General features: G+C 46.1%; 34 protein-coding genes and 8 tRNA genes. 27 read left to right on the top strand and 15 right to left on the bottom strand.

The window, feature by feature from the left end:
• Window positions 1–185: 185 nt before the first annotated feature.
• From AAA952_RS18045 to gltX, 4 genes are all read right to left on the bottom strand, one after another.
• A tRNA-Ala gene (locus AAA952_RS18045) sits at window positions 186–261 on the bottom strand.
• Between the two features lie 104 nt (window positions 262–365).
• Window positions 366–441 (bottom strand) — tRNA-Glu (locus tag AAA952_RS18040).
• Window positions 442–503: 62 nt separating this feature from the next.
• Window positions 504–579: transfer RNA gene (locus AAA952_RS18035), tRNA-Ala, on the bottom strand.
• A 105-nt stretch (window positions 580–684) separates the two neighbouring features.
• Window positions 685–2,094 (bottom strand): glutamate--tRNA ligase, encoded by a 1,410-nt coding sequence (gene gltX / locus AAA952_RS18030; RefSeq protein ID WP_113941005.1) that lies wholly within the window; start codon window positions 2,092–2,094, stop codon window positions 685–687.
• 608 nt (window positions 2,095–2,702) lie between these two features.
• Here gltX and AAA952_RS18025 point away from each other — a divergent pair.
• The 11 genes from AAA952_RS18025 to AAA952_RS17975 all read left to right on the top strand — a co-directional run bounded on the left by AAA952_RS18025 (window position 2,703) and on the right by AAA952_RS17975 (window position 10,547).
• Window positions 2,703–2,778: transfer RNA gene (locus AAA952_RS18025), tRNA-Val, on the top strand.
• A gap of 44 nt (window positions 2,779–2,822) precedes the next feature.
• Window positions 2,823–2,898: transfer RNA gene (locus AAA952_RS18020), tRNA-Val, on the top strand.
• Between the two features lie 37 nt (window positions 2,899–2,935).
• Window positions 2,936–3,011 (top strand) — tRNA-Val (locus AAA952_RS18015).
• 48 nt (window positions 3,012–3,059) lie between these two features.
• Window positions 3,060–3,135: transfer RNA gene (locus AAA952_RS18010), tRNA-Val, on the top strand.
• Window positions 3,136–3,163: 28 nt separating this feature from the next.
• Window positions 3,164–3,239: transfer RNA gene (locus tag AAA952_RS18005), tRNA-Val, on the top strand.
• 167 nt (window positions 3,240–3,406) lie between these two features.
• Window positions 3,407–3,637 carry a hypothetical protein gene (locus AAA952_RS18000; RefSeq protein WP_338258744.1) on the top strand — a complete coding sequence of 77 codons (231 nt, stop codon included), beginning with the start codon at window positions 3,407–3,409 and terminating at the stop codon, window positions 3,635–3,637.
• A 467-nt stretch (window positions 3,638–4,104) separates the two neighbouring features.
• The gene (locus AAA952_RS17995) at window positions 4,105–5,124 is read left to right on the top strand and encodes a TRAP transporter substrate-binding protein (RefSeq protein ID WP_113941003.1); all 1,020 of its coding nucleotides are present in this window, start codon (window positions 4,105–4,107) and stop codon (window positions 5,122–5,124) included.
• Window positions 5,125–5,183: 59 nt separating this feature from the next.
• Window positions 5,184–5,840: a TRAP transporter small permease gene (locus AAA952_RS17990; protein WP_173497702.1), complete on the top strand. Its 657-nt coding sequence runs from the start codon at window positions 5,184–5,186 to the stop codon at window positions 5,838–5,840.
• Window positions 5,840–7,237, top strand: coding sequence for a TRAP transporter large permease (locus AAA952_RS17985; protein ID WP_028761090.1), 1,398 nt, complete (start codon window positions 5,840–5,842; stop codon window positions 7,235–7,237). Before AAA952_RS17990 ends, AAA952_RS17985 begins: the two co-directional genes overlap by 1 nt.
• 129 nt (window positions 7,238–7,366) lie before the next feature.
• Entirely contained in the window at window positions 7,367–9,163 is a 1,797-nt protein-coding gene (locus AAA952_RS17980) for a sensor histidine kinase (protein WP_263178000.1), read from the top strand.
• Between the two features lie 4 nt (window positions 9,164–9,167).
• Window positions 9,168–10,547: a sigma-54-dependent transcriptional regulator gene (locus AAA952_RS17975; protein ID WP_173497699.1), complete on the top strand. Its 1,380-nt coding sequence runs from the start codon at window positions 9,168–9,170 to the stop codon at window positions 10,545–10,547.
• A gap of 16 nt (window positions 10,548–10,563) precedes the next feature.
• Here AAA952_RS17975 and AAA952_RS17970 read toward each other — a convergent pair whose 3' ends face one another.
• Window positions 10,564–11,811 carry an MFS transporter gene (locus AAA952_RS17970; protein ID WP_219234031.1) on the bottom strand — a complete coding sequence of 416 codons (1,248 nt, stop codon included), beginning with the start codon at window positions 11,809–11,811 and terminating at the stop codon, window positions 10,564–10,566.
• Window positions 11,812–11,973: 162 nt separating this feature from the next.
• On the opposite strand from AAA952_RS17970, the gene AAA952_RS17965 reads away from it, so the two are divergent.
• On the top strand, window positions 11,974–12,855 hold the full coding sequence (locus tag AAA952_RS17965) for a LysR family transcriptional regulator (RefSeq protein WP_263176939.1): 882 nt from the start codon (window positions 11,974–11,976) through the stop codon (window positions 12,853–12,855).
• Between the two features lie 85 nt (window positions 12,856–12,940).
• Here the strand turns inward: AAA952_RS17965 and AAA952_RS17960 are convergent, their stop codons facing one another.
• The 4 genes from AAA952_RS17960 to AAA952_RS17945 all read right to left on the bottom strand — a co-directional run bounded on the left by AAA952_RS17960 (window position 12,941) and on the right by AAA952_RS17945 (window position 20,022).
• Window positions 12,941–16,837, bottom strand: coding sequence for a S8 family serine peptidase (locus AAA952_RS17960; RefSeq protein WP_338258743.1), 3,897 nt, complete (start codon window positions 16,835–16,837; stop codon window positions 12,941–12,943).
• A gap of 740 nt (window positions 16,838–17,577) precedes the next feature.
• Window positions 17,578–17,979, bottom strand: a complete 402-nt coding sequence (locus AAA952_RS17955; protein WP_028761096.1) for a YbaY family lipoprotein — start codon at window positions 17,977–17,979, stop codon at window positions 17,578–17,580.
• 1 nt (window position 17,980) lies between these two features.
• Window positions 17,981–18,847: an acyl-CoA thioesterase II gene (tesB, locus tag AAA952_RS17950; protein WP_028761097.1), complete on the bottom strand. Its 867-nt coding sequence runs from the start codon at window positions 18,845–18,847 to the stop codon at window positions 17,981–17,983.
• 236 nt (window positions 18,848–19,083) lie between these two features.
• Window positions 19,084–20,022, bottom strand: a complete 939-nt coding sequence (locus tag AAA952_RS17945) for an SDR family NAD(P)-dependent oxidoreductase (RefSeq protein WP_173243966.1) — start codon at window positions 20,020–20,022, stop codon at window positions 19,084–19,086.
• Window positions 20,023–20,364: 342 nt separating this feature from the next.
• On the opposite strand from AAA952_RS17945, the gene AAA952_RS17940 reads away from it, so the two are divergent.
• On the top strand, window positions 20,365–21,240 hold the full coding sequence (locus AAA952_RS17940) for a 1,4-dihydroxy-2-naphthoate polyprenyltransferase (RefSeq protein ID WP_028761099.1): 876 nt from the start codon (window positions 20,365–20,367) through the stop codon (window positions 21,238–21,240).
• A gap of 146 nt (window positions 21,241–21,386) precedes the next feature.
• Here AAA952_RS17940 and AAA952_RS17935 read toward each other — a convergent pair whose 3' ends face one another.
• Both AAA952_RS17935 and AAA952_RS17930 read right to left on the bottom strand, forming a co-directional pair.
• Complete coding sequence (locus AAA952_RS17935; protein WP_338258742.1) at window positions 21,387–22,202, bottom strand: DODA-type extradiol aromatic ring-opening family dioxygenase; 816 nt, start codon at window positions 22,200–22,202, stop codon at window positions 21,387–21,389.
• Between the two features lie 97 nt (window positions 22,203–22,299).
• Window positions 22,300–22,782, bottom strand: a complete 483-nt coding sequence (locus AAA952_RS17930) for a DoxX family protein (RefSeq protein ID WP_028761101.1) — start codon at window positions 22,780–22,782, stop codon at window positions 22,300–22,302.
• 163 nt (window positions 22,783–22,945) lie between these two features.
• Between AAA952_RS17930 and AAA952_RS17925 the strand changes: the two genes are divergently transcribed.
• Window positions 22,946–23,845, top strand: a complete 900-nt coding sequence (locus tag AAA952_RS17925) for a LysR family transcriptional regulator (protein ID WP_338258741.1) — start codon at window positions 22,946–22,948, stop codon at window positions 23,843–23,845.
• 140 nt (window positions 23,846–23,985) lie between these two features.
• Here AAA952_RS17925 and gndA read toward each other — a convergent pair whose 3' ends face one another.
• From gndA to AAA952_RS17910, 3 genes are all read right to left on the bottom strand, one after another.
• A complete protein-coding gene (gndA, locus tag AAA952_RS17920) occupies window positions 23,986–25,512 on the bottom strand; it encodes an NADP-dependent phosphogluconate dehydrogenase (protein ID WP_338258740.1) in 1,527 nt (508 codons plus the stop codon).
• A 426-nt stretch (window positions 25,513–25,938) separates the two neighbouring features.
• Window positions 25,939–26,253, bottom strand: coding sequence for a quaternary ammonium compound efflux SMR transporter SugE (sugE, locus tag AAA952_RS17915; protein ID WP_028761104.1), 315 nt, complete (start codon window positions 26,251–26,253; stop codon window positions 25,939–25,941).
• Between the two features lie 295 nt (window positions 26,254–26,548).
• Window positions 26,549–28,507 carry a propionyl-CoA synthetase gene (locus AAA952_RS17910; RefSeq protein ID WP_338258739.1) on the bottom strand — a complete coding sequence of 653 codons (1,959 nt, stop codon included), beginning with the start codon at window positions 28,505–28,507 and terminating at the stop codon, window positions 26,549–26,551.
• 291 nt (window positions 28,508–28,798) lie between these two features.
• Here AAA952_RS17910 and AAA952_RS17905 point away from each other — a divergent pair, with 291 nt between their 5' ends.
• From AAA952_RS17905 to AAA952_RS17845, 13 genes are all read left to right on the top strand, one after another.
• On the top strand, window positions 28,799–29,206 hold the full coding sequence (locus AAA952_RS17905) for a MerR family transcriptional regulator (RefSeq protein ID WP_006082318.1): 408 nt from the start codon (window positions 28,799–28,801) through the stop codon (window positions 29,204–29,206).
• 140 nt (window positions 29,207–29,346) lie between these two features.
• On the top strand, window positions 29,347–30,516 hold the full coding sequence (locus AAA952_RS17900) for an isovaleryl-CoA dehydrogenase (RefSeq protein WP_338258738.1): 1,170 nt from the start codon (window positions 29,347–29,349) through the stop codon (window positions 30,514–30,516).
• Window positions 30,517–30,632: 116 nt separating this feature from the next.
• A complete protein-coding gene (locus AAA952_RS17895) occupies window positions 30,633–32,240 on the top strand; it encodes a carboxyl transferase domain-containing protein (RefSeq protein WP_338258737.1) in 1,608 nt (535 codons plus the stop codon).
• Window positions 32,241–32,289: 49 nt separating this feature from the next.
• Window positions 32,290–33,159: an enoyl-CoA hydratase-related protein gene (locus AAA952_RS17890; RefSeq protein ID WP_338258736.1), complete on the top strand. Its 870-nt coding sequence runs from the start codon at window positions 32,290–32,292 to the stop codon at window positions 33,157–33,159.
• On the top strand, window positions 33,159–35,201 hold the full coding sequence (locus tag AAA952_RS17885) for an acetyl/propionyl/methylcrotonyl-CoA carboxylase subunit alpha (protein WP_338258735.1): 2,043 nt from the start codon (window positions 33,159–33,161) through the stop codon (window positions 35,199–35,201). Before AAA952_RS17890 ends, AAA952_RS17885 begins: the two co-directional genes overlap by 1 nt.
• A gap of 1 nt (window position 35,202) precedes the next feature.
• On the top strand, window positions 35,203–36,126 hold the full coding sequence (locus AAA952_RS17880; protein WP_338258734.1) for a hydroxymethylglutaryl-CoA lyase: 924 nt from the start codon (window positions 35,203–35,205) through the stop codon (window positions 36,124–36,126).
• Between the two features lie 84 nt (window positions 36,127–36,210).
• On the top strand, window positions 36,211–36,915 hold the full coding sequence (locus AAA952_RS17875) for a CoA transferase subunit A (protein WP_063884906.1): 705 nt from the start codon (window positions 36,211–36,213) through the stop codon (window positions 36,913–36,915).
• Window positions 36,916–37,042: 127 nt separating this feature from the next.
• Window positions 37,043–37,699, top strand: a complete 657-nt coding sequence (locus AAA952_RS17870; RefSeq protein ID WP_338258733.1) for a 3-oxoacid CoA-transferase subunit B — start codon at window positions 37,043–37,045, stop codon at window positions 37,697–37,699.
• Between the two features lie 570 nt (window positions 37,700–38,269).
• Window positions 38,270–39,292 (top strand): hypothetical protein, encoded by a 1,023-nt coding sequence (locus tag AAA952_RS17865; RefSeq protein WP_338258732.1) that lies wholly within the window; start codon window positions 38,270–38,272, stop codon window positions 39,290–39,292.
• A gap of 136 nt (window positions 39,293–39,428) precedes the next feature.
• Window positions 39,429–40,031: a DJ-1/PfpI family protein gene (locus tag AAA952_RS17860; RefSeq protein ID WP_113940987.1), complete on the top strand. Its 603-nt coding sequence runs from the start codon at window positions 39,429–39,431 to the stop codon at window positions 40,029–40,031.
• Window positions 40,032–40,069: 38 nt separating this feature from the next.
• Window positions 40,070–40,387 carry a cytoplasmic protein gene (locus AAA952_RS17855; RefSeq protein ID WP_212600851.1) on the top strand — a complete coding sequence of 106 codons (318 nt, stop codon included), beginning with the start codon at window positions 40,070–40,072 and terminating at the stop codon, window positions 40,385–40,387.
• 191 nt (window positions 40,388–40,578) lie between these two features.
• Window positions 40,579–41,337, top strand: a complete 759-nt coding sequence (locus AAA952_RS17850) for a sulfite exporter TauE/SafE family protein (RefSeq protein WP_338258731.1) — start codon at window positions 40,579–40,581, stop codon at window positions 41,335–41,337.
• Between the two features lie 170 nt (window positions 41,338–41,507).
• Window positions 41,508–42,719, top strand: a complete 1,212-nt coding sequence (locus AAA952_RS17845) for a PQQ-dependent sugar dehydrogenase (RefSeq protein ID WP_338258730.1) — start codon at window positions 41,508–41,510, stop codon at window positions 42,717–42,719.
• A 151-nt stretch (window positions 42,720–42,870) separates the two neighbouring features.
• Here AAA952_RS17845 and AAA952_RS17840 read toward each other — a convergent pair whose 3' ends face one another.
• The gene (locus AAA952_RS17840; RefSeq protein WP_105252041.1) at window positions 42,871–45,948 is read right to left on the bottom strand and encodes a transglycosylase domain-containing protein; all 3,078 of its coding nucleotides are present in this window, start codon (window positions 45,946–45,948) and stop codon (window positions 42,871–42,873) included.
• Between the last annotated feature and the right edge of the window lie 163 nt (window positions 45,949–46,111).

Here is a 46,111-nt window from a genome sequence, read left to right as displayed (position 1 = left end):
AACCCCTGTTACCGCCGTGAAAGGGCGGTGTCCTAGGCCTCTAGACGAAGGGGACCCGGACATATTAATTTGAACCTAACGTTCCCGTTTAACATCTACGGCCTCATATGCACTCTTCTAAATAACGAATTGTGCCTTGGGTGTATTAATTTAAACTTTCGTTTCTGCTTAATAAGGCAGTAAATTGGTGGAGCTACACGGGATCGAACCGTGGACCTCTTGCATGCCATGCAAGCGCTCTCCCAGCTGAGCTATAGCCCCAAATTTTTGTCAACACAGCTAACTTTAGCAGTATATGTATCAGCAGAAATTTAGATTTTGTTCTTACCAAACAACACGTTAGTTATTTGCTAGGAACCAATATTTGGTATCCCCTAGGGGATTCGAACCCCTGTTACCGCCGTGAAAGGGCGGTGTCCTAGGCCTCTAGACGAAGGGGACCCGGACATATTAATTTGAGCTTTTCGCTAGAAAAGGTTCCCGTTTAACATCTACGGTAAGTTTGGTGGAGCTACACGGGATCGAACCGTGGACCTCTTGCATGCCATGCAAGCGCTCTCCCAGCTGAGCTATAACCCCAAACCTATCGAACTACATTTAAGTGCACTGCAAGCATTTGCTCGACTGTGTCTCAACTGCGTGGCGCATTCTATGCAGCGCACCTAAAAGTGTCAACTCGTTTTTTTAGGAATTTATTCTATCTGCTACAAATTCAATCGCTTTGGATATTCTTTGCTCAGAACGGCTTCTTCCAATTAAAAATAGTGTGATATCTAGGCCTGGAGACTGCCCTGCCCCTGTTACTGCAACACGTAAAGGCATACCGACCTTACCCATACCCACATCTAATTCAGTCGCAGTATCTTCAATTGCCTGATGAATAGCTTCAGCTGTCCACTCAGTTAATGCCGATAATTTCTGTTGCACCAGTTGCAATGGCTCTAACGCAACACCGCGTAAATGCTTTTTCGCCTGTGCTTCATCAAACTCAGCAAAGTCTTCATAGAAATAGCGGCTAGATGCAGCTAACTCTTTTAGAGTCTTAGCGCGCTCAGCTAATGCAGTGACCACTTCTGCTAATGCTGGGCCATTTGACAGATCAATTTTTTGATCGTCCATGTGCCATTGTAAGTGTGTTGACACATATTCTGGATCTAGGCTCTTTATATAGTGTTGGTTCAACCACACCAGTTTATCGGTATTAAAAGCAGAAGCGGCTTTGTTGATGTCACTCAACTTAAAGAATTGCTTCATTTCTTCTAATGAGAAAATCTCTTGGTCGCCATGTGACCAACCTAAACGCACTAAATAGTTCAGCAGTGCTTCTGGTAAATAGCCATCGTCACGGTACTGCATTACGCTAACAGCGCCATGGCGCTTGGACAACTTAGCGCCGTCATCACCTAGAATCATAGATACGTGTGCATATTCTGGGATCGGCGCCCCTAATGCTTTAAGAATGTTGATTTGACGCGGGGTATTGTTGATATGATCTTCACCACGCACCACACAAGTGATCCCCATATCCCAATCATCAACCACCACACAGAAGTTATAGGTTGGCACGCCGTCGGTACGGGCGATGATCAAGTCATCTAATGCATCGTTAGAAAATTCAATCCGACCACGAACATGATCATCAAATACCACTGAACCACCGATTGGATTTTTAAAACGCACTACAAATGGTTCATCAGTCTCGCGAGCGGGTAAGTCGCGACAGCAACCATCATACTTTTGTGCTTCACCGTTAGCGGCCTGTGATTCTCTTAGGGCATCGATTCGCTCACGTGAACAGTAACATTTATACGCTGTGCCCTTTTCTAACATTTGAGCAATGATTTCGTTATAACGGTCAAAACGCTTGGTTTGGTAATATGGGCCCTCGTCCCATGTCAAACCTAGCCAGTTCATGCCTTCTAAAATCGCATCGCAAGCGGCTTGAGTCGAACGCTCAATATCAGTGTCTTCAATACGTAATACAAACTCACCGTTATTGGCACGGGCTTGTAACCAAGAATAAAGTGCAGTACGGGCACCACCAACATGCAAGAAACCGGTAGGACTAGGGGCAAAACGCGTCTTAGTTGTCATAATGGGACACTAACCTATATAAAGTCGTCTAGATAAAGACAATCACGATAAAAAAGTGGGCTTATTCTAACAGTCAAAGCAGGCGCTGCAAATGGGACAAGCTTCACAGTATCACTTATCTGGTTAAATCGTGTCGCGAATCCCTCCCTTTTATAGGGAAGCCAATATAAAGCGATATATAAAGGTGGCACTATTGCTATCACCACCATTGATTAATGCTAACACTTGAGATGATTTTTCAGGCTTTATATTCCAACCCCTAAATCTCTACACCTATATTCCTTCGACTATAAATATCTGCGCCATCGAACACGCGCATCTATACACTATCAATGCACTCATACTATTTAGTACGCTAATTTTTATAAATCACTCACTTCCTCAGCACTTTTACCACAAAAAAGTCCGGTGAATGGGATGAGTTCAACTCGTATTTAATCGCGAGCGCCCAAATTGCATACCATTGACTGGCGAATTAAATAACACTTTGATCGGCGGCATGATTAGCATTAAGCCAATGTGGACAAAAATAGCGCGACCAATGCTTTTTTCACTAAAAAGCGTTGACACTAGATCGAACCTCCCTATAATACGGCTCCACACAGCGAGGTCGATTAGCTCAGCTGGGAGAGCACCTCCCTTACAAGGAGGGGGTCACTGGTTCGAGCCCAGTATCGACCACCATATTTTCTACAAAGAAATTATGGCATACAAAACGTTATATCCCAGGTCGCTTAGCTCAGCTGGGAGAGCACCTCCCTTACAAGGAGGGGGTCACTGGTTCGAGCCCAGTAGCGACCACCATATAACTTAATGTATTAATGTGTAAAAGTCATTCCCAGGTCGCTTAGCTCAGCTGGGAGAGCACCTCCCTTACAAGGAGGGGGTCACTGGTTCGAGCCCAGTAGCGACCACCATTCTTTAGTGAAGAATGACTTAAAAAATGTGTAATTTAAGAATGCCCAGGTCGCTTAGCTCAGCTGGGAGAGCACCTCCCTTACAAGGAGGGGGTCACTGGTTCGAGCCCAGTAGCGACCACCATATTCTGCAATACACACGTTATATCCCAGGTCGCTTAGCTCAGCTGGGAGAGCACCTCCCTTACAAGGAGGGGGTCACTGGTTCGAGCCCAGTAGCGACCACCATATATCTCCCCCAATAAACTTTACCCACGCGCTTACTCAACTATGCTTGATCTCAATCAGCGAGTGATAAATTGTGCTGTTCGGCATTTTATATTTCGTTAAATATTAAGCACTATCGACACTCAGCCTGATTTCATTCTGCTTTAGCATTTTTGGAGATCTACATTATGGCCAGCGTCAGTCAATCCGCTTCTCTTGCCAATATCGCCACTTATTTAAAGCATACCCACGCCTGCGATGAGCAAACGGCTCTAAAAGAAGCGCGGGAAGTCATGCATAATCTCGTCAACATGCGCCAAAAAGGCTTTATTACCGGTTGGTACTTTGATGAACAAGGCCATTTAGCCTTGTTACCTAGCGATGCTATCCTTAAACGTATTCTTTTAGAGGATGACTAACAGCATCAAATGAATTGTGTCTTGATTGACTACGATAGCTATCGACTTAACCTCCATAGACTTCACATCTCACCTACACTTCTCCTCCTAAAGCAGCCCACCACAATATTTGTCGTTATATCGCATAATTTTACGGCTTTTTTTGATCTCAAAATAACTAAGTTTGTTTAATTTATCTGCAACGACAAGAGCCGTCAATTTGGGGCCGATCTTCACTATGGGTGGGTTTCCACCCAAACACAAAATCACTGTGAGCGAGATCTCACCCACCAAACTAAAAGTGTGACAAACATCAAATGAACTACACTTTAGTAACCAAACACTTACAGAAGCCAGTGTAAGTTGGCGTGGTATTTGCCTTTAGTAAGACAGACCTCAGGGAAATCAAGGCTGTATTCCTACTCAAACTTGGTAACAAACTAACCAAGACTGAGGACAAATCCTAACAACAGAAAAAGGAACTCAAGATGATATTGAATCAACAAACTGGATTGACCCGTCCACTCAAAACCTTAGTCAAAATGCTCGCTGTTGCCTCCGTATTTGCGACCAGTTTTAACGTATTTGCAGAACCGATTGAAATTAAGTTTTCACACGTAGTGGCAGAAAACACACCTAAAGGCCAAATGGCACTTAAATTTAAAGAACTCGTTGAACAACGTTTACCAGGTGAATACAAAGTCAGTGTATTTCCTAGCTCACAGTTATTTGGGGATAACAACGAACTAGCGGCACTGCTGTTAAACGACGTACAATTTGTCGCGCCTTCACTCTCAAAGTTTGAGCGTTACACTAAACGTCTACAAATATTCGATTTACCTTTCCTATTCAATGATATGGATGCCGTGAACCGTTTCCAACAAGGTGAAGCTGGTCAAACATTACTGAACTCCATGAGCCGTAAAGGGATTGTCGGTCTGGGTTATTTACACAATGGTATGAAACAGTTCTCATCTAACACACCACTTAAAAATCCTGCTGATGCAAAAGGCTTGAAATTCCGCGTTATGGCATCTGATGTTCTAGCAGCCCAGTTTGATGCTGTTGGTGCAATCCCTGTGAAAAAACCGTTCTCTGAAGTATTTACCCTACTTCAAACCCGCGCTATCGATGGTCAAGAAAACACTTGGTCAAATACTTATTCACAAAAGTTCTATGAAGTGCAAAGCCAAATCACTGAAAGTAATCACGGTGTTCTCGACTATATGGTCGTGACCTCTGACACTTTCTGGAAAGGTCTACCTGCTGACAAACGTAAGATCATCAAAGAAGCTTTAGACGAATCTATCGCATTAGGTAACAAGATTGCCGCTGAAAAAGACAATGAAGACAAACAGTTAATCCTTGATTCTAAACGTTCACAGTTAGTAACTCTGTCTCCTGCTGAACGTCAAAAATGGGTTGAGGTAATGAAACCTGTTTGGGCTAAGTTTGAAGATCAAATCGGTAAAGATGTGATTGATGCTGCTGTAGCTGCAAATAAATAATAATGATAATAGCCGCTTAAGCTCAACCGAGCTTAGGCGGCCATTTCAGCGAGGGGATTATGGCTGTGATATCGCGAATATTTGGTTATATTGAAGAAGGTGTGCTCAATTTATTGATCACTCTGATGACGCTGCTAGTGTTTTCAGAAGTCGTCGCTCGCTTCTTCTTCAACACGGGTTTTCTTTGGATCCAAGAACTTACATTAACCTTTTGCGGTTGGTTTGTGTTATTTGGTATGTCCTATGGGGTTAAAGTCGGTGCCCATATTGGTGTCGATGCGTTTGTTAAAAATTTAGCGCCAAAGGCTAAAAAGATAGTATCTCTTATTACTGCCTTTGTTTGTATCGTCTATTGCGGACTCTTTTTAAAAGGCAGTTGGGATTACTTAAGCCAGATGTATCAAATCGGTTTGCCTATGGAAGACATTCATTTCCCACAATTTATATTAAAAAGCCTTGATCCAGATTTTGCTTGGAACACTTTAAAAATCGATATTGAAGACGGCGCAATACCGATTTGGTTATCTCAAAGTATTTTAATCATTGGCTTTTTTATGTTGACTTGGCGTTTCGTCGAACTTTTTATCGCCATTCTGCGTGACCAAGTCTCAGGCTTCCAATTTGCCGATGAAGCGAAAGAAAGTATGCATTTAATCGATGAGAGCGCTAAAAACGCTAAAGTAGATCCAGTCTCTGACCAAAAGGAGGCTAAATAATGGCTATTGCAACCCTATTTACCGCCCTATTCGTATGTATGTTTCTCGGTATGCCTATCGCTATCGCATTAGGTTTTTCCAGCATGCTGACGATTTTATTGTTCTCGAATGACTCCTTAGCTTCAGTTGCACTCAAGCTGTATGAGTCTTCATCTGAGCATTACACTTTACTCGCTATCCCCTTCTTTATTCTATCATCCGCCTTCCTATCAACGGGTGGTGTTGCTAGACGGATTATCGATTTTGCCATGGACAGTATTGGACATGTCCGTGGTGGATTAGCAATGGCATCCGTTATGGCATGTATGCTGTTTGCTGCAGTTTCTGGATCATCTCCTGCGACTGTTGCGGCAATTGGTTCTATCGTCATAGTCGGCATGGTAAAAGCAGGTTATCCCGAAAAATTTGCTGCAGGCGTGATCACGACCTCTGGCACTCTCGGGATTTTGATCCCACCTTCAATCGTCATGTTAGTGTATGCCGCAGCAACTGAAGTGTCGGCTGCAAAAATGTTTATGGCAGGCTTAATCCCAGGTTTAATGATGGGATTTATATTGATGATCGTCATTTATATCGTTGCCCGCTTTAAAAACTTGCCCTCACGCCCTTTTCCTGGCGTTAAACAACTGGGGATTTCAAGTGCCAAGGCAATGGGTGGATTAGCACTCATCTTTATCGTATTAGGCTCTATCTATGGTGGCGTCGCTAGCCCAACCGAAGCATCAGCTGTGGCTTGTGTATATGCTTACCTTATTGCGGTATTTGGCTACCGTGATATCGGGCCATTAAAAGACGTGGCATGGCGTAATCAAGGTGAAAACTTAGCCAAAGCAACTGCGCGTAACTTAGGCCATATGTTCTTAGGACTGATTAAAACGCCTATAGACAAAGACATACGTCATGTTGTGCGCGATGGTGCCAAGGTCAGTATCATGCTGCTGTTTATCATAGCTAACGCTATGCTATTTGCACATGTATTAACCACAGAACGTATCCCTCACATTATTGCTGAGTATATTGTTAGCATGGGTTTACCCGCCTGGGGATTCCTGATCATCGTTAACTTACTGTTGCTTGCTGCCGGTAACTTTATGGAGCCATCGGCGATTGTACTCATTATGGCGCCAATTCTGTTCCCTATTGCAACGCAATTAGGCATAGATCCTATCCACTTAGGTATCATCATGGTCGTGAACATGGAGATCGGTATGCTAACGCCGCCGGTGGGACTCAATCTCTTTGTCACCGCGGGGATCACGGGGCGCAGTATTGGTTGGGTGATTCAGTCGGTTCTGCCTTGGTTACTCGTGATGCTAGCCTTCTTAGCCCTGATTACTTACGTACCACAGATTTCACTCTTCTTACCTGAATGGTTGGATTCGATGCGTGGATATTAGTCTGCAATTCAAGGTTGTGAGATTACCCCTTGATTACAGATAGATTTTAAGCGAGCCTAGTCAGGCTCGCTTTGTTTTATTATGCGCAGTATCAGTTATTGATCCCGTTGCTTTATCAGGATAACCACCATGTTGCCCATGACGCCTAAGGCCAAGAAACGCCTCTTTCTGACCGTTGTGTTACTTGCAGGCCTATTTGCAACCCTCAAACTGACCTACTGGGTGCATTTGCATCAAGGTAAAATCGAGATCCAAAAGCAATCGGAGAAACAACTAAAGGAATTAGTCAGTTTTCTCGATGGTGCACTATCGCGCTACGAAAGTATTCCCCACGTGCTCTCGACTAACCCAATGCTCGCCAATGTCCTGAACGACCAGCAGAATCCTGATAAAGTCCAAGAGCTTAATTTATATCTCGAAGAAATTCAGCATGTCACCGAAGCATCCGATATCTATCTGATTGATGCCTTAGGTATCGCCATTGCCGCCAGTAACTGGCAACAAAGTTTTTCCTTTATTGGCAAGGACTACTCCTTTAGACCCTATTACACAGATGCTATCTCGGGCAATCTAGGCCGTTATTACGCAGTGGGTACCAGCTCAGATAAGCGCGGATTTTATTTCTCTTACCCTATTTATCAACAAGGTGGTAAAGGCATACTTGGGGCCATCATAGTCAAAGTTAACATTGCCGACATAGAGCAACAAAGTACCAGTATCGCAATTGCGGGGCAGTATCAGTTCCTTATCAGTGATCCTGAAGATATCGTCTTTATTTCCAGTATCGATGAATGGCGGTTAAAGTCATTAACCCCGCTTACCCAAGCCAAGCAATATGCCCTTAATGCCTCTAAACGCTATGCAGAACGTCCCATAGGAGAGTTGTTGATGAAGCCGCCCTATGAAAGTGGTAGTCAAGCTATGCTCTACCAACTGCAAACGGGTACAGACCATGAACAATACATGGACATCCACCAATCAATGGCTAAGGCAGGCTGGCGAGTACACATCTTAGCGCCAATCAAACCTTTACTGACCTCTTTGCCCGCGCTGATGTTACTGTCAGCCAGTATTTATCTTTTGCTGGCACTCAGCATCCTATTTAACGCCGAGCGCCGTCGCAATCTACACCGAATGCAACTAGCACAAAGCCTGTTAGAACAGCGAGTTGAAGAACGTACTCAGGACTTACAACAGGCTAACAATCAGCTCAAAGATACTCAAGATGAACTGATCCAAGCGGCAAAACTGACAGTGATCGGAAGTTTATCCGCCAGTATTAACCATGAACTCAATCAACCACTCGCGGCACTTCGCAGCTATGCCCAAAATACCCAAACTTTTCTCGCCCGTGATATGCAAGATAAGGCACTGGATAATATCAAGATTATTATTGAACTTACCGACAGATTAGCCGATATTGTTGGGCAATTTAAAAGCTTTACCCGCAAGAGCCAAGGCGCTGATAGCGCAACCGATATTGGCCGCTGTATCAAGCAAGCCCTGACCATAGTTCAACCTGCAATTGATAAACAGGGTGTTGAACTCGATGTGCAATTACCCAACGGCAACTATCAGGTTTGGGGCGATAAGGTTAGATTACAACAAGTGTTTGTCAACATTATGAGCAACGCCATTGTCGCTATGCAACAATCGGTTAAACGCCAATTGATTATCCGCGTGACCAGTGAGGATAAGTTTTGCATCAGTATCCAAGATTCAGGCCCGGGTGTACGTGAAAGCCAAATGGAGAAAATCTTCGAACCCTACTTTACCACCAACGAACGGCACGGACTGGGGCTAGGCTTATCGATTTCACAACGTATTATCGAATCCATGCAAGGCCAAATTAACGTTGCCAATGCCGAAGAGGGTGGCGCTATTTTCCAGATTATTTTACCTATTTACTTGCTCGAGGAACGTTAGTTTTATGAGTGTGCCCAATTCAATTCAAGATTATTCTGTTCTCATCATCGACGATGAGCCGCACATAGGCACAGTTCTCGTTCAACTATTTGAACTGGAGGGCATTAAGGCGCTCGCCACCACAGAACCCAAAGGTATCGCTAAGTTGCTGCATAAAGATTGGGCGGGAATGGTGATATCGGATGTCAACATGCCACAATTAGACGGCATCAGCTTAATGCAACAAATCCGTCTGCAAGATCCCGATCTCCCCGTCGTGCTACTCACTGGTTTTGGTGATATAGCCATGGCAGTCAATGCGTTAAAACAAGGCGCCTACGACTTCCTCGAAAAACCCTTTAATAACGAACATATACTCGATGTAGTTAAACGCGCCTTAGAAAAACGCAGTCTGACCTTAGAGAACCGCAAGCTTAAAAAGGATCTCGAAAGCCAAAGCGTACCGGGCCCTCGTATTTTGGGCAACAGTGTCGGCATCAACCGTATGCGCCACATCATAACGCAAGTGATAGATACGCCTGCGGATGTGTTAATTGAAGGCGAAACCGGTACAGGTAAAGAACTTGTCGCCCGCTATTTACACGACCACAGCAGCCGCAGCCAAGCCAACTTTGTCGCCATCAACTGTGGTGCAATCCCCGAAAACCTGATTGAAAGTGAGCTCTTTGGCGCCGAAGCGGGGGCCTTTACTGGCGTCGATAAGATGCGCATTGGTAAGTTTGAATACGCCAACGGCGGTACATTATTTTTAGATGAAATTGAAAGTACGCCACTGTCGCTGCAAGTAAAACTGCTGCGGGTACTTGAAGACCGTAAGGTTGAACGCTTAGGGTCAAACAAAAGCATCAGCCTTGATATACGGGTAATCGCCGCCACTAAAGTAGATTTAAAGAGCCTGTGTGACACTGGGGAATTCCGCCAAGACTTGTTGTATCGCTTAAATCTGGTGACTGTGCCCATCCCTCCCTTGAGAGATCGCCGTGAAGATATTCCGTTACTCTTTTTACACTTTGCCCGCGTCGCATCGGCACGCTATCACAAAGCGCTTATCGCCTTAAATGCGGAGCAAAACGCGATACTTACTTCCCACGACTGGCCAGGCAATGTGCGTGAGTTACGTAATCTCGCTGAACGCTTTGTGCTACTGGGCGGAGAAGCCGCCTTTGCTGGCACGTTAGGCAATACTCCAAGCCTGCACTCGAGTATGTCCCTGCTACAAAGGGTAGAGTTTTTTGAACGGGTACTGATTGAAGAAGCACTTAGCCACAACAAGGGCAGTATTAAGCAGACCATGGAGCAGCTAGAACTGCCCCGCAAAACCCTCTACGACAAAATGCGTAAATACGATTTAGACCGCAAACAATACATTAATTCCGATGACTAAAGGGCATATTTAAGCTTTAGACCAACGCCCGTTTGACATGAGTTTGATGGTAATGCAAACGGGTGATTGCTAAGGCAATCAAGGCTAATAAGGTTAACGATCCCATCACCACACCGCGCCACTGCGCCTCATGCCAAAACATCATCAAATAAGGGCCGCCAATCGCAGCACCTAAGTAATAACAACATAAATAGAGTGACGTCGCCTTAGCTCGATCACGACTGGCCCGCATTGCAACAAAGGAATTACAGCAACTGTGGGTAAGGAAGAACCCACAGGCGGTCATTAAAAAACCTAAGCTAATGGTCAAAGTGGTATCAAACAGGGTCAGTAAACTGCCGAGCAACATCACGCACCAAGACCATTGATATAATTTATGTTGACCAAATTTGGCGAGCCATTTCGCAGTGAAATACGACGCAATAGTCCCGCTGGAATAACACAGAAAAATCAAGGTGGCTTGGAAACGACTCCATTCATAGGGTGGAGCCATCAAATGCAGTTGAATAAAGCTAAATTGATTCACCATCATCATAAAGGTCAAGCCGCCAATCGCGTAGACCAAACGCATTTGCGCATCGGTCAGATGATGACTAAAGCCATGAAGATCTTGCGCTAAACGGGCGCGTTTTGATAAGGAAGGCTCAGTGTTACTGGGTGACATCGACTGCGCATCGGCAAGTGAAGGCAGCAAATAGTTCACTAAAGCCACCCCCGCTAACGTCACTAGAAACAGCAACCACATAGATTCTTGCCAAGATAAAAACTGCGACATTAAACCACCGAGCAGACGTCCAACAATCCCGCCAATACTGTTCGCCATAATATAAATGCCTGCGGCTTTCAGCATAGTGCTTGGTGATAATTGCTCCTTAAAGTACGCCATGGCAATCGCAGGTACGGCAGCGAGTAATGCACCTTGTAGCAATCGTACTAGCACTAATCCATTAAAATCCGGCGCCCAGATTAATAGTAAGTTAGACAATGCCAATAACCACAAGCTGACAATGATTGGAGTGTGTCGACCGATACGATCTGACAGTACCGCATACAAGAGCAATGAAAAGGCTAAGGAAAAACTGGTTACCGACAGGATTAACGTCGCTTTAGAGCCTGATACCGCAAAATGTTCCGCAATCAGCGGCAACATGCCTTGCATTAAATACAAGTTGATATAGACCACCACTGAAGCGACGCAGAGCGCCCACATCAATCGGGTGTCACGCTGTTTATTGTCAATCATAGTATCTAATACGGCTTGCACGGGAGCCTCAACCAAGTATCACTCATAGGATAGACAAAGATTATCACTGGGCATAACATAACAATAATAGATAATATCTATCGTAATCATTGATTTTTGTTATAGAAATAGCGCACCAAAAGTACACTTCTTGCCACTGATAAAATAGTACGAGCCCGATTAATGGATATTCGCCAACTCAAACATTTAGATGCCCTTGCCAATACCGGCAGCTTTACCGCCGCAGCCAAGAAACTGAATATGGCTCAGCCCGCGTTAAGCCAAAGTATCAAGCGCTTAGAGGTCGCACTCGGCGTCACCTTAGTCAATCGTACGAGCAACAAGAATGATAAACTGCTCACACTCACGGCCGAAGGTTTAGTCCTGCATCAACATGCCACTTTGATCCTGAAACAGGTTAAACAGGCCGAAGCGCAAATCCGCGCCATGGCCAATCTCACCTCGGGAGAGGTCCGCATTGCCGTGCCGGGCATGCTGGGTTCTTTCTATCTCCCCTCGCGCTTAATGGCTTTTCGGCATAAATACCCCGAATTGAAACTATCACTGTTTGAAGGCGGGACACGGGATGCACTGCGCATGTTGCAACAGGAAGAAGTGGATATTGCGATCATTACCGCCCAAGACCTACAGCCCGAATTTGATAGTCAGCTGTTGATCCGTGAGCAAATGGTGATCGCCATGGGTGCCGAACACCCTTTAGCGGAACATAGCGCTGTGAGTCTACATGACTTTTTCGACCATGAATTAGTGATGTTCAAAACAGGTTATTTCCACCGAGAGTGGATACTCTCTCAAGCCAAAGAATTAGGCAAAAAGCCCAATATTGCCTTCGAGACCAATTTGATTAATCTGATTAAACAGATTGTTTCCCAAGGATTTGGGATCACCAGTGTACTTGAGATGGCGATAAGCTCAAAAGATGACATTTTAGCCAAACCCTTCGATCCACCGGTATTTTTAAACCTCCATATTGCATGGAAAAAGCAGCGCCCCGTCAGCCAAGCAGACCGCGCATTTGTCGATTTTTTAATGTCAAATCGCTAACACAAACCAGCAAATACAAAAAGGGCTGATATCAATATCAGCCCTTCTCTCTTACCATTAAACCTTCCGATTTTACTCTGAGGGTTTAGCCTTGTTTACGACGACCAAAAGCAAAAGGTAGCAACAACAAGCTTAACCAACCTAAGGCACCACCATCATCTTTCTTGGCTGGTGTTTCAGTCACAGATACAGACACAACACTTGAATCTTTATTGCCGTGGTTATCAGATACTGTCAGTTGGAATGAAACAGTCTGAGCAGAGCCACTCACGTTTGGTGCAACGAGATTAAGCTTGGCCGCATTAGCGTCAAAGTTAAAGCTGGTGCCCCCTAACTGAGTCCATTTGTAGGTCAAAGGATCATTGTTGGCATCCGACGACTTGCTCGCATCGATGAACAAAGGTTTACCTTCTTGGACAGTGGCAGGAGCTTCAATCACAGCGACTGGCGCCACTTCTGGAACATCAAATTGATACTCCTGCTTCAAGATTTCAGCCGAGTCGTTATTCACTTTGTTGGTCAATGCCACTATGTTGCCTTGACTCGCCTTACGTGGCACTAAGTCAAATGTGACATCTAATGCCGCAGCAGCAGAGGCCATTTCGATAGTCCAAGTGATCTTATTGCCCACTTGCGCACCTTGATGGCTAATATTAGCCACTTCATGACCTTCAGGTAATAACGCCTCTAGGGTGTAAACACGGGTTTCTTGCGTTTTGTTCGCTTCAATACGTGTCTTCATCACTTTAGCGGTGCCAGGTGTTAATTCACCAGAAACAGTACTGCCTAGAGGAGGTAATACGTCATCACTAACGCGCTCAAATACGACCGGAATTTTAACAGGTGCGACTTTGTCATCAGTGGTGGTCAGCGTCAGCATAGCTATGCCAGCATCTCCCACTAGCATCGCTTGTTTCCATGCTAAGTTGACATTGAAATCTTTATGATCACCCGTAAGATTTGCAGTTAAGTTATCACCCGCTTCATCATATAAGGTTACTTGTTTCAAACTAAAGGCATCATCCGCATCGGCTGCAGATGCCTGATAGTTTTGTACAACGACAATATACTCACCCTTCACTGGGTTCTTAATGGATACACTTTCCTTTGAACCGCCAAACGCAGAAGATGCCGCGATAGAAAGCTTGCTACCGTCTTTCTTATCGAGTATCACAAACATGTCTAAGTCAGGAGAGGTTGTATTACCGATTGATGCATTGAAATATAAAGCTTTATCTTCAACATTAAAGCTAAATACTTTTACGCCATCGGCCAAATCATCAAATGCACTATCGGTATTTGAATCCTGTTTCACACTTGATTCATAAGTAGCGCTTAATTTAAGTGCAGTCACTGTCGCCGCAACACCGGGTAGATCAATCGCTTTCAAGTGCGCCAAATTACGTTCATCTGCATCACGTGAGGCTGAAACATTAACCAAAGCAGGTAAATCGCGTTTAGCTATCTTAGCTACGATCGGCATATTAGCCGTTGGGAAAGTATCGGACGTTAATACTAAGTTACCAAAGCCCCAACTTGCACCGACGTCAGTCACATCCGCAGTCACTGTAATCGTTTGGCTTTCACCTTTTTTGAGATTAAAGCTTTCTGGCGTCACAGTTAACGCGAATTTATCCGTTGCGGAAACGCCTTTTGCAGTCCAGCTACCATCAGCCGTTGCAGTAACAGTACGTGTCCAAGTACAAGTATCGATACAACGTGAATCAGCCATGCTTGGAATGTTTAGCTTACGTGGATCGCCACCTGTCGAAGGATTAGCAATCTCGTAGTTTAAGGCACTTTCATCCATCACTAAGCCCGTTTTTGCCGCTAAATCAACACGAATACGACCGGCTCCTACGTCAAACGGATCAGCAACGGTTTTACCATCGGCTTTTTTCATGGCTTGGGCTGTCGTTGACGTCATCATTAGCGCAGAACGAATGTTGTCTGGCGTCCAATCCTTATGTAGCGATTTAAGTAACGCACCAGCACCGGCAACGTGAGGACTCGCCATTGAAGTACCTGACATCAAAGTGAAATCGGCAGGATCTGTACCTGTTTCATCATGGCCAAACTGTTGGTCGGAATAAGCAGCGTAGATGTCACTGCCCGGTGCAGCAACATAGGGTACGAGTACATCGTTAGTCAGATTAGGTCCAATCAATGAACTGGCAGATAAAACATCCGCTTCTTTACTGGCAACTTTAGGGGTTGGAGACAGCGTGATTTCAAGAGCAGGATTTGCCGCCATAGCAGCAATCAATTCTAAGCCATCAATATCACCAATAAATACCGCTGGAATATTCAATTTATCCAGCCCCGACATAGTCAGACGCGCATTATTTTCACCATCTCTATTGAAAACAATCACACCCTTAGCGCCAGCGGCCATTGCTGCGGCCACTTTGATATCGAATGAGCAAACACCGCGTCTTAAAACGGCGATCTTGTCTTTAAAGGCATCTGCTGGGAACGGTTTACAGGCTTCAAAATTGGTCGCATCGATTGCGCCAGCATAAAGGGGAACACCTTTGAGCACTTCAGTTTGAACCGGACCAGAACCAGCAGTGTAATGATAGTTTTTACCATTAAATTCCACGGCGCGTACTATGTCACGGTTATGAGTCGAGTTAGCGACCGAAGTATACCAAGGTGCATTTTTAGGCGTAGAGTAAGGTGTTTGATTAATCGCAGGGCTCGTGCTTGTCGCGGCACGTGTGTTACCCGCAGCCACTGCAGCAAAAATCCCTGCATTACGCGCGGCTAAAAAGCCTTGTTCCGTCGCACTATTCCACGGGTTTCCACCGCCACTGATAGAAAAGTTAAGCACATCGACGCCATCTTTAATCGCATCATCTAAGGCTTTTAAAATCGGTGCACTTGGACACCCTGAATAAGTGTCGCCCGCATTACCCGGATTACAAATTTGATAAGCTATGATGTTTGCATGTGGTGCAACACCTGAGATTTGTTTAAATTCAAGGCCTGTCGCAATGCCATCGCTTTCTAACTTACCTGTTTCACCTTGCACATAAGGCACATTCACTAGGATGTTACCTGCTGCGGTACTCGCAACGTGAGTACCATGCCCACCGTAATCCTCACCATTTTTAGCTGGAGGGGTGTCACCAAACACTTTTGCATCGTCGTAGTTATTTGTTATCTCAGAGTAACTGCGAACTCCAATCAACTTGTCATTACACATGCTCGCGAAATCAGTTTTACAATCACCAATATAGATGCCTTGACCTAATGGGTTTGTGTGGTCATAGCCATCTTGGCCAACATCAGCGAAAGAAGCATGATCTGAGTTAATACCTGAGTCGATAATACCGACGATCACGCCTTCCCCCATGGCTTTCGTGCCCGTCGCGCTGCCATCCCATACATTAGGAGAACCGATAAGCGCTTGACTGACGTCGGTTTCCATTTGCTCCATGCGCTCGCGCTCAACAAACGCAACCTCAGGTAACTCAGCCATTTTCTTCGCTTGAGCTTGAGTCATGCGAACCGCCATACCGTTTAACGCATACTGATATGTCGTTAATGGTTGCAGATTAGTGCCAACAGCCGCACTCGCGTTAGCTAAAAATCGGTTCTGTTTTACTTTCAAATAACTAACATAACTTTTGACTTCAGCTTTAGAAGCATCAAGTTTACCGTTCACAGCAACTTTTGAAGTACCGTTTACCTGCACTCTTTGTGAACTAGTCGCTTTCAATCCTGGAATAGTTCCTTGGTAATTAGCAACCGAACTATCGCGTAAACGAACGATATAAGTATATTCACCCTCACCTAAATCTGCTTCAGGTACAAACTTAACCTCAGCTCCGGCAGCGTTACCGCGTAATGAAGTGACTTGTAATTCACTTGGAATATCTAACTGCAAGGTTTCACCCGTAGGTGATAATACGGTTTGTGCATTTGCCGCCGACGATAACAGTGCCATAGACACTGCAAGTGCTATTTTAGTTTTCATTGTGACTTCCCTAATTCTTATAAGTTGTATGATTTATAAAACTCAGGTTTGGGTGGCATGAAAACGCTGCGACAACCAAAAACATCACCCGTAACTGACATTTTTTATGAATAACCATTCAATTTACTGTGATGATGATCACTGAGTTTTATCGCGACAATTTGTAACACGCGATGATACAAATTAAAACAGTAAATTAACAGAACGTAATTCAGTAAATGACGAACAAGCTCATACCTTGTTAAAATAAATCCATAGAACCTTTATCAGACTATTTTATGTCCCAACGATAAGTCGTAGTATAAAAATCGATAAAAACAAATAATAAACATTAAATCAAATAGTTAAACTAAACCTTTAAGTGTCAACTCAAAAATAGCCTTAGGTTAAACAGAATAAACCCCCGTAAATAAATATTCTTTTTTATAAATATCATTAGTTACAAAATAAACACAAAAGACCCTAGATAAAACAACAAAGAATCAAAAACTAAACATTAAATTAACAAATTGTATGCATTTTGTATTTGTATAATATTTTACAAAATGATACCCCTTATAAAAATTAACTAACTTATGCATTAATATTCTTAATCCTGTATGGAGCAAATTAATACTTAATCTCACATTTACAGCATAGCAAGCGGATTATTGACCACAAAAAAGCCCTTTCAATATCGAATTGAAAGGGCTAAATCTTCATCAATATAAAAACAATATTATTGCAGTTATGGCCAGTGGTTAATTCGCCATCACCGCCTTCATTAACACTTCTGTCGTGAACTTATCATTATTGATAACAGGGAACCTGTCATAGGTTTGGAAGATCACTTGGTCTTGAAACTTGATCATCGCCACTACGCCATATTGGATACTTTTATCGATCGATTTAGCGGGCAATGTAAATTTAAATGGCACAGGTGCTCTGGCGATATTGAAGGTTTTTTGTGCGACGATGACACCTGGAGTATTCAAATCAATAATGGCAATAATTATTTGGCAGCCTTGAGGTAATGGGATCTTCTCTAGATAGCCAGCTGCGCCATTGATGATAATCGGTTGATCAGGTGTTACAGTCACGCAGCCATTGAGCAAGACAGCCATGAGAGAGAACAATATAAACGATTTTATTTTCAGATACATACTAACGTCCTTTTACCATGCGTATCAGGCCTTCTTGGGTAGAAGAAGCCACTAACTCGCCTTGTTGATTGAAAAACTGCCCTCTGACGTAACCTCTGCCACCGCTAGCATTAGGGCTATCGATACTGTAAAGCAACCACTCTCCCATATTAATCGGGCGATGGAACCACATCGCGTGGTCGATCGTCGCCATTCGGACCCCAGGACTTAAGAAGGATACACCGTGGGGCTGAGCTGCCGTGACTAAAAAGTTAAAGTCTGAGGCATAGGCGAGTAAATATTCATGGATATGGGCATCATTTGGCATAGGACCATTAGCCCTCATCCAAACATAACGGTACGGCTCGGTTTCTTTAGGCGCAAAAGGGTGCAGTGGATTGACCAATCGCATCTCAATTGGCGCATCGGCCATAAACTTTTCAAGTATGCTCGGCGGTACTTTATCCCGCATCGTCAGCGCCAATTCCTGCTGATTCAACAAACCTTCAGGTCCGGGTACTTGCGGCATAGCGGCTTGATGACTAAAACCTTCCTCAGGTTCTTGGAAGGAGCAGGTCATATGAAAAATCGGCCGACCTTTTTGAATAGCACTAACCCGACGAGCGCTAAAACTACCGCCATCACGCATATTTTCTACTTCATAAACAATCGGCAACTTCTCGTCACCTGCACGTAAAAAGTAGGAGTGTAATGAATGGATCTTACGCTCAGCAGCTACTGTCTGTTTTGCGGCGCTCAGTGCTTGGCCCATCACTTGACCACCAAACACATGCCCAAAACCCAGATCTTGGCTTTGACCACGAAAGAGGCCAATTTCAATTTGCTCAAGGGAAAGTAATGATAAAAGATCGTCTAATACCTGACTCATGGGATCCTACGGCGTAATTAGCAATTAATCTTAAAGGGTAACTCAGTTAGCCTTAAGCTGACCAGTCTTCTATCGATGATTCACAATCAAATCATCACTCAACGATGAGGAATTAAACGAGGCACGTTGGAGTATCTGTGTTATTTATTGTGCTTAGCATTTACGGCTTTATTGAGCCACTTACTGCATTTAAATCGCTATAGATGCAGGCTTAGTTCAAATACAAGCATGATGAATCAATCGATTTTAATGTGATGTTCTAGCGCACTTAACTTAGACCAAGACAAAACCTTATCCTCTCCACAGGAGTGCAAAGTCACGGGGAAGGATTGGTGTAACTGTGGCCACTGCTGCGCGAGGTTATCTGGCGTAAAAAGACCTTCATTAAAATACATAGGCTGAAACTCGACAAACATGCCGTGGCTAACACTGCCCGCTCCGGCGAGTAGATGTTGACCATTTGGCGCCTGTTCACTCACCAAGAAAGCCGTAGTAGCAGTTAATGATTCAAAGGAAAATAGCGGCTGAATCGCACTCGCTAAATGTTTGGCCGTCATCGCGGTTACGGCCTGAGGGCATAAACTATTGACTCGAATATTATGAATTTCACCTTCTAATGATAAGCTATTCACCATGCCGACCAGCGCCATCTTGCTCGCACTAAAACCAACTTGGTGCAAGTCACCGAACAAGGCCGAGGCTCCCGTTGTCATCATTATCCGGCCAAAATGCTGTTGTTGCATATAAGGCCAAACAGCTTGAGTGAGATAAAAGCTGCCATTGAGATCGACATCCAATTGCCGTTGCCACTGCTCAAGTTTAATGTGCTCAAAGGGACAAGCACCATAAACGCCCGCGTTATTAATCAAGATATCAATGCGATGCCAGCGTAGGATAACCTCTTCAATCATGCTATTCACTTCATTTCGCTGACTCACATCAAGCACAAAATAAATGCAATCTCCACCGAGTTTAATAATGCTGCAATAGGTCTGCATTAATTCTAAGTTAGCTTGGCTCGTCTGAGCGCCGTCGGTGGAAATTGACTCATAAGACGATAACGGCTGGTCGACGAGTATCACTTTTGCCCCCCGTTCAGCCAACATGATGGCATACGCTCGACCTAACCCAGCCGCAGCCCCAGTGACTAATGCCACCTTATTGTCAAAACGCATCCAAATATGTCCTTATCGGCATTGTTGTAGCGGCAAAAAATAACGAGCATAGGGTAACAACCACCTATGCTATCGACTAAACAGAGTATTTAGCGTTACGCCTATGTCATGGACAGCACAAAGCCTCCATTAACATTAACTATGGAAACACAGACTTTTTTGATTTTCTTTGAACTTAACGACAAATCTCATCCTGCATCAGTGAACATATGTGCGCCAATTCAAACTCTGTTAAATGCGTTTATTAGATAGTGCTCACTTTCGTGTTAAATCTTGTTATGCTATGCGCTAATTGAGCCCTTGCTCGGTACCATTCCCATTTACCAATAATGACTGGACGCCATGAATCCTTGGATTTTAGCAATAAGACCCCGTACGCTACCCGCGGCCATAGGTCCCCTACTGATAGGCAACATTCTCGCCCTGCATCTTGAGAGTTACAGCTGGTTAATCGCTGCCACTTCAATGTTGTGTGCTGTCTTATTACAAATCGCCGTCAACCTCGCTAACGACTATTTTGATTTTAAAAACGGCATAGATACAGACGAGCGCTTAGGGCCCGTTCGCGTGACTCAAAGTGGTTTAATTTCACCAACAAGCGTTCGCAATGCCATGATATTTTGTCTCTTAATGGCGCTTGCCGTGGGATCATATCTGATTTGGCACGGAGGCTGGCCCATCGCCATTCTCGCCGCAGCCGCTATTTTAGGTGCTCTTGGCTACAGTGGTGGCCCCTATCCCCTCGCCTCCCATGGGCTCGGTGAAGTAGCGGCATTTGTCTTTTTTGGCTTAGTTGCAGTGGTGGGCAGTTATTATTTGCAGGCGGGCGATACGACTATTAATGCTTGGTTATTAGGCTGTGCGATTGGCTTATTTAACGCTGCGATTATGTTGGTGAATAACACTCGCGACATCCGTACCGACACCCAAGCGGGCAAGCATACTCTAGCGGTACGTATCGGCGAAGCTCAGGCAAAAGTGCTTTATCAAGCCTTAATCTATTTGCCATTTGGCTTAGTCATCGCTGGCTTTTTATTCGGTATTCTACCCGGTTTACCAGTACTACTTGCGGGATTATCTCTGCTTATTGCCCGCAAACTCAGTAGCGATTTTTATGCAGTTTCTGGTGAAGCCTTAAATCCGTTACTCGGCCGCACAGCTAAGTTAACCATGATTTTCAGTACCTTGTTTAGCGTGGGTTTAGTGTTTACCGCATAAGAGTAAATCCGCTAAGCTAATACTACACCACAGCTCAATGCTGAATATAAAAAGGTTCATATCTTCGATAGATACGAACCTTTTTTATTGGCCGCAGCACAACTTCAATTTGGCTTATTATCGACGAGGGAAATCCTACCCTCCATTTATTGCCAGATATAACCAGAGATCAGCGTGTTTAACAAAATACCATTAAAGTTGCGTTTGGCATGGGATGAACCATTATGGCCTGCACCAAAACACACATGTAGCGGTAATAAATGTTCTTCCCGCGGATGACTAAAACGCGCTTCAGGGGCTGATTGCCAATGAATTAACGCTGTTTTTACCTCGGCAAAACTAACACTTGCCGTTAAAGTTTGCGTCAACCAATGATCAAATTCTGCACTGCGGCTTTGCACTGTGAGATCGCTTGAGAAAAATGCCCGCATATTGTGAAACGACATGCCAGACCCCACGAGCAACACCCCTTGGTCGCGCAGCGGCGCTAAAGCCTCCCCAATCGCTATATGGGTTTTAGGATCGAGGCTGTGGACTAACGACATCTGCACCACGGGAATATTCGCCTCAGGATACATCAACTTAAGTGGTACAAAGGTACCGTGATCAAATGCGCGTTCGCTATCTAAGCGGGCTGCGATGCCCTTATCCGCTAGCATATTCGCAATCTGTGCGGCTAATTCTGGCTCACCGGGTGCAGGATATGTCAGCTGATAAGCCTCAGGTGGAAATCCATAGTAATCATACAAAATACTTGGCTTTGGGCTACTCGACAAAGTCACCACAGATTCTTCCCAATGGGCAGTGATCAACACAATCGCCTTCGGAGTTGGCATTGGCGCTGTTACTGAAGTTAAAAATGCACGCAACTCCCTATGATTAACATCATTGAGCAAAGGCATAGGGCCACCACCATGGGGCACAAATAGCACAGGCATACGACTCGCGTTAACTTGCATCATAATCCTCTCGTGTTGATTAACTTATATCTGTACTACTGGCTTTAAACTCAGCATTTCTCGCTTAACTCACTGTTCTACATAACACTTCAATGCACGCTTAAAATGCGGAGCGATTCAGCACCAACTGCCGCTGAAATTGCACTAAACGCTCAATAATTTCATCCAGTTTGATAACCAGAAAGAGGCCAGCCGATAAACTCAATGCCGGCAGTGCATTAATCGGCGCTTCATAGTTAAAGTGGAAATAAATCGCCCCCAACATAATCGCCAGTAAACCGCTCGCCGATAGCACTCGGTAGTCACGTAGACACAACCCAAGGGCGCCAATCACTTCCATCAAACCAATAAAATAACCAAAACCAGTGGGAAGATTCATTAATGTGAACGGAACATGGAACATAGACACGCCAAATAACTTGGCAAATCCCGAGATGAAAAACACTATGCTCATCGCCAATGTGACGGTTACAGCGGCGCGATTGAGTGTATTGGCACAAAGGAATAACTTCTGTGTATCAACCTCTGCAACTAAGCCATTGATACTTGAACCCTTAGTATCACATAAGTTTGAAAATCGCATCGCACACACCCCATTAAACGTGATATTTGCCGTCAGTCTTGGGCATAAATTCGCAGACGACGAGTGAGAATGGAATCGATTATGAGCCGATAAAAGATAAATAAATATGGAATAAAATCTAATATCTCATAAACTAATAATTTATAACTTGCGAGCAATCCTTGTGACCTTAGACCAACTGCTGATGTTTAAAACCGTAGCTGAGGCGGGCTCACTCAAAGCCGCCAGTGACAAACTGCACAAAACCCAACCTGCCATTAGTCAAAGCATCAAACAGTTAGAATCCCAACTCGATCTTATCCTGTTTAATCGCGAAGGTTATCGACTCGCCATCACTGAGCAAGGTCGAAAACTGCTACAACATACCCTGCGGGTACTGAATGAAGCGCAGGAAATGAAGCAAGTAGCGAAGCATTTAGCCAAAGGCAATGAAGCGAGCATCACCTTAGCTTTTGAAGCCTCCTTTAATCTCGCTCGAATTTTGCCGATTTTAGAGCTGACTCAAAATGAGTTCCCATATACTCAAATTATTCTGAAACAAGAGTTTTTAACTGGAGCACTCGAAGCGCTAAATCAAGATAAAGCCGAAATCATCATCTCCGCAGGCGGAATTGAGCCCATACGCTCGAGTCATTTAGAATTAGCCTATTTATTTTCCGGTAGTCTGCTCGATGTCGCCGCACCGCGCATGCTTGAGCGTCATCCAACACTGACCTACGCACGAGAGCTCGTTAATGAATACCAAATCGTGATCCAAGATACGGGCTCAGGCACTGCGAATATTGAGTTTGGGGTACAGGCGGGGCAACGACGTTGGTATGTTAATGATTTTTATACCAAGAAAATGCTTATTCAAAGTGGTATGGGCTGGGGCAAGCTGCCGCACTATATGATTGAAGATTCACTCAAACAAGGTGCATTGATTGCACTGGATCTGCGTGAAAGGCAAAACAATATTCAACTCGATTACTATGTGATGCGAAAACCCCACTCACCTTTAGGCCCCGTCGCCCAAGCACTCTGGCAAAAGCTGATCGCCTTTTCATCTGAACTGAATGCTTAGGACTTCAAGCTTAAGATTTAGCTTAGTGACTTAAAATGAATTGAAGTCAAAAAGTCATAAGCCGTTATAAAATCATCGACCATAAAAAAAACGCCCCTTGATAAGGGCGTTTTCATTTTGTTAGCGGGCAGAACCTTAGACTAAACCTTAGCTAAGGTGCGCTCTTTGGCGCTCCAATCTAAGTGATATTTCTCGCCAGCTGGGGTATCGATACGCTCAAATGTATGGGAACCGAAAAAGTCACGCTGACCTTGGAGCAAGTTCGCTGGTAATGTTTCGCAGCGGTAACTGTCATAATACGCCAGTGCCGAACTAATACACGGTGCAGGAATGCCTTGCATTACCGCTGTCGCTACCGCAGTGCGCCACAGGCCTTGCTGTTCAGATAAGGCTGACGCAAAACTGTCGGCCATCAACAGATTGCTAAGATCAGATTTGTCTTCATAGGCTTGAGTGATTGATTGCAAGAAAGTCGCGCGAATAATACAACCCGCACGCCAAATTTTTGCAATTTCAGCAAAGTCTAACTGCCATTTTTGTTCATGAGCCGTCATCGCCATCAACTGGAAGCCTTGGGCGTAACAGCACACTTTCGCGCAATATAACGCGCTTTCAAGGGCTTCAATCAACAGTGCTTTTTGTGCGTCATCGATAACAGGTGCATTTGGCCCAGCCAATTTCTGGCTGAGTTGTAGACGTAAGGATTTTTGGGTACTTACGGCGCGCGCATACACAGCTTCAGCAATCGTCGGCGCCGGACAGCCAATTTGTAAACTGCTCACGGCCGTCCACAAACCCGTGCCTTTTTGGCCCGCTTTATCTAAGATCATTTCCACCAGCGGTTTACCCGTTAATGGATCGGCTTGTTTTAAGACTTCGGCACTGATCCCCATCAAATAGCTGTTTAAACTACCTTTGTTCCAGCGTTCAAACACATCGCCCACTTCTGCAGCGCTCATGCCTAAACCGTCATGCAGCATTTGATAGGCTTCGCAAATCAACTGCATGTCAGCGTATTCAATACCGTTATGCACCATCTTCACATAATGGCCAGAACCCGCAGGACCAATATAAGTCGTGCATGGCTCGCCTTCTGTCACGGGATTACCCGGCTCGAAACGTTCGATAGGTAGCCCAGTTTTGGCATCAACCTTAGCGGCAATCGCTTTCCAAATCGGCGCAACATGGTGCCATGCATCGATATCACCGCTAGGCATAAGTGAGGGTCCAAAACGCGCACCGACTTCGCCGCCCGAAACTGCAGAGCTGAAAAATACAAACTGCCCTTTGTAGCGCGCTTCACGCTCAACAGTGTCAGTCCATAGGCTGTTACCAGTATCGATCACAATATCATCGGACTCAATTCCGGCAGAAATCAAAGCACTACAGACACCATCGACGGGTGCACCCGCGGGAACAGAAAGCACAAAAATACGGGGTTTTGTGAGACTGGCTAACATTTCGGTAAGATTAGCACAGCCAAGAATGCGAGACTCAAGTCCAGCACGTTCCTGTTTTTCTTGCTGTATTACACCATTAACTTTAACAGGATCGAGGTCAAACGCGCTGACGTGATATTGGTTATCTGCGATGTTTAGCGCAAGGTTTTTACCCATAACACCAAGGCCAATTACGCCGATATCATTAAGATTGCTGTGGTTTTGCATTATATTATTCCCACGGGTCACAGAGGTTAGAGCTAACCAATTTTGAGGCGTAATTATACCGATCTTTGTAACTTAATTACCAGAGACATACGATTAGCAATTTCGATTGTGCCGAAAGTACCAATCGTTTAGGTCTCATTTTATCTAGGGCGTGTTGACGTTTCAGGGTTGTTTTTGCAGCGAGTTGGCTGGCTTTTATGCAAGGCAAAGCCCGTGCAGTGTAGTTATTCTACATAAACGGTTGATAACGCAGCAAAAACGCCAGCCAAACGCTGCCCGAAGGGTTCGTCTGGCAAGCTCTTGCTCTTTGTCACTCGTCATTTGAGTAGAATAACTACACGTCACTCCTCGTTTCGTGATCACGAGCTTGCCAGAGCGAACAAAATTTAATCTCGAAACGTCAACACACCCTAATAGAACCGTCAATTAATGGGCAAGTTTAAGCCCTAAAACACCCAGTAATATCAGTATCAAACTGGCGATTTTCAGTAAGCTAACGCCTTCTCCTAACAGGATAATTCCCGCAATTGCGGTACCCATGGCGCCAATACCGACCCACACACCGTAAGCAGTACCGATAGGCAGTTGCTTAACCGCGAGTCCGAGTAGCAACACACTCACTGCCATCGACGCCACTGTAAAGATACTTGGCCACAAACGCGTAAAACCGTCGGTATATTTAAGCCCTATAGCCCAACCAATTTCAAATAAACCCGCAAGAACTAATAAAAACCAACTCATAGTGAACTCCCATAAAGGGGTCGTCCCCATGTTAGATTAGGCGTATTTAGGGTCGTCCCTAAGCCATTTGATTACAGTAAAACTGTAGGTGATGATTGTGCGTGATAGCTGTACGTGATGAGCCTGCAAGACTAGCAAATTTGAGGTGGAAATTTCAATCTTTGATTTTGCCGAAATAAGAAATGCCATGAGCAAAAAGGCGATAGCAAGTTTGGTCAGTTTACTATCGCCTTGATATTTCAACTCTCTATAAGACCTTTACACTCTTTCTATAAAAGCCTTTACGCTCTATTTCTTACACTAAGGCATCGGCATAACCCATGCGAGTGAGCGCGGTACGCACTAACTCTAAGGTCTGTGGATCTTCTATAGTCGCTGGCGCGGTATATTGCTGATTATCGGCAATTTTTCGCATAGTACCGCGTAAAATTTTACCAGAGCGCGTTTTAGGTAATTTTTGAATCGCACTCACTAACCTAAAGGAGGCGACGGGACCAATTTCTTGGCGTACCAGTGTTATTAACTGTTTATGCAGTTCTTCATCACTGATCGTCACGCCTTTCTTGAGTACCACTAATCCGAGGGGAACTTGGCCCTTAAGCGCATCATCTACCCCAATTACCGCGGCTTCGGCCACATCAGGGTGTTGACATAACACTTCTTCGAAGCGTCCCGTCGATAGCCTGTGCCCCGCCACGTTTATGATGTCATCGATACGACTCATAATGTAGAGATAGCCGTCTTCATCGGTATAACCCGCATCGCCAGTTAAGTAGTAACCCGGATACATAGACAAGTAACTATCTTGATAGCGTTGATCATTTTGCCACAGTGTCGTTAAGGTTCCCGGCGGTAGAGGCAATTTAATCACTACATTACCCGAAGTATTGGCCGCAACTTGCTCACCTAATTCGTCCAGCACTTCAACCGCATAACCCGGCACAGGTAAAGCTGGCGAACCTGGTTTAATGGTAACCGGTGCTGTACCCATCAAGTTTGCCGCTACAGGCCAGCCCGTTTCGGTTTGCCACCAGTGATCAATAACAGGTTTAGCGAGTTTAGTGTGCGCCCAGACTAAGGTATCGGGATCGCAACGCTCCCCCGCCAAAAACACATTTTTAAGACAATTTAAATCAACACCTTGTAGATATTCACCGTCAGGATCTTCACGCTTGATTGCGCGAATAGCCGTCGGCGCGGTGAAAAAACTTTTGACTTTATATTTGGCAATCGAGCGCCAAAAAGCGCCGGGATCGGGCGTTCCCACAGGTTTGCCTTCATACATTAAGGTGGTGGCGCCCACCAGCAGTGGCCCATACACAATGTAAGAATGACCCACAACCCAACCCACATCGGACGCAGCCCAAAACACATCACCCGCTTGAATATCGTAAATATGCTGCATCGACCAAGCCAGAGCCACGGCATGACCACCATTATCGCGTACCACACCTTTAGGCTGACCCGTGGTGCCTGAGGTATAAAGCACATACAAGGGATCGGTAGCCTTGAGGACGACACAATCGGCCTTAGGTGCAGTTGCTAATGCGGCTTGCCAATCTAAGTCACGACCCTCAAGTAAATCGGCCTGATACTGGCTACGATTCAAAATTAGGCAGTGATCAACCTGATGCACTGACTGCGCTAATGCTTTATCTAACAGAGGCTTGTAAGGGATCACGCCCGAAGGCTCAATGCCGCAAGATGCAGACAAGACCAATTTAGGCTTAGCATCATTGATCCGAGTCGCGAGTTCATTGGCGGCAAAGCCACCAAAAACCACAGAATGAATCGCACCGATGCGGGCACAGGCCAGCATAGCGAAGACGGTTTCCGGCACCATAGGCATATAAATCACCACACGGTCGCCCTTCTCTATCCCAATAGATTGCATAAAGCCCGCAAGTCGGCTCACTTGAGCCTGTAGCTCCCCGTAGCTAATGCCGTATTCAGTGTCTGTCACTGGGCTCACATATTGGATAGCCACTTGATCACCACGTCCAGCCAGCACATGGCGATCAACGGCGTTATAACAAGTGTTCATCTCACCATCGGCGAACCAATGATAAAACGGCGCCTGCGATTCATCGAGCACCGTTTGCGCTGGTTGAATCCAATCGAGCGTCTTCGCCGCTTCTCCCCAGAATTCGGCTTTATTAAGCAAGGATGCTTGGTGCAACGCTTGATGTTTTTGTTGGTTCTGTTTTTGATTTGTGGCTTGCGCTACAGATGCATTTTGCTGTTCGGTCAACATATGTCCTCCAATCAGGACTGCGACTCACATCGTCAGCCGCAATAACTACCCCTTCCTGCTTCTATTATTAGCAAGGAGGTCTAAAGCCCACTATTAGACGTTAGCCTATAACCAGAAGATATTTGTGGTTTTATGTGAGAACACTAATTTAAAGCACACGTTTTAATCTCGCTGCACAGGCTTATGGCAATTGGGATTGACACTTTTTTGCCAACAGAATAAAAGCCAAAATCTTTACCTTTACGTAAACTTCATATATCTTGCTTAAAACTGATTATTTAGGGTGCATGAATGAGCGCAACGAACACACCACAAACGACTTACTCGATCAGTGATCTCTCAAAAGAGTTTGATATCACTACTCGTAGTATTCGTTTTTACGAAGACCAAGGTTTGCTTAAACCTAAACGCCGCGGCCAAACCCGTATTTATAGCCTCAAAGACAGGGTGCGTCTCAAGCTCATTCTGCGCGGTAAACGCTTGGGCTTTTCTTTGGCAGAAACCCGTCGTTTGTTCGAATTATACGATGCCGACAAGAGCAGCACCTCACAGCTCAATACCATGCTGGCGCTAGTGGAAGAAAAGAAGTCCGCACTACAACAGCAAATGGACGACATCAAAGTCGTATTAATGGAACTCAATTCCGCCGAGCAGCAGTGCCGTTTAGCCTTAGAAGATAACAAAACGGCAAAAGCCTAAATCCCCGTTGACACAAAATCAAATCAATTTGATGGCGATAACGACTACGGATTTAAGTACAAGATTTAAAAGACTCAAGCACCTAAAAATCATAAAAACTATAACAATCTGAAATTAGAACATCTGAAAGGACACAAGCAATGAACTCTCTCTACACAAGTCTAAATTTTGGCCTAGGCGAAGACGTCGAAATGCTGCGCGATGCAGTGCAGGATTTTGCCGCGAATGAAATCGCCCCAATTGCAGCGAAAGTGGATCACGACAATGCCTTTCCCAATGAACTTTGGCCTGTGCTTGGAGGAATGGGACTGCTCGGAGTAACTGTACCCGAAGAGTTCGGCGGCGCGAACATGGGCTACCTAGCCCACGTCGTCGCAATGGAAGAAATCTCCCGCGCATCAGCTTCTATCGGCCTAAGTTACGGCGCCCACTCAAACCTGTGTGTCAATCAAATCAACCGTAACGGTAATGCAGCGCAAAAAGCCAAGTACCTGCCAAAACTGGTGAGCGGTGAGCATATTGGCGCGCTAGCCATGAGTGAGCCAAACGCGGGTTCTGACGTGGTTTCGATGAAGCTGCATGCCCGTAAAGAAGGTGACCGATTCATCTTAAACGGCAACAAAATGTGGATCACTAACGGTCCAGATGCACACACCTATGTCATTTACGCGAAAACCGACTTAACCAAAGGCGCACACGGTATTACCGCCTTTATCGTTGAACGTGATTCGAAAGGTTTTAGCCAAGCGCAAAAGCTCGACAAACTCGGCATGCGCGGCTCCAACACCTGCGAACTAGTGTTTGAAGATGTAGAAGTACCAGAAGAAAACATTTTAGGCGGCCTCAATAACGGCGTAAAAGTGCTGATGAGCGGCCTCGATTACGAGCGCGTAGTACTGTCTGGCGGTCCGCTGGGGATCATGAATGCCTGTATGGATATCGTTGTGCCTTACATCCACGAGCGTGAGCAATTTGGCAAATCCATCGGTGAATTCCAACTAGTGCAAGGCAAGTTAGCCGACATGTACACAGGTATGAATGCCGCCAAATCCTATGTCTATAACGTGGCAAAATCCTGCGATCGCGGTGAAACCACCCGTAAAGATGCCGCAGGCGCCATTCTTTATAGCGCAGAACTCGCCACCAAAATGGCACTGGATGCAATTCAACTGCTAGGCGGCAATGGCTATGTCAACGAATACGCCACTGGCCGCTTACTGCGTGATGCCAAGCTGTATGAAATCGGCGCCGGCACATCAGAAATTCGCCGCATGCTGATTGGCCGCGAACTGTTCAATGAGTCGAAATAACGCGAGTTTAAATAATCTCTCACAAGTGAATGGGTAGCACCTCACTGTAACTTACAGTTTGCGCCACCCATTCGAGCAAAGTGATACCGAGTTTCCGCTTTATAAGGACAATCAAAGTGACGCAAATAAGCAGTCGTATCAACGCCCGTAGCGATGAATTTAAAGCAAAATCAGACGATATGGCCGCCCTAGTGGCCGATCTTAAAACTAAACTCAATAAAATCGAACTCGGCGGCGGCCCTGTGGCGCTAGAGCGCCATTTATCCCGCGGTAAATTACTGCCACGTCAACGGGTTGAAAAGCTGCTCGATGCAGGTTCACCCTTTTTAGAACTGTCGCAATTTGCCGCGTTTGAAGTCTACGACGAAGAAGTGCCCGCTGCGGGCATTATCGCTGGTATCGGCCGAGTGAGTGGCGTGGAGTGCATGATCATCGCCAACGACGCTACAGTTAAGGGCGGCACTTACTACCCGATTACCGTCAAAAAACACCTTCGTGCCCAAGATATTGCCAGCCGTTGTCACTTGCCTTGTATTTATTTAGTCGACTCGGGCGGCGCTAACCTGCCCCGTCAAGATGAAGTTTTCCCCGACCGCGACCATTTCGGCCGCATCTTTTACAACCAAGCGCAAATGTCCGCCAAAGGTATCCCACAAATTGCAGTGGTGATGGGCTTATGTACCGCAGGTGGTGCTTATGTGCCCGCCATGGCGGATGAATCCATTATCGTAAAAGATCAAGGCACGATTTTCTTAGCTGGCCCACCATTAGTGAAAGCGGCCACTGGCGAAGAAGTTAGCGCAGAAGAACTCGGCGGCGCCGAAGTGCACACCAAAATTTCCGGCGTGGCGGACCATTTAGCGCAAAACGATGAGCACGCGCTGGAGCTTGCCCGCCGCGCGGTATCACGCCTTAATCATCAAAAAGAAATCAAATCACTGCTGAACCCAGTCAAGCCGCCAAGATTTGACATTAGCGAACTGTACGGCATTGTCGGCACCGATCTTAAAAAGCCCTTTGATGTCAAAGAAGTGATCGCCCGTATCGTCGATGATTCTGATTTTGATGAGTTTAAAGCCAACTATGGCGCAACCTTAGTGTGCGGTTTTGCCCGTATTCACGGTTACCCTGTCGGTATCGTCGCCAACAACGGCATTTTGTTCTCAGAGTCGGCGCAAAAAGGCGCACACTTTATTGAACTATGCTGCCAGCGCAAAATTCCGCTGCTGTTCCTACAAAATATCACCGGCTTTATGGTGGGTAAAAAGTACGAACACGAAGGCATAGCCAAACACGGTGCCAAAATGGTAACCGCGGTGTCTTGTGCCAATGTGCCTAAATTTACTGTGATTATCGGCGGCAGCTACGGCGCGGGTAACTACGGCATGTGTGGCCGCGCGTTCGAACCGACCATGATGTGGATGTGGCCTAACGCCCGTATTTCTGTGATGGGCGGAGAGCAAGCCGCAGGCGTTCTTGCCACAGTGCGCCGCGACGGTTTAGCCCGTAAAGGTGAAGAATGGTCACTTGAGGATGAAAAAGCCTTTAAAGCGCCAATTGTCGCCCAGTACGATAAAGAAGGTCATCCGTATCATGCCAGTGCCCGTTTATGGGATGACGGCATTATCGACCCAGCGCAAACCCGCGATGTGGTCGGCCTTGCGCTATCGGCAGCATTAAATGCTCCTATCGAAGACACCCGCTTTGGTGTGTTCCGTATGTAAAAGGCACATGTGAAAAACATATGTCACACAAGAAGATAGGGAAAGAATAATGACAGACACATTAAACAGCGCTAGCGGCACAAAGGATTTAAGCAACTTACAGCACGTGAGCCATACGCTCAATAACGGCGTTGCCGAGCTGATTCTTGACCGAGCAGAAGTACACAACGCCTTCGATGAAGTGATGATTAGCGAGATGATTAGCGTCCTTAGCTATTTTGCTGAGCACAATCAATGCCAAGTACTGGTACTCAAAGCAAACGGCAAAAACTTCAGCGCCGGCGCCGATCTCAATTGGATGCGCAAGCAAGCCAAAATGGACTTTGAGCAAAATCTAAATGATGCCAAAGCCTTAGCAAAACTGATGCAAGATTTAGATACCTTTCCAAAACCCACCATTGCATTAGTGCAAGGCGCAGCCTTTGGCGGCGCACTGGGGCTGATTTGCGCTAGCGATATCGCTATCGCCACGACGCGCGCCAGTTTTTGCTTGAGCGAAGTCAAACTAGGATTGATTCCTGCGGTGATAAGCCCTTACGTTGCCCGTGCTATGGGTAACCGCGCATCGCGCCGCTACATGTTAACGGCTGAGCGTTTTAGTGCAGAAAACGCATTAAAGTTTAATGTCATTCATGAGATCAGCGATGACTTAGACGCCGCCGCAAAGCCTATTATTGATGCGCTGCTGGCCAATAGTCCGCAAGGCATGGCGTGGGTAAAAACACTGCTGTCGCATCTTGAAGATGGCGTGATAGACCAAAACACCATTGATTACACTAGCGAGCGTATCGCCCGCATTCGGGTATCAACCGAAGGCCAAGAAGGCTTAAACGCCTTTTTTGAGAAACGTCTGCCTAACTGGCAACAAGCGCACTCAACTCCCACGCAAAAGCCAAGTGATACCCAAGGAGCCCTTTGATGTTGACCAAGCACATGTTTACTAAACTATTAATTGCTAACCGCGGTGAAATCGCCTGTCGCATCATCAAAACGGCCCATGCCATGGGCGTTCGCACCGTTGCCCTATATTCCGATGCCGATAAAGAAGCGCGCCATGTCGCCATGGCCGACGAATCCTTCTATCTAGGCGGCAGTGCGCCGGCAGACTCCTATTTAAAGGGCGATTTGATTATCGATATCGCCAAAAAAGCCGGCGCCCAAGCCATTCACCCTGGGTACGGTTTCTTATCTGAAAACGCCGACTTTGCCCGTAAATGTGAAGCCGCAGGCATCGTCTTTGTTGGCCCAGGTAGCGATGCTATCGATGCCATGGGCAGTAAAAGCGCCGCTAAATCTATTATGACAGCGGCAAACGTGCCCTTAGTGCCCGGTTACCACGGCGATGACCAAACCGATGCGACCTTAAAAGCGGAGGCACTGAAAATCGGCTTCCCTATGCTGATTAAAGCGGCTTATGGCGGCGGCGGTAAAGGCATGCGTATCGTCGAGAATGAAGGCGAAATCATGGAAGCCGTTAACTCGGCGCGCCGTGAAGCGGCCTCTTCTTTTGGTAACGATAAGTTATTGATGGAGCGTTATTTACGCCAGCCGCGCCACGTCGAAGTGCAAGTGTTTGCCGACACCTTTGGCAACGCGATTTATTTATCGGATCGCGATTGTTCGATTCAACGTCGCCACCAAAAAGTGGTCGAAGAAGCGCCAGCGCCAGGGTTAAGCGATGCACTGCGCGCCCAAATGGGTGAAGCAGCCGTCGCGGCAGCCAAAGCCATCGATTATGTTGGCGCGGGGACTGTAGAGTTTCTGCTAGATACAGACAATAGCTTCTATTTTATGGAGATGAACACCCGTCTGCAGGTTGAGCATCCAGTGACTGAGATGGTCACAGGCCAAGATTTAGTGAAATGGCAATTGATGGTCGCCAGTGGTCAGCCACTACCCCTTAAGCAAGATGAAGTACGTATTCACGGCCACTCCTTTGAAGTGCGTATTTATGCCGAAGATCCACAGAATGAGTTTTTACCCGCCAGCGGTAAGCTCAACTTTTTGCGCGAACCCGAGCAAAGCAAATACGTGCGTATCGATTCGGGCATTCGTGAAAACGATGTGATCAGTAACTTCTACGATCCTATGATTGCCAAGCTTATCGTCTGGGATGAATCGCGCCCACGCGCCCTGCAACGTTTAGTGCATGCGTTAGAGTCGTATCAAATCAGCGGTCTTAAGCACAACATTGAGTTTTTGGCGAACATTGCCGAACACCCAGCGTTTGCCAATGCCGACTTTAGCACTGACTTTATTGGCCGTTATGGCGATACCCTGATTGGCACAGCTTCAAGCGAAGCTGATACTGCCCTTGCCTTTGCCGCGCTGTATCAAGTGCTTGCCCGTAAAGAAGCCGCCAAAGCGCAAGCTGTCAACAGCGCCGATCCTTACTCGCCTTGGGGTCAAGTGAGCGGCTTTAGACTCAACAGTTGCAGTCAGCACAATATTGCCCTGCTCGATGATGCCCATGAATTGCAGCAGTTAGTGATGCTCGATTTAGGCGGCATGTATCAGCTACCGCTGCACGGTCAAGATTGGTTACTAAATGGCGAGCTGAAACAAGATTTACTGCTCGCCGAAATCAACGGCCATAAGAGTAAAGTGCCCGTTAGTGCCCAAGGTGATGACTTTACGCTATTTTTATCCTCTGGCAGTTACCACTTTAAAGCAGTGCAAACACTCGTGGTCGAAGAACAAGCCAGCAATGCTGACAAGTTAAAAGCACCGATGAACGGTACGGTAGTGACCCATTTAGTCGATGTCGGCACACAAGTGAAATCGGGCCAAGGTTTGCTAGTGATGGAAGCCATGAAGATGGAATACACCATCGAAGCCCCCTTTGATGGCATAGTCACTGAGTTCTACTTTAAAGCGGGCGAGCTGGTCACCGATGGTGCAACCTTGCTTAACGTTGAGCCGTTAGAGACAAACGAGCCAACCGCGATCAAGGAAGCCTAAGATGTCGTTAGCCAATCTAAGCCAAGCAGCGAACGCCAAAGACAGGGTCAGTATCTTCGAGATGGGCGCACGCGACGGCCTGCAAAACGAAGTCGCAGTGCCGACGGCAGCTAAAATCGCCTTGATTGAATCGCTGGCAGGTGCGGGGCTTAAGCGTATCGAAGCAGGCAGCTTTGTGTCACCTAAATGGGTGCCACAAATGGCCGATTCTGCCGATGTGCTCAAACAAATACATCGTCAAAGCGACGTGGTGTATAGCGCGCTCACACCCAACGTCAAAGGCTTTGAACTGGCACTGGATGCAAAAGCGAGTGAGGTGGCAATATTTGGCGCCGCCTCACAAAGCTTTAGTCAGCGCAATATAAACTGCTCGATAGAAGAGTCGATTGAACGCTTTATCCCTTTGATGGAATTAGCAAAAAAACACAATATCCCAGTGCGTGGCTATGTGTCCTGTGTGCTCGGCTGCCCCTACGAAGGTGAGATAGCGGTCAGTGAAGTGGCCCGTGTGTCTGAAATCCTTTACAAAATGGGCTGTTACGAAATATCGCTTGGCGACACTATCGGTGTAGGCACGCCGCAAAAAGCCCGTAGAATGCTGCAAACCGTTGCTGAACATGTGCCTATGGACAAACTGGCGCTACACTTTCACGACACCTATGGCCAAGCACTCGCTAACATTTTGGCCTGCTTAGACTTAGGTGTGCGGGTGTTTGACTCCTCGGTTGCAGGTCTTGGCGGCTGCCCCTATGCCAAAGGCGCGTCGGGCAATCTTGCCACCGAAGACTTAGTGTATATGCTGCACGGCATGGGATTCGAAACGGGTATCGATTTACAAAAACTCGCGTTAGCAGGACAAGCTATCAGCACGCAGTTGAATCGCAACAACGGCTCGAAAGTGGCCACGGCCCTGTTAGCAAAATAGAACAACAATAATTAACGACAACAACCGTTATTGAAAACGCGCGTTATTTCCCGCGCGTTTTATACAGCATAAAAGGACATCACAATGGCAGGACTCAATAAAGTCGTCAGCAGCTATGAAGAAGCGTTAAACGGCTTATCAAACGACATGACCATTATGGTCGGCGGCTTTGGCCTGTGCGGCATTCCCGAAGGCTTAATCAATCAAATGGTTAAGATGGGCGTTAACGGTTTAACGGCGATATCAAACAACGCTGGCGTTGACGACTTTGGCCTTGGCTTACTGTTAAAACATCGCCAAATCGCCACTATGATCGCCTCTTACGTGGGCGAGAACGCCACTTTCGAGCAACAAATGCTCTCTGGCGAACTGAACGTGATTTTAACGCCCCAAGGCACGCTGGCGGAAAAGATCCGCGCAGGCGGCGCAGGTATTCCGGCATTTTTCACCGCTACAGGCTACGGCACGCCAGTCGCTGATGGCAAAGAAACCCGCGAAATCAAAGGTCGCCATTACGTATTAGAAGAGTCGCTGACCGCAGATTTTGCCTTAGTGCGCGCATGGAAAGCCGATACCATGGGTAATTTGGTGTTCCGTAAAACCGCCGCCAACTTTAACCCTATGATGGCGACCGCGGGCAAAATCACTGTGGTTGAAGCCGAGTTTATTGTTGAGCCGGGCGAGCTAGATCCAGATCATATCCACACGCCGGGCATCTATGTTGACCGCGTTATTCAAGGCAAGTTCGAGAAACGTATCGAGCAGCGCACGGTAAAAGCCGCGAAATAAAAGGCGCTGGCAAAACCTTGAAACACAGTTAACGCAATTGGCACTTAGCTCCCTAAAGTAAAAACTAAGGGTAAAAACCTAAGAGTAAAGACCAAAGCGTCAAAGCCAAATAGAAAGGATAGATATCATGGCATTATCAAGAGAACAACTGTCTCAGCGCGTCGCCAAAGAATTAAAAGACGGCTACTACGTTAACCTCGGCATCGGCATTCCAACACTGGTGGCCAACTACATTCCCGAAGGCATGGAAGTCATGTTGCAATCGGAAAATGGTCTACTCGGCATGGGCGAATTCCCCACCGAAGACACCATAGATCCGGATTTAATCAATGCGGGCAAACAAACCGTTACCGCAGTGAAAGGCGCCTCGTTTTTCTCATCGGCGGAAAGCTTTGCCATGATCCGTGGCGGCCATGTGGACTTAACCGTGCTCGGCGCCTTTGAAGTCGATGTGAACGGCTCTATCGCCTCATGGATGATCCCCGGCAAACTCATCAAAGGCATGGGCGGCGCGATGGATTTAGTCGCGGGCGCCGAAAACATTATCGTGACTATGATGCACGCCGATAAATACGGCAATTCTAAACTGCTACCCGTGTGCGAATTGCCGCTAACAGGTTACGGCTGCATTAAACGTGTCGTCACAGATTTAGCCTTTATCGAAATCAAAGATGGCGCATTCCATTTACTCGAGCGCGCACCAGGTGTCAGCGTCGAAGAAATCGTCAGCAAAACCGCCGGCAAGTTAATCGTGCCAGAGCATGTACCAGAAATGGTGTTTTAAGCGTTCTCTAAAATGCGCAAGTAACGTATAGCGGCTAAGGTTGAAACTCAAGTTAGTTTGAAGCTTTAACCTAAAGAATTTTGAGCGTTAACCGACGTTTTACGATACCAACAAGGCCCAAAAAATGATTCTGGGCCTCGTTGCTTTTGTTGTCCCCACGAAGCGGAGAACCATGAGTAAAATTCACCACCAGCTTGTTCACTACAAACCTTGTTTTTTGTGAGCTTTTGCAGTCTAGGTACTTTTTGAGAGCTTATCGCCATAAACAGCACTAATGCTCTGGCGACACGCCGTAAACCCATCCTTGGGGGCTCAACGAAAAAGTCCCTTTTTCCGATGGTCGCCAACGCAAGAGTGCGGTTTACTCCCCATCCCAGCATATTCAATAATGAACAATGTCGCGCATTAAACTGATAACACCATATGTTAGCAAGGTTCTTTGCTGGCGAATGTGTGTTCACCATCGCTACAACGGAGTCGCTTAATGCTTGCTTCAAAAGTGCTACAGATAGTGATATTTAGCGCCGTTGCGGTAAACTTGCCGCAGCCTAAATAATAAGGATGCTCAAGATGTTAGCCAAGTTTCTCAATAAGCGCAGTCGCAGTCGTAAACATATGCGCGATTATGCCAAAAACGTCTTTGAATATGACCAGTATTTACTGACCGATTATATCGACAGTGGGATGACAGATGGTTTCGAGAGAGTGAAACAATATCGTGAGTTTGATGAGGATTTTCGCCAGTGGGAATTATTTGGAGCTGAGTTTGGTGTACCCGAGTGTCATTGGGGCTATGTAGCCCAACTTACCTATATTGAATCGGGCTTGCTTGAGCCTAAGCCGCTTATGTGCTCGCTTGCTTACGGTTATTTTGCAACCGCCATTGATTACTATAAATATTGCTCATCGCTAGAAAAAACTGGCGGGATAGCAAACGCTATGTGGTCTACAATCAGCGTGTTTCGGCTTGTGCTGATGCTGTTAGCTGGGCTTAAACGCGAGGCGGACGAGCTGTACCACGCTGATGCAACCGCGCGGCGTTCGGGCTGGATTGTTCGCTCCCATGGCTTTATTGGCGATTTTTTGGTGCTGCTGTATGGCCGTTATCTGGGGCATATCGAGCCGCCTTTTACCACTGAAGTGCAAGTGACACTGCGAAAAACAGCTCCTTTCTCCTATGCGTCATTTTTAGATAACTGGGATACACAGGATATCGAATTCATCAGCACTATGCTGCAAACCCTCTGCGATGATCAGGTAGAACAAGCGATCATCGGGGATAAAAAGTGTTTTTTTGAGTTCCACAATGGACATCTATCATACATACCGTTGACGGCGTTAATGCTGCTAAAGCTTCGTGACCTCAGGGGCTTGCCTAATCCGCAGTTCAGTCATCCAGCCTTTGGCGATATCACAGCTTTGTTTGAACAAGTATCCACATCATTTAGTGATTATGTTGCAACGTTAGGGATACAGCGGATTGAAGATGCTGCCGATGAGGTGTTAACCAACACATTAACCAGAATGCAAAGCCAAGATTTTGATGCCCATGCTATTTTCGCCAAGCGACTGCCATCGTTTAGTGCTGGTTAAGATTTTGATTAACCAAATTTTCATAAAAAATGGATAACCAATAAAATCATGATTCTATTCATATTTAGGACCCAAGGCTTAAGGTTGAGCATATTCAAGCCTTAAGTCATCCACAATACAAGCCAGAGGAAAGCTTATGTACCAGATTGCGATTGTGATATTTGATGAATTTACCGATATCGATTTCTTCTTAATGCGCGATATTCTCGGCCGTACAAAAACCGATTGGACAGTAAAAGTACTCGGGACCAAACCTAGCCACATATCAAGCTTGGGGATGACGGTTGCAACCGATGGTCATGTGGCCGAAGTCGCTGATGCCGACGTGGTATTATTCAGCAGTGGTTACAAAGGCGTACCTGCGGCACTTGCTGATACTGAGTTTATGTCCGCCCTTAAATTAGATCCCACACGACAATTGCTTGGCAGTATCTGCGCGGGGTCATTCTTCTTTGCCAAATTAGGGCTACTCGACAATCTCTCGGCAACGACTCACCCCGATGCAAAACCTGCCCTAGTTGCCATGGGCGTCGATGTAGAAGACTGCGCCCTCGTGATTAATGGCAATATTGCCACTGCGGGCGGCTGCTTGTCCTCACTCTATTTAACGGGTTGGGTTGCGGAGCGTTTATTCGACAGTGCAAAACGCCGCGAAATTCACAGGCAGCTTATTCCTGCCGGGCAAACAGATATTTTTGAAGCATTAATCCAATCCTCCATCTCCGCGGCCATTCGTTAAAAGTGATGTAGATACTCTCGATGAATGAAAAAGATCCCATGATAAAACTTAAAAATCTTCTCGAGGCTATAAAAGCCGAGCATCAAATAACCACCCAGAATGAGCTTGTGGCTTTGCTATCGCAAAATGAATTACTCATTCAGCAAATCCAAGCTGCTGATGCGCAGTATTGGGTCAATTTTGCTAAGAATACCTTCGATGGTTGGTATTGCATTCGAACACCTATGCTCAGTACCTTTCATGTTTATTACCAAGAACGTGGACAAAACTGTTGGGGAGAAGATGTTTTTACCGAGCAAAGTGAAGCCATCGCTGCGGTTATTTTTATGTCTGGTATTTGGGATCAAGTCCCCTAGGACTAAGCAAGTAAAAGCCTGCTCACTCATCCTATATCTTCACCTTCACGAATGGCGATATATAACGAATCATTACGCGACTTTCAATATCGAAATCATCCTGTTAGGGTGAGTGCTTAGATTGACTCATAATAACAGACACATTTTTAGCGCTCTGTTTAACTCTCTCATTGTCCAAAGGAGCGGTATCTATGGACTGGCTTATTATTGCACTCGCTGGCTTTTTAGGCGGCATGCTAAATGCGGTTGCCGGTGGTGGCAGTTTTATTACCCTATTAGCGTTAGTGTTTGTCGGGGTTCCACCGATTGCGGCGAATGCCACGGGGACAGCCGCGCTGCTGCCCGGTTATATCGCCAGCGCATGGCGTTTTAGAAAGGATATCGAATATCCGGCGAGTCTCAGCCTTAAAAATCTGATCTTAATTGCTTTAATTGGCGGCAGTATTGGCGCGGGTATTTTGCTGACCACCAGCGAGCAAGTCTTCGCAAAGCTGATCCCTTGGCTGATTCTACTGGCCACCGTGGCCTTTATTGTTGGCCCTTGGTTACTCAAACGAAGAATCGCTGAGCAAGGCGAAAACACCTCGACGCCAATGTTAAGTCCGATAACGGCACTGATAATGCTGTCGGCTGTGTGTATCTATGGCGGTTATTTTAATGGTGGCTTAGGCATCATACTACTCGCAAGTTTTGGCCTGATGGGGCAAACCAATCTACATGGGATGAACGGACTTAAAAATCTGATTTCAGCCCTGCTCACCGCCATCGCCGTTGTGGTTTATGCCGCGGGCAATGTTATCGATGGGCAATATCTGTTGCTGCTTGCCGTTATGGCGATTGTCGGTGGTTATGTGGGGGCGGCGCTGGCCTACCGTATTTCACAGCCCTTGCTACGCGGCTTTATTGTGATCGTCGGTTTAGCAATGGCCTTAGGCTTTTTCATGCGCTAGTTTTTAATGCGTTAGTTTTCATACGTTAGGCTTTTGATTTGTGAAGCTTAAACTCATAAAAGCTGGACAGACGAATTTTCGATACAAGGTCTCGCCGATAAATTGCCCTTATGTGACTGACTTGTTACTCTGATCCATCCTATAGGAGAACACTGTGATTAAGGATAGCGATGAAACTGATGACCTTGAAGCTGAGGACCTTGAGACTGAGTAAATTAATACCAAAGGCCTTGAAGCTCAGCACCTTAAGTCTTGCCCTGTGTCTTATTGCAAGCTCACCGGCTATTTACGCCGAAACCGCTAGCGCAGAGACCATTAGCGTCAAAACGGAAACGGGTAATATTCAGGTAAAAACCATAGCCCAAGGGTTAGAAAATGTCTGGGGTATGGCATTCTTACCCGACGGCAGCATGCTCGTGACTGAACGCGCCGGCAGAATGCGCATTGTCAGCGCCGCAGGTAAAGTGGGCGACCCCTTAACGGGTTTGCCGCCTATGTATGCCAAAGGTCAAGGTGGTTTACTTGATGTCGTGCTTGCGCCAGATTTTGCTAGCAGCAAAAAAATCTATTTCAGTTATTCAGAACCCGCTGAAGGTGATGCAAGCGAGCTCAATAGCACAGCGGTCAGTTTTGCCACGCTCAATGGTAACAAGCTTGAAAATCTCACCCGCGTTTTTAGTCAGCACCCCAAAATCAACAGCGGTCACCATTTTGGATCTCGTTTAGTGTGGGCGCCTGATGGCACACTGTTTATCACACTCGGCGATCGCTATAGCGAAAAAGATAGCGCCCAAACATTGGACAATCATTTAGGCAAAGTGGTGCGTATTCATGCCGATGGCTCAGTGCCTCAGGATAACCCCTTCGTCAATACGGCTGGCGCCTTACCCGAGATCTGGTCTATTGGTCATCGCAATATGCAGGGCGCGGCGATTAATCCCGTCAGCAAAGTATTGTGGACGGGCGAGCATGGGCCCCAGGGCGGCGATGAACTCAATATCGACCAAGCGGCTAAAAACTATGGCTGGCCGGTGATTACCTATGGTGAGAATTATGGTGGCGGCAACATCGGCGAAGGCACCCATAAGGTGGGAATGGAGCAACCCGTCTACAAATGGGTTCCCTCGATTGCCACGGCGGGCTTTATGTTTTACACAGGTGATAAATTTCCACAGTGGCGAAATAATCTGTTACTCGCCAGCCTAAAGGGAAAAACACTGGTGCGTTTAGTGCTTGATGGCGACAAGATAATTAAAGAAGAGCGGCTACTGAAAACTGAATTAGGGCAAAGATTGCGCTCAGTCGTGCAAGGGCCAGATGGACTGATTTATCTCGTAACCGATGAAGCTAAATCAAAAATTTACCAGTTATCGCCGCAGTAATCTTAATCGCTGCACTTTTATCACAGTGCTTTAACTAAACCATGTTAACCACAGCAATAAACTCAATCGATAGAGAATTTAAGCCTTAAAACGACAAAGAGTGTTCATCAGGAACACTCTTTGTCGTTGGCGTGGCGCTTAATTCATGCCTTTATTCGTTCACCACACACATGCCCTGCTCGGTTTGTACATAGGGAGCTAAAATAGGCATCATGCCCTTCATCACCTGCAATGGCAGCGCTGAAGTAAAACTAAAATCATCGGATTTACTGCCTGGCACGAAGGCGGTCAAAGTACCGAAGTATTTGTCACCTAGATAAAACACGAATGTCGCGGTGCGGTTCATCGCCGTAGTCGCCACTTTTTTACCTTGCTGCATCTGAGTCACAATACGGTTATCACCGGTGCCGGTTTTCCCGCCTATGGCTAACATGCCACCTTTTTCATCGGTAAAAATGCCCTTTAAACGACGTGCGGTGCCGTTTTGCACTACGTTCGCCAGCGCTGCTTTTAAGGCTTGTGCTACTTCATGGCGCATTACCCGCTCACCTTGGGTGTTCTGATTCTGCAATCTCACTTCATAGGGCGTATCTGCGGCGAAATGCAGCTGATTGATACGCACTGTGGGCAAACGATAGCCGTCGTTTTGAATAATGCCCATCAGCTCGGCTAAGGCTGCGGGTCGGTCACCCGAGCTACCCAGTGCTGAGCCTAAGGATGGCACCATAGAATCAAAGGGATAACCTAAACGCGCCCAACGTTGATGTATGTCAAGGAAGGCTTCAACTTCAAGCATCACTTGCACTCGTACGTCACGGGCGTTTTTATGCCGCGTCCTAAACAACCAACGGTAAACCTCTTGACGTTGTGCTTCACTCGCCTGTTTAACATCGTTCAAGTTGGCATCAGGATTATGATTAAGATAATCCAGCACCCACAATTCCAAGGGATGCACCCGTGCGATATAGCCTTGATCTGGCAAATTATATTTATCCGGACCGTACTTATTATATAAGCTCTTAATACGACCATCGGTATAGCTCACCTGCGGCAATCTTTGCTTCAAGAAGGCCTTAAATGCCGCCATAGGTTCATCGGGCAGTAGATAGCGATACGCCGCCGTCAACTGCTGCTCCGACTGGGACAAACCGTCAAAAAACATGTCGAAACGCTCATTCGCAGCCACTTTTTTGTACTTGCGATAAAACTTAGTAACGAAGGTATTACCTTCTCTATCAGCAAATACCCGCAGATATTCGTCACGGCGCGGATCTTTATCATTACGCAGCAACTGGGCCATATTGCCCTCGTTTTGCATACTACTGCTGTAATTCACAATATCGCGCATGAGGCGCACAAACGGCAAGTTAACCGAATCCTGCAGGGCTTGGTAAAGTGTTGGCGTTTTTAAATCTTCTGTTTTTTTAAAGTTATTAAACACATGCAACCCACCACCGGTAAAAAATTGTTCACTGGTTGAGGCCGAATATTCTCGCTGTAACGCCGCATCTAACATGCGGTCTAAACGTCTGTCGGGATTCAAAATCAAGTAATCAATCGCCCAACGGGTTAAATGATCCCTAGGTTCGATAATGATGGATTCCAATTCAATCCCATGTTTCTTGGAATACTTGTCGTGGATCTCGGCAATGATTTCTAAGTAGGTCGCCATCACCCGCAATTTAGCGGTTGAGCCCAATTCCAACTTACTGCCCTCGTTAATATCAAAAGGCTGATCGGTGCTATCCGTCTGCACTCTAACTCGGTTGGCGGTCTCAGTGCGCTCATAAAGCGTAAAGCTATACAGTACGTTTTGCAGTTGACTTGGGTCGAGTAACCGTTCGCCAAGCAGACCCACTTTCTCCGCGGTAGGCACTTGCGCCAGACTGCGTAAGTAGTGACTGACTTTCTGCTGTAAGTCACTGTGTAAGCTACTGTTGACCGTCAAATCGAGCCTGTCTAAATCATACAGCCCCACATTTAACATGCCTGCGGTGCGAATGCGAACTGTGTTCACACCCTTATCTGCGCCAGATTGGGTATTACGTTGCGGCTTGGCGACCTTAAACTGCAATTTCTGCGCGAGTGCAGCATCACGTAGACCACGATCAATCAAATAATACTGGCCGAGTAAACGAATATGGCTATCGACTAAGTTTTCAAGATCTTCATGACCTTGTAGTAGATAGTAGGACGGACGACGTTGGGCGATCATCAAGGCAACCACTTGTCGGAATACTTGTCCGCGCTTGGTGGCATTACCTTTGATCTGCGGCGATGCTAACAGCTTGTTTGCAGTATCGAAATCGGTACCAAACCACGCCCACAGTCCATCACCAATACCATGAACTTCACCATGATTTGGCGCCGAAGATAATGGCACGGTATTCAGATAATCTTGAACGATGCGCTTACGAGCAGGTTCAGTGTTTTCACCTTGTTGGTACACGCGCACGCTGGCCGAGCCAATTTGCAGTAACTTGTCTTTAATACTCAAGGTTAAACCTTGGGAAGAATGGCGGAATTTCTCAATCTGAGTCGCGAGTGTACTGCCACCCGCGGTAGAGACATTCATACCAACCATTTCAGCAATTTGGCTCATGCCTGCCACCACAAAACGTGGCCAGTCGATCACAGGATTGAGTTTCTCTTCCGTCGTCCATAACTCGCGGTTTTCAATAAACAGTAAAGTATTAACGATTTCATTGGGGATCTTATCGTCGTCCTGATAAACCCGTTTAGGATAAGCAAATTCGTATAAATCGGTATTGCGGCAATCGAGCAGCGTCAACCCAGATTGAGCCTTTTCATGGTAAGGCGGAAAAAATCCAAGTTGAGCGTATTCCTGCAACGCTGGCGAAAACGCCACTTGTTGCGTTACCTGAAAATTCCGTTGCAATAACCTATCAATATACTGAGGTAACTTACTGTAGCCATGGCGCTCATCAAAAGGACCATAACTAGGATAAATAACCGCTTGGCTCGGTGAGCTTTCTAATTCATAGGTGAGCGTCTTAGCATATTGATTGATGAATTTTGCTTGGTAAAACGAAGTTTTAACCTCAAGTCCAATCAGCAATGCAGCGCAGCAAATCAGAATAAAAAATAAGAACCAGACCCTGCCCTTTGATCTGGCTTTACGCGGCGGCTTAACCTTAGCTTTAGGCTCAGGTTGTGGTGGACGAGGACGATAATTTTCGAACTTCATCTCTGATGTGGAATTAGGCAAAACAGCTCCAAAAAACACTAAAATATTCATCTTTCATGCAACTCAGCAAATCCGTTGCCACTCAGTAAAGCAAGATATCAAACTCATCTAGCCATTATCCGGCTCTATTAATTAGTCTTAGTACCCATTATGTTCCACACTTTATCAAACCTAACTTCACTGT

Source organism: Shewanella sp. M-Br (assembly GCF_036245925.1).
GTDB classification, from domain to species: Bacteria; Pseudomonadota; Gammaproteobacteria; order Enterobacterales; family Shewanellaceae; genus Shewanella; species Shewanella oncorhynchi.
Note: the sequence above shows the minus strand (reverse complement) of the source record. Positions and strands in the feature narration are given on the sequence as shown.

What these genes read in the sequence shown, in the direction of transcription:
- AAA952_RS17960 (WP_338258743.1), bottom strand. Translation starts at nt 16,837, where the DNA reads ATGAAAACTAAAATAGCACTTGCAGTGTCTATGGCACTGTTATCGTCG.
- AAA952_RS17855 (WP_212600851.1), top strand. Translation starts at nt 40,070, where the DNA reads ATGATAAAACTTAAAAATCTTCTCGAGGCTATAAAAGCCGAGCATCAA.
- AAA952_RS18000 (WP_338258744.1), top strand. Translation starts at nt 3,407, where the DNA reads ATGGCCAGCGTCAGTCAATCCGCTTCTCTTGCCAATATCGCCACTTAT.
- AAA952_RS17995 (WP_113941003.1), top strand. Translation starts at nt 4,105, where the DNA reads ATGATATTGAATCAACAAACTGGATTGACCCGTCCACTCAAAACCTTA.
- AAA952_RS17940 (WP_028761099.1), top strand. Translation starts at nt 20,365, where the DNA reads ATGAATCCTTGGATTTTAGCAATAAGACCCCGTACGCTACCCGCGGCC.
- AAA952_RS17935 (WP_338258742.1), bottom strand. Translation starts at nt 22,202, where the DNA reads ATGATGCAAGTTAACGCGAGTCGTATGCCTGTGCTATTTGTGCCCCAT.
- AAA952_RS17990 (WP_173497702.1), top strand. Translation starts at nt 5,184, where the DNA reads ATGGCTGTGATATCGCGAATATTTGGTTATATTGAAGAAGGTGTGCTC.
- AAA952_RS17890 (WP_338258736.1), top strand. Translation starts at nt 32,290, where the DNA reads ATGACAGACACATTAAACAGCGCTAGCGGCACAAAGGATTTAAGCAAC.
- AAA952_RS17845 (WP_338258730.1), top strand. Translation starts at nt 41,508, where the DNA reads ATGAAACTGATGACCTTGAAGCTGAGGACCTTGAGACTGAGTAAATTA.
- AAA952_RS17905 (WP_006082318.1), top strand. Translation starts at nt 28,799, where the DNA reads ATGAGCGCAACGAACACACCACAAACGACTTACTCGATCAGTGATCTC.
- AAA952_RS17985 (WP_028761090.1), top strand. Translation starts at nt 5,840, where the DNA reads ATGGCTATTGCAACCCTATTTACCGCCCTATTCGTATGTATGTTTCTC.
- AAA952_RS17880 (WP_338258734.1), top strand. Translation starts at nt 35,203, where the DNA reads ATGTCGTTAGCCAATCTAAGCCAAGCAGCGAACGCCAAAGACAGGGTC.
- gltX (WP_113941005.1), bottom strand. Translation starts at nt 2,094, where the DNA reads ATGACAACTAAGACGCGTTTTGCCCCTAGTCCTACCGGTTTCTTGCAT.
- AAA952_RS17930 (WP_028761101.1), bottom strand. Translation starts at nt 22,782, where the DNA reads ATGCGATTTTCAAACTTATGTGATACTAAGGGTTCAAGTATCAATGGC.
- AAA952_RS17980 (WP_263178000.1), top strand. Translation starts at nt 7,367, where the DNA reads ATGTTGCCCATGACGCCTAAGGCCAAGAAACGCCTCTTTCTGACCGTT.
- AAA952_RS17965 (WP_263176939.1), top strand. Translation starts at nt 11,974, where the DNA reads ATGGATATTCGCCAACTCAAACATTTAGATGCCCTTGCCAATACCGGC.
- AAA952_RS17875 (WP_063884906.1), top strand. Translation starts at nt 36,211, where the DNA reads ATGGCAGGACTCAATAAAGTCGTCAGCAGCTATGAAGAAGCGTTAAAC.
- AAA952_RS17865 (WP_338258732.1), top strand. Translation starts at nt 38,270, where the DNA reads ATGTTAGCCAAGTTTCTCAATAAGCGCAGTCGCAGTCGTAAACATATG.
- AAA952_RS17910 (WP_338258739.1), bottom strand. Translation starts at nt 28,507, where the DNA reads ATGTTGACCGAACAGCAAAATGCATCTGTAGCGCAAGCCACAAATCAA.
- AAA952_RS17900 (WP_338258738.1), top strand. Translation starts at nt 29,347, where the DNA reads ATGAACTCTCTCTACACAAGTCTAAATTTTGGCCTAGGCGAAGACGTC.
- tesB (WP_028761097.1), bottom strand. Translation starts at nt 18,847, where the DNA reads ATGAGTCAGGTATTAGACGATCTTTTATCATTACTTTCCCTTGAGCAA.
- AAA952_RS17850 (WP_338258731.1), top strand. Translation starts at nt 40,579, where the DNA reads ATGGACTGGCTTATTATTGCACTCGCTGGCTTTTTAGGCGGCATGCTA.
- AAA952_RS17870 (WP_338258733.1), top strand. Translation starts at nt 37,043, where the DNA reads ATGGCATTATCAAGAGAACAACTGTCTCAGCGCGTCGCCAAAGAATTA.
- AAA952_RS17945 (WP_173243966.1), bottom strand. Translation starts at nt 20,022, where the DNA reads ATGCGTTTTGACAATAAGGTGGCATTAGTCACTGGGGCTGCGGCTGGG.
- AAA952_RS17975 (WP_173497699.1), top strand. Translation starts at nt 9,168, where the DNA reads ATGAGTGTGCCCAATTCAATTCAAGATTATTCTGTTCTCATCATCGAC.
- sugE (WP_028761104.1), bottom strand. Translation starts at nt 26,253, where the DNA reads ATGAGTTGGTTTTTATTAGTTCTTGCGGGTTTATTTGAAATTGGTTGG.
- AAA952_RS17955 (WP_028761096.1), bottom strand. Translation starts at nt 17,979, where the DNA reads ATGTATCTGAAAATAAAATCGTTTATATTGTTCTCTCTCATGGCTGTC.
- AAA952_RS17885 (WP_338258735.1), top strand. Translation starts at nt 33,159, where the DNA reads ATGTTGACCAAGCACATGTTTACTAAACTATTAATTGCTAACCGCGGT.
- gndA (WP_338258740.1), bottom strand. Translation starts at nt 25,512, where the DNA reads ATGCAAAACCACAGCAATCTTAATGATATCGGCGTAATTGGCCTTGGT.
- AAA952_RS17860 (WP_113940987.1), top strand. Translation starts at nt 39,429, where the DNA reads ATGTACCAGATTGCGATTGTGATATTTGATGAATTTACCGATATCGAT.